The 46262-nt window shown below is 63.2% G+C and carries 53 protein-coding genes, 1 tRNA gene and 1 pseudogene (1 of these 55 running past the window's edge); 32 read left to right on the top strand and 23 right to left on the bottom strand.

The window, feature by feature from the left end; genetic code table 11:
• The 8 genes from AC4FS3_RS20165 to AC4FS3_RS20130 form a co-directional block, all read right to left on the bottom strand.
• Positions 1 to 737, bottom strand: a 737-nt coding sequence (locus tag AC4FS3_RS20165) for a hypothetical protein (protein WP_491022027.1), incomplete at its 3' end; no start/stop codon positions are given.
• Positions 734 to 1252 carry a hypothetical protein gene (locus tag AC4FS3_RS20160; RefSeq protein ID WP_491022026.1) on the bottom strand — a complete coding sequence of 173 codons (519 nt, stop codon included), beginning with the start codon at positions 1250 to 1252 and terminating at the stop codon, positions 734 to 736. The genes AC4FS3_RS20160 and AC4FS3_RS20165, both read right to left, overlap by 4 nt.
• Positions 1253 to 1257: 5 nt before the next feature.
• Positions 1258 to 2118, bottom strand: a complete 861-nt coding sequence (locus AC4FS3_RS20155) for a helix-turn-helix domain-containing protein (RefSeq protein ID WP_491022025.1) — start codon at positions 2116 to 2118, stop codon at positions 1258 to 1260.
• Complete coding sequence (locus AC4FS3_RS20150; RefSeq protein WP_491022024.1) at positions 2115 to 2447, bottom strand: helix-turn-helix domain-containing protein; 333 nt, start codon at positions 2445 to 2447, stop codon at positions 2115 to 2117. The genes AC4FS3_RS20155 and AC4FS3_RS20150 overlap by 4 nt, the downstream gene beginning before the upstream one ends.
• Positions 2444 to 2737 (bottom strand): hypothetical protein, encoded by a 294-nt coding sequence (locus tag AC4FS3_RS20145; protein ID WP_491022023.1) that lies wholly within the window; start codon positions 2735 to 2737, stop codon positions 2444 to 2446. Before AC4FS3_RS20145 ends, AC4FS3_RS20150 begins: the two co-directional genes overlap by 4 nt.
• Positions 2734 to 3012, bottom strand: coding sequence for a hypothetical protein (locus AC4FS3_RS20140; RefSeq protein ID WP_491022022.1), 279 nt, complete (start codon positions 3010 to 3012; stop codon positions 2734 to 2736). Before AC4FS3_RS20140 ends, AC4FS3_RS20145 begins: the two co-directional genes overlap by 4 nt.
• A 3-nt stretch (positions 3013 to 3015) precedes the next feature.
• The gene (locus tag AC4FS3_RS20135; RefSeq protein WP_491022021.1) at positions 3016 to 3300 is read right to left on the bottom strand and encodes a hypothetical protein; all 285 of its coding nucleotides are present in this window, start codon (positions 3298 to 3300) and stop codon (positions 3016 to 3018) included.
• Entirely contained in the window at positions 3297 to 3545 is a 249-nt protein-coding gene (locus AC4FS3_RS20130) for a helix-turn-helix transcriptional regulator (RefSeq protein ID WP_491022020.1), read from the bottom strand. The genes AC4FS3_RS20135 and AC4FS3_RS20130 overlap by 4 nt, the downstream gene beginning before the upstream one ends.
• Between AC4FS3_RS20130 and AC4FS3_RS20125 the strand changes: the two genes are divergently transcribed.
• The 3 genes from AC4FS3_RS20125 (at position 3544) to AC4FS3_RS20115 (ending at position 5360) form a co-directional block, all read left to right on the top strand.
• Positions 3544 to 3930 carry a helix-turn-helix domain-containing protein gene (locus tag AC4FS3_RS20125; protein ID WP_491022019.1) on the top strand — a complete coding sequence of 129 codons (387 nt, stop codon included), beginning with the start codon at positions 3544 to 3546 and terminating at the stop codon, positions 3928 to 3930. The genes AC4FS3_RS20130 and AC4FS3_RS20125 overlap by 2 nt on opposite strands.
• A 332-nt stretch (positions 3931 to 4262) precedes the next feature.
• A complete protein-coding gene (locus AC4FS3_RS20120; RefSeq protein WP_491022018.1) occupies positions 4263 to 4496 on the top strand; it encodes a hypothetical protein in 234 nt (77 codons plus the stop codon).
• Between the two features lie 45 nt (positions 4497 to 4541).
• Positions 4542 to 5360, top strand: coding sequence for a DUF3800 domain-containing protein (locus AC4FS3_RS20115; RefSeq protein ID WP_491022017.1), 819 nt, complete (start codon positions 4542 to 4544; stop codon positions 5358 to 5360).
• 582 nt (positions 5361 to 5942) lie between these two features.
• Here the strand turns inward: AC4FS3_RS20115 and AC4FS3_RS20110 are convergent.
• On the bottom strand, positions 5943 to 6149 hold the full coding sequence (locus AC4FS3_RS20110) for a hypothetical protein (RefSeq protein ID WP_491022016.1): 207 nt from the start codon (positions 6147 to 6149) through the stop codon (positions 5943 to 5945).
• A gap of 226 nt (positions 6150 to 6375) precedes the next feature.
• Here AC4FS3_RS20110 and AC4FS3_RS20105 point away from each other — a divergent pair, with 226 nt between their 5' ends.
• The 20 genes from AC4FS3_RS20105 (at position 6376) to AC4FS3_RS20010 (ending at position 15050) form a co-directional block, all read left to right on the top strand.
• Complete coding sequence (locus AC4FS3_RS20105) at positions 6376 to 6918, top strand: hypothetical protein (RefSeq protein ID WP_491022015.1); 543 nt, start codon at positions 6376 to 6378, stop codon at positions 6916 to 6918.
• 163 nt (positions 6919 to 7081) lie between these two features.
• Complete coding sequence (locus tag AC4FS3_RS20100) at positions 7082 to 7321, top strand: hypothetical protein (protein WP_491022014.1); 240 nt, start codon at positions 7082 to 7084, stop codon at positions 7319 to 7321.
• A complete protein-coding gene (locus AC4FS3_RS20095) occupies positions 7321 to 7596 on the top strand; it encodes a hypothetical protein (RefSeq protein ID WP_491022013.1) in 276 nt (91 codons plus the stop codon). The genes AC4FS3_RS20100 and AC4FS3_RS20095 overlap by 1 nt, the downstream gene beginning before the upstream one ends.
• Positions 7596 to 7889 (top strand): hypothetical protein, encoded by a 294-nt coding sequence (locus AC4FS3_RS20090; protein ID WP_491022012.1) that lies wholly within the window; start codon positions 7596 to 7598, stop codon positions 7887 to 7889. The genes AC4FS3_RS20095 and AC4FS3_RS20090 overlap by 1 nt, the downstream gene beginning before the upstream one ends.
• A gap of 299 nt (positions 7890 to 8188) precedes the next feature.
• Complete coding sequence (locus AC4FS3_RS20085; RefSeq protein ID WP_491022011.1) at positions 8189 to 8485, top strand: hypothetical protein; 297 nt, start codon at positions 8189 to 8191, stop codon at positions 8483 to 8485.
• A complete protein-coding gene (locus tag AC4FS3_RS20080; protein WP_491022010.1) occupies positions 8482 to 9156 on the top strand; it encodes an ERF family protein in 675 nt (224 codons plus the stop codon). The genes AC4FS3_RS20085 and AC4FS3_RS20080 overlap by 4 nt, the downstream gene beginning before the upstream one ends.
• 10 nt (positions 9157 to 9166) lie before the next feature.
• Positions 9167 to 9889 carry a hypothetical protein gene (locus AC4FS3_RS20075; RefSeq protein ID WP_491022009.1) on the top strand — a complete coding sequence of 241 codons (723 nt, stop codon included), beginning with the start codon at positions 9167 to 9169 and terminating at the stop codon, positions 9887 to 9889.
• Positions 9889 to 10335, top strand: coding sequence for an HNH endonuclease signature motif containing protein (locus tag AC4FS3_RS20070; protein ID WP_491022008.1), 447 nt, complete (start codon positions 9889 to 9891; stop codon positions 10333 to 10335). Before AC4FS3_RS20075 ends, AC4FS3_RS20070 begins: the two co-directional genes overlap by 1 nt.
• A complete protein-coding gene (ssb, locus tag AC4FS3_RS20065) occupies positions 10332 to 10850 on the top strand; it encodes a single-stranded DNA-binding protein (RefSeq protein ID WP_491022007.1) in 519 nt (172 codons plus the stop codon). Before AC4FS3_RS20070 ends, ssb begins: the two co-directional genes overlap by 4 nt.
• Before the next feature lie 61 nt (positions 10851 to 10911).
• A complete protein-coding gene (locus AC4FS3_RS20060) occupies positions 10912 to 11103 on the top strand; it encodes a hypothetical protein (protein WP_491022006.1) in 192 nt (63 codons plus the stop codon).
• Positions 11104 to 11106: 3 nt separating this feature from the next.
• Positions 11107 to 11496 (top strand): recombination protein NinB, encoded by a 390-nt coding sequence (locus AC4FS3_RS20055; RefSeq protein WP_491022005.1) that lies wholly within the window; start codon positions 11107 to 11109, stop codon positions 11494 to 11496.
• Positions 11493 to 11927: a hypothetical protein gene (locus AC4FS3_RS20050; RefSeq protein ID WP_491022004.1), complete on the top strand. Its 435-nt coding sequence runs from the start codon at positions 11493 to 11495 to the stop codon at positions 11925 to 11927. Before AC4FS3_RS20055 ends, AC4FS3_RS20050 begins: the two co-directional genes overlap by 4 nt.
• Before the next feature lie 24 nt (positions 11928 to 11951).
• Complete coding sequence (locus AC4FS3_RS20045) at positions 11952 to 12242, top strand: hypothetical protein (RefSeq protein WP_491022003.1); 291 nt, start codon at positions 11952 to 11954, stop codon at positions 12240 to 12242.
• Positions 12232 to 12660, top strand: a complete 429-nt coding sequence (locus tag AC4FS3_RS20040) for a hypothetical protein (protein ID WP_491022002.1) — start codon at positions 12232 to 12234, stop codon at positions 12658 to 12660. Before AC4FS3_RS20045 ends, AC4FS3_RS20040 begins: the two co-directional genes overlap by 11 nt.
• Positions 12653 to 12979: a hypothetical protein gene (locus AC4FS3_RS20035; protein ID WP_491022001.1), complete on the top strand. Its 327-nt coding sequence runs from the start codon at positions 12653 to 12655 to the stop codon at positions 12977 to 12979. Before AC4FS3_RS20040 ends, AC4FS3_RS20035 begins: the two co-directional genes overlap by 8 nt.
• Complete coding sequence (locus AC4FS3_RS20030) at positions 12972 to 13280, top strand: hypothetical protein (RefSeq protein ID WP_491022000.1); 309 nt, start codon at positions 12972 to 12974, stop codon at positions 13278 to 13280. Before AC4FS3_RS20035 ends, AC4FS3_RS20030 begins: the two co-directional genes overlap by 8 nt.
• Positions 13277 to 13432, top strand: coding sequence for a hypothetical protein (locus tag AC4FS3_RS20025; RefSeq protein WP_491021999.1), 156 nt, complete (start codon positions 13277 to 13279; stop codon positions 13430 to 13432). Before AC4FS3_RS20030 ends, AC4FS3_RS20025 begins: the two co-directional genes overlap by 4 nt.
• 66 nt (positions 13433 to 13498) lie before the next feature.
• Positions 13499 to 13882 (top strand): hypothetical protein, encoded by a 384-nt coding sequence (locus AC4FS3_RS20020; RefSeq protein WP_491021998.1) that lies wholly within the window; start codon positions 13499 to 13501, stop codon positions 13880 to 13882.
• Positions 13879 to 14067 carry a hypothetical protein gene (locus tag AC4FS3_RS20015; protein ID WP_491021997.1) on the top strand — a complete coding sequence of 63 codons (189 nt, stop codon included), beginning with the start codon at positions 13879 to 13881 and terminating at the stop codon, positions 14065 to 14067. The genes AC4FS3_RS20020 and AC4FS3_RS20015 overlap by 4 nt, the downstream gene beginning before the upstream one ends.
• On the top strand, positions 14064 to 15050 hold the full coding sequence (locus AC4FS3_RS20010) for a site-specific integrase (RefSeq protein WP_491021996.1): 987 nt from the start codon (positions 14064 to 14066) through the stop codon (positions 15048 to 15050). The genes AC4FS3_RS20015 and AC4FS3_RS20010 overlap by 4 nt, the downstream gene beginning before the upstream one ends.
• A gap of 98 nt (positions 15051 to 15148) precedes the next feature.
• Here AC4FS3_RS20010 and AC4FS3_RS20005 read toward each other — a convergent pair.
• Positions 15149 to 15222 (bottom strand) — tRNA-Cys (locus AC4FS3_RS20005).
• Positions 15223 to 15359: 137 nt separating this feature from the next.
• On the opposite strand from AC4FS3_RS20005, the pseudogene AC4FS3_RS20000 reads away from it, so the two are divergent.
• Both AC4FS3_RS20000 and AC4FS3_RS19995 read left to right on the top strand, forming a co-directional pair.
• Positions 15360 to 15439: pseudogene (locus AC4FS3_RS20000) on the top strand (IS5/IS1182 family transposase); the annotation flags it as partial.
• 960 nt (positions 15440 to 16399) lie between these two features.
• Positions 16400 to 16828, top strand: a complete 429-nt coding sequence (locus AC4FS3_RS19995) for a hypothetical protein (RefSeq protein ID WP_283177319.1) — start codon at positions 16400 to 16402, stop codon at positions 16826 to 16828.
• Here the strand turns inward: AC4FS3_RS19995 and AC4FS3_RS19990 are convergent.
• The 8 genes from AC4FS3_RS19990 to AC4FS3_RS19955 form a co-directional block, all read right to left on the bottom strand.
• Positions 16811 to 17482 (bottom strand): DUF1523 family protein, encoded by a 672-nt coding sequence (locus AC4FS3_RS19990; protein WP_491021995.1) that lies wholly within the window; start codon positions 17480 to 17482, stop codon positions 16811 to 16813. The two genes, AC4FS3_RS19995 and AC4FS3_RS19990, sit on opposite strands and share 18 nt — an antisense overlap.
• A 4-nt stretch (positions 17483 to 17486) precedes the next feature.
• Complete coding sequence (locus AC4FS3_RS19985; protein ID WP_491021994.1) at positions 17487 to 17756, bottom strand: hypothetical protein; 270 nt, start codon at positions 17754 to 17756, stop codon at positions 17487 to 17489.
• 115 nt (positions 17757 to 17871) lie between these two features.
• Positions 17872 to 19308, bottom strand: a complete 1437-nt coding sequence (locus AC4FS3_RS19980; RefSeq protein WP_491021993.1) for a DUF6638 family protein — start codon at positions 19306 to 19308, stop codon at positions 17872 to 17874.
• The gene (locus AC4FS3_RS19975; RefSeq protein ID WP_491021992.1) at positions 19305 to 19619 is read right to left on the bottom strand and encodes a hypothetical protein; all 315 of its coding nucleotides are present in this window, start codon (positions 19617 to 19619) and stop codon (positions 19305 to 19307) included. Before AC4FS3_RS19975 ends, AC4FS3_RS19980 begins: the two co-directional genes overlap by 4 nt.
• Before the next feature lie 35 nt (positions 19620 to 19654).
• On the bottom strand, positions 19655 to 21583 hold the full coding sequence (locus AC4FS3_RS19970) for an AAA family ATPase (protein ID WP_491021991.1): 1929 nt from the start codon (positions 21581 to 21583) through the stop codon (positions 19655 to 19657).
• A gap of 144 nt (positions 21584 to 21727) precedes the next feature.
• Positions 21728 to 22852 (bottom strand): hypothetical protein, encoded by a 1125-nt coding sequence (locus AC4FS3_RS19965; RefSeq protein ID WP_491021990.1) that lies wholly within the window; start codon positions 22850 to 22852, stop codon positions 21728 to 21730.
• A complete protein-coding gene (locus AC4FS3_RS19960; protein WP_491021989.1) occupies positions 22845 to 23117 on the bottom strand; it encodes a hypothetical protein in 273 nt (90 codons plus the stop codon). The genes AC4FS3_RS19965 and AC4FS3_RS19960 overlap by 8 nt, the downstream gene beginning before the upstream one ends.
• Positions 23114 to 24184 (bottom strand): hypothetical protein, encoded by a 1071-nt coding sequence (locus tag AC4FS3_RS19955; protein ID WP_491021988.1) that lies wholly within the window; start codon positions 24182 to 24184, stop codon positions 23114 to 23116. The genes AC4FS3_RS19960 and AC4FS3_RS19955 overlap by 4 nt, the downstream gene beginning before the upstream one ends.
• 466 nt (positions 24185 to 24650) lie before the next feature.
• Here AC4FS3_RS19955 and AC4FS3_RS19950 point away from each other — a divergent pair, with 466 nt between their 5' ends.
• The 7 genes from AC4FS3_RS19950 to AC4FS3_RS19920 all read left to right on the top strand — a co-directional run bounded on the left by AC4FS3_RS19950 (position 24651) and on the right by AC4FS3_RS19920 (position 31856).
• Positions 24651 to 25538, top strand: coding sequence for a LysR family transcriptional regulator (locus tag AC4FS3_RS19950; RefSeq protein ID WP_491021987.1), 888 nt, complete (start codon positions 24651 to 24653; stop codon positions 25536 to 25538).
• A 128-nt stretch (positions 25539 to 25666) separates the two neighbouring features.
• The gene (locus AC4FS3_RS19945) at positions 25667 to 26134 is read left to right on the top strand and encodes a formate dehydrogenase subunit gamma (RefSeq protein ID WP_198837846.1); all 468 of its coding nucleotides are present in this window, start codon (positions 25667 to 25669) and stop codon (positions 26132 to 26134) included.
• Positions 26134 to 27669: a formate dehydrogenase beta subunit gene (locus AC4FS3_RS19940; protein WP_491021986.1), complete on the top strand. Its 1536-nt coding sequence runs from the start codon at positions 26134 to 26136 to the stop codon at positions 27667 to 27669. The genes AC4FS3_RS19945 and AC4FS3_RS19940 overlap by 1 nt, the downstream gene beginning before the upstream one ends.
• Positions 27666 to 27890: a DUF4287 domain-containing protein gene (locus AC4FS3_RS19935; protein WP_198837848.1), complete on the top strand. Its 225-nt coding sequence runs from the start codon at positions 27666 to 27668 to the stop codon at positions 27888 to 27890. Before AC4FS3_RS19940 ends, AC4FS3_RS19935 begins: the two co-directional genes overlap by 4 nt.
• 1 nt (position 27891) lies before the next feature.
• Entirely contained in the window at positions 27892 to 30801 is a 2910-nt protein-coding gene (fdhF, locus tag AC4FS3_RS19930; protein WP_283177311.1) for a formate dehydrogenase subunit alpha, read from the top strand.
• 19 nt (positions 30802 to 30820) lie between these two features.
• Complete coding sequence (gene fdhD, locus AC4FS3_RS19925; protein WP_491022030.1) at positions 30821 to 31633, top strand: formate dehydrogenase accessory sulfurtransferase FdhD; 813 nt, start codon at positions 30821 to 30823, stop codon at positions 31631 to 31633.
• Positions 31623 to 31856, top strand: coding sequence for a formate dehydrogenase subunit delta (locus AC4FS3_RS19920; protein WP_233092942.1), 234 nt, complete (start codon positions 31623 to 31625; stop codon positions 31854 to 31856). Before fdhD ends, AC4FS3_RS19920 begins: the two co-directional genes overlap by 11 nt.
• A gap of 6 nt (positions 31857 to 31862) precedes the next feature.
• Here the strand turns inward: AC4FS3_RS19920 and AC4FS3_RS19915 are convergent, their stop codons facing one another.
• The 5 genes from AC4FS3_RS19915 to AC4FS3_RS19895 form a co-directional block, all read right to left on the bottom strand.
• A complete protein-coding gene (locus tag AC4FS3_RS19915; protein WP_491021985.1) occupies positions 31863 to 32525 on the bottom strand; it encodes a 4'-phosphopantetheinyl transferase family protein in 663 nt (220 codons plus the stop codon).
• Positions 32518 to 37248 (bottom strand): MupA/Atu3671 family FMN-dependent luciferase-like monooxygenase, encoded by a 4731-nt coding sequence (locus tag AC4FS3_RS19910; protein WP_491021984.1) that lies wholly within the window; start codon positions 37246 to 37248, stop codon positions 32518 to 32520. Before AC4FS3_RS19910 ends, AC4FS3_RS19915 begins: the two co-directional genes overlap by 8 nt.
• 3 nt (positions 37249 to 37251) lie before the next feature.
• The gene (locus AC4FS3_RS19905) at positions 37252 to 38262 is read right to left on the bottom strand and encodes a glycosyltransferase family 2 protein (protein WP_491021983.1); all 1011 of its coding nucleotides are present in this window, start codon (positions 38260 to 38262) and stop codon (positions 37252 to 37254) included.
• Between the two features lie 3 nt (positions 38263 to 38265).
• Positions 38266 to 44796: a type I polyketide synthase gene (locus AC4FS3_RS19900; RefSeq protein ID WP_491021982.1), complete on the bottom strand. Its 6531-nt coding sequence runs from the start codon at positions 44794 to 44796 to the stop codon at positions 38266 to 38268.
• A gap of 257 nt (positions 44797 to 45053) precedes the next feature.
• Positions 45054 to 46262, bottom strand: the 3' portion of a protein-coding gene (locus AC4FS3_RS19895; RefSeq protein ID WP_491021981.1) for a hypothetical protein. The gene runs 189 nt beyond the window's last position; 1209 of the gene's 1398 nt are visible here — the last part of the coding sequence; the start codon falls outside the window, past its right edge; it ends in the stop codon at positions 45054 to 45056.

The raw sequence follows: 46262 nt of genomic DNA, 5'->3' as shown, positions 1-46262 counted from the left end.
TTGGAGGAATACCAGAAGGTCTGGCTTTGGGTCAGCGCCTCGATGGTCTGACGTGGCTCTGGCTTCTCGCCCACAGGGGCGGATTGGGCGCGGAGGGTTTCGGGAACAGTGCTGCCGCAGCGGGCGAGCGCTGCGTCGAAGTCCGCAAACACGCCGATGATCGACCGTTTCAAATCGCGCCCGTCGCCGCGCCAGCTTTCATCGGCGATGATCTCAAGGCGGTTGCGCGCCCATTGGGCCGCCTCGACCAGCCCCGCCTCTACCGGCGCGGGGGTAGTGACAAACTGCACCATCGTCCTGCCGAAACCATCACGGATAGCCCCCGCCACCGGCTCCTGCGCCACGGGCTGCGCGGTGAGGGCGGCGGAAACCGCTTCCGCAATCATCCGGTCCAGCGCGGCTTTGGCATCGGCGGGGGTGAGGGAGCGGATCGACCTGTTGATTTGTTCGGGGTGCTCCCACACGACCACCTTTCCCGCCGCCGCCTCAAACGCAGCCGCCGCGATGGCGTCACGCTCGGCCGTCAGGCGTTCGATCTGTTCCCTCTCCCCGTCCTGCGGGGGAAGGGAGCGGATGGCCTCGCGCATCTCTTCGGCGACGATCTGATCCCATGCCGGGCGACCGGCGTAATCCTGCAGGCCCTGCAGGCGGCTGATCGCGCGGCTGATGGCCTCTTCCGCCGCCCTGCTGATCGCATCGCCCTCGGGGGTGGCGGGGGTGGTTTCGGAATGGGTCATGCAAAAAGCTCCGTTGAGAAACGTGGCCATGCGCCCTTGAAACGGGGCGGCGGGCCGACATCGTTGGGATCAATGCCATCGGCTAGCATCTGGGCGATGGCGGCGGATTGGCGAGCTGCCACCTGCGGCGGCTCGACGTAATCGTCGGCGCGGAGCGTCCATTCGACGTGCTGGCGCCAATTGCAGACATAGAGCGGCCACCACGGTTCCGGCTTTCTGGTGGCGATCACCTTCACCAGTTCGTCAACCGTTCCTGGATGACCGGTCAGGCTCCAGAAGCCAGTCGGGCTCCAGAACATCGTGCCTGGCGCAGTGAGCGCATAAACGGCGGGGCCGAAGTCCCAGACGATCAGCGTCGGAATGCCGTGGATCTCTATCTCGACCGGGTCGCGGTTCTCGGCGTCGATCTCGAGCACGGTTTCACTGCCATAGGCGCGGGTGATGACCTGGCGTTTGGGGTGCGGGGTCCATGCTACCGGCTCGACAGGCGGCTCCATCAGGTCGAGGAGGCTCATCTGGATCATGCTCTGCCCTCGCGGGTGTGAGCGATACCGCGCGAGCGCATGATCTCGGCGGCAACCAAGCCTTCCCGGATCAGGTCGTCGGCAACGCTGATGGAAATGGAGGATGGGGCGACGAAGCTGCCAGCGTTGAGCTTTTCGGCCCAGAAGCTGAGAACCTCGCCACGGGTCGCGACCGGCGTCTCGGCAGCCTTCGCAGCGCGGGCGGCGGCATGCATCACCGCGTCCAGTGCCTTCGGGCCTTCCGGCGGCTCGGGGTGCTTCACCCGGCTTTCGCGGGCGGCGGTGACGATCTGGGCCTCGGTCAGGCCGAGGTCGAGCCATGCCTGAACATCGGCGACGGCAGCAGCGCCTTTCCACCGTGGCGGCAGGTTGCTGCGGTCGAGACCAAGAGCTGAGAAAAGCTCTTCATAAAACTCATCCGAAAAATCCGCCGCCGCAGCGCGAGCATCACGCGCAGCCGGTTCTTTCCCGGTTATCTTTACAGGGTTAGTGTCCGAATTTCGGACACGGCTTTTGGCTTTTTTCGGACACGGCTCCCCCTGTTTTTCGGACACGGCCCGTGTCGTAATTTCGGACACGGCTTTTGCCATTTTCAGATGGTAGCGGGTGGCCTTTTGGCGCTTGGTTTTGGGGTCGATAACAGGCTCGCGCTCGATCAGCCCAAGGGCTTCGAGACGGTCCAACTGGTCGTTCACCGAGGACCGTGACATGCATGCGTCCTCAGCCAGCTTATCCTGTGAGGGGAAGCATTCGCCGGTGTCTTTGTTGTGCCGGTCCGCGAGGCAGATCAGCACCAGCTTAGCGGCGGGCTTGAGGCCGGTCTGCTCCAGCGCCCAGTTGACTGCGAGGTGACTCACCGCCCTGCCCTCCTGGCTTGTTCCTTGCGGATGCCGTGGAGAACGGTCGAATGATCGCGGTTCATTGCCCGGCCTATCGCGGCCTTGGACACGCCGGCGTAATGGGCCTCAAACATGACGAGATGACGGGCCTTCTCGACTGCGCCGCCTCTGGTGTGAGACAGGATCTGGTCTGCCGTGAAGCCAGTAGCCTCAGCGACGACCTCAATCAGCCGCGTCACGTCTGGCGGGGAGATGTGGGCCTCTCTCTCTGCACTGACCTTGCGAGCGGCAGTTACGAACCCTTGCGAAGGCGCCCAAGGCATTTGGGGGATTGTGATCTGGCTCACGACACCACCCCGCGCACCGGTATGCCCATCACCACGGCCAGAGCAGCCTCGGCGTCCTCAACGACGATCACCTGCCCTTTCCATCCGCCGTGCCATTCGATCTGGTCAGGCGTCAGCTTGCCGGTGCCGGGCATCTTGCATTCGAGCAGGAAGTTGTGGCGACGAAAGCCGCAGAGCAGGTCCGGGCAGCCATCCCCGACCGTGTGAAGCGGCTGGACCGTCACGCCCGCGCTACGCAGGGCTGCGACGATCTCGGCCTGATTGGCGTCGACCTTGGCGGCGCGTCTCATTTGCCACCCCGCAGGATCTGGAGGGTGATGGCGTTCAGCCGCGCGCGGATTTCACAGGTCGAGCGATGCTTGCGCCGGGCTTCCCGCAGATCTGCGATCAGCCTCTCGCGCTCCACCTGGAGGGCGGTGATATCGGTCGCGCCACCAGATTTCGGCTTCAGCCATGTGATCGGCACAGGCGAAAACCTTGCCCCGATCCGGCTGGCCAAACGGAGGGCCGAAGCCAAAAGGCCCGGGCTCGCCGCATCTGCCGCATTTCGGTTGGCGATGGGCATGGGTCACACGCCCTCCCGATTTTCCGAATCGCGGCGTTGCGCGGACTCGATCTCATCAAGGCGGGAGCGCGCTTCGCTGATGGTCAAACCATTGTTTCTGTTCGCATGATTGACCAGCGAACAGACCGCAATCAGGATCAGGGCGAGGAAGCCGATCCACTGCATGGCAGGGCTGCCGACAAGAACCCCAATGCCGATGATCCCAACCTCAATGGCCGCCGCGTAAAGCGCCCGGATCGGGCGGAATGGCGTGGAGGTGGCAACGGTGATTGTGATCGCGTCCATCACGTCGCCCCCTTTCTGCCGGGGGCTTGCGCGGGGGCTGTGGGCGCACCATTTGCGGGGGGATGATCCCAGCACTCAACCGGAACAGCCCCGCCAGTTGCGCGGGCAATCGCCAGCGCGAGGGGCAAGCTCGGGCCAGCAAGGCCGCGCGCCAATCTCGAAATCATAGCCTGCCCGACGCCGACCTGATCGGCGAAGTCAGACTGACGGATGCCTGTCTCTTGGAGATAATCGCTGAGGGTGTTCATGGGTGACATTATGCGCCACGTGAATATTCATGGCAAGCATGAATATGCGCCCTGCGGTTTTGATGACGCGACTTATTCAGCGCATAATCGCGCCATGAACATCGCGACCATCAGAAAATCCCGCGGCCTGACGCAGACAGATCTGGCTGAGATGACCAACATCACTCAGCCGACGATTTCTCGCCTTGAGAAGGGGGAGGACGGCACAACCTTGGGCAACTACAAGGCCATTGCTGCCGCGCTCAATGTTCACCTGGCCGACTTGTTTGCTGACGGTCGCACTGCTGCCGAGCAATCGCTGATCGACGCTTACCGCCGCCTTCCGCCGGATCGCCGCTTGGGCTGGCAGGACGCTCTCGGGATAGCAACTCGAGATCAGGCCTGATCTGCTCTAGAAATCGTAAAAACTGCGCGTCTGATAGACGCCTCAGCTTCCGCGCAAACTCATCTTCCGTCATCCAACCCCCTCACCCGGCCCCCACCGGAAATGTTCCCGTAAAGTTCTCATCGTGAGCGACGGAGCGCGCCCGAGTCAACCAAAGGGTTAACGGGCGTTAAGGATTTCCTGGGGATCGTTCTGTGGATGTTCCTTGCCCGAATCCCTCACCCGGCGCAGTCTGGTGGCAGGAGGATGTGCCATGGTTTTCGACTGGGTGCTTATCTCGGGCTCGCTGCTTTCAACCGCGGTCACGGCGTGGATCGCCATGAGGTGAGGCTATGACACCAGAGGAACGGATCGAGCAGCTTGAGGCCCAGGTGGAGCAGCTGAGCGCGGTCTGCGTCCATCTGTTCGCGGCGGCCTTCGGCTCGCTGGACAAGGGCGGGTATCCGCAGGACAGCGAGGAGGCCACGATCATGGCGCTCGCCATGGCTGCGCATGAGATCGACCAAGGGAACCACATCGCAGCAGATCTGTATCAGGCGCTGGCGGCGAAGCTGAGGCCGGCGTGATCACGCGCTAGTTGCAGAATCGGGAAAGCTGCTGAAGTGTGAGCTATGACCCATAGCTTTCTCGCATTTATAGATGAATCTGGTGATGATGGACTTGGCAAATTCAGGGAGCCAGGAGGTCAAGGCGGAGCATCTTCATGGCTCGTGCTTTCAGCTGTTGTATTTCGTAAATCATACAACCTCGATGCTGTGAAATGGCGTGACGAAATCTCGGGCAGAATGCCCGAAAGAAAACGCAGAGACTTACATTTCGCAGATCTCAGTCACTCTCAGAAGCTCGTTGCAGCCCAAGTTATCTCACAGAAGCCGTTGAGATCTACCAGTGTTCTAGCAGCCAAGCGCCCCATTCCACCCGGCATCTATACTGCAAAGAACCAGCTATACTTCTACATGACCAGATATCTCATAGAGCGCATTTCATGGTTATGCAGAGACATGCGGCCAAGGGTGCCAGAAGGGGACGGACGGGTTGCCATAACGTTCTCCAGGCGGGGTGGCATGTCCTATGAGGCATTCCAAGAATACCTGACCGGCATGAAGTCCGCCGTGGATAGGGACATCCGTATTCACTGGCCAGTCATCGATATTGATGCGGTGGCAGCCGAGGATCACAGCCGTAACGCCAGTTTACAACTTGCTGACGCAGTCGCATCGTCGGTTGCAAGCGCGGTCGAGCCTGATCGCTATGGAAACATCGAACCCCGATACGCTGAGTGTTTGCGAGATGTGACGTATCGTCACAAAAACACATATCTTAGCTATGGGCTGAAAGTGGTGCCGAAAATTGAAAACTGCTCGATCTCCGAAGATCAAGCCGCATTCTTTAGATCGTTTGGATGGGGTGGGCGACCCCCCGGCCCATAATTGCGGATCCCCGCCTGCAGTCTCTCGAATGCTCTGGGTTGTCCCGGCGCATGGCCGCCCTGAGGACAATATAGGTGCGGTTATAGCATTCGTCCATGATTCATTCCGTGACATTCCGTCAGGATAGGTGTAGTACCGCCCGCCCTCCCCGGCGGGCTTCTTCATGGGTGGCCCGAGGGCGTGATTGGAGTCCCTAGGTCCACCCCCGGGCCTGTCGGCCTGGAGGTTGTCACTTCCGACGCCGACACCACAACGATAGCTCGCCTGAATGGTTGTGGAACGATATTGTCTGCCGCTGGCGCATTCCCGCCAACCGTGGGAGCCATCATGCGCCCCTTCCGCGCCACCATCGCCACAGGCGCCAGCACACCAGCCAGCTCGCAGCTGTCAGCGACGCCCAGATCAGCGGGAATGCAACGAAGAACATCGTGTATAGGCAGGCATCATTCCCGGCTGAACACGTGCCGAGGTATCCCCTCTCAGCGAGCAGCCCGGCTGCGAGTAGTGCAGGCCACGCAAGCAAAGACGCAAGGGTCCAGATGACAAGGCCATGAATGATGGCCGGGACCAAGACCTCGCGTCTCACACCTTCACGCCCAGTTCGTCCGCCAGCTTCTCCAGCGCTGCTATGGTCGCATCATAGCTGGTGCCGGACTTCGGGTGCTCCTCCCTCATCTTGCGGTAGAAGGTCAGCCACTTCGGAAGATCGCTGATCGGATAGGTATCGAACCAGCCCGTCACGCGAAGGGTGAAGGTCTGCTTTTCGGGGTCATGTATCGCGGTTGCCATGCCGGGGGTTTAGCGCCCTGCCCGGCCAGTGGCCAGACCGCATCCCCTGCCCTCCTGACCTCGTTTCCATGCGGGTGATTCTAGCATGGGTGGAGGGGTGGGAAGAAATTATCCATGTCACGCATATTGATGCTTGACCTGAATATTCATCGTATGCATATTCATCTCAACGGAAGCGCAGACGCCACAGGCTGAGCCGACCGGAAACCGAGATGGAGATGAGCGAATGGACCTGACGATTGATACGTCCGCAGTTGCGGATTTGGCCGCCCAGAAGGTGGCCGATCAGATCCTGGACAGCGACCGTGATGTGAGCGGGATGGTCAGAAAACTGGTTGAGGCGCGCTTGGATGATATCTTCGTCAGCACAGCAAAGGCTGAGATTGAGGCCGCGATTTCCGGGGCAATCAGCGGCGCGCTCGAACGGGAATACACCCCTATCACTGCCTACGGCACGCCCAAAGGGCAGCCCACCACAATCCTCGCGGAACTCGAAAAGACGGCATCGACCTACTGGAGCGCAAAAGTTGATGCGCACGGAAGGGAGACAGACAGCAGCTACAATACCATGACGCGAGCGCAGTTCGTTATGGCACAGGTCTGCGCTCAGGATTTCACCGATCATATGAAGCAGGCAGCCGTGTCCATGACTGGCGCCCTCAAAGATGGCCTCCGCGCCCAGATGGCGAAGCAAGTGGACGGCCTGCTCAACGATCTCTTCCGCGTCAAAAGCCTCGCCGACCAAGGCAAGACGGCAACGGCGTGGTGACCTTCCGCAGCGCCCTGTCACGGCAGGGCGTCACCGAGGGCCAATGCCTCGAACCTATCACCAGATGGAGACCACAGTGAAAAATACCCCGCTTGTCAGTTTGTTCCCGCGTGAGCGGGGCGCGATTACCGGGGAGGTTATCCCCGCGGGCCAGAAGTGCCCCATGGACGACGCCCCCGCCGTGAATGAAGCCCGCCGTGTCCTGCGCATGGCAGATTTCGCAGCCTATCGCAGCGGCGAGACCCGCCCGATCCGGCTCAGCCAGCCCGGCGAGGTAATCCACTTCCCGCGCCGCATCCCGATCGATCCCGATCTGATCCGCAGCAACGTGATCTACGCATTCAACCGCTTTCCCGACCCCACCCCGCCGACTGGCGCACCAGCGATGAAAAGGGCCGCGTGATGGATATCAACTACTCTCGCCTCCCTCGCTACATGCAGGACGGTATGCGCCGTTATATCGAAAACGGCATTCCTCCCGGCAGCTTCCTCGCGGCTGTCTTGTCCAATGATCTGATGGAGGCTCTGCGGCGCGGCGATGACGTCAACCGCACCAGCCTGCATGATTATGGGATGTTCCTCTACAATGAGGCCCCCTGCGGCTGTTTCGGCTCTGTCGAAAACTATCGCTCGTGGATCAAGCACGGCGGCCTCGCCGGCAATGCGGAAGCCGCCTGATGGATATCGGCGCCCGATGCCAGCAGTGCAAAGGCCGCGGCTTTATCGGCCTCAGTCCTGCGCTGATCGATGTTGCCGGGCAGCTTTGCGACCGATGCCACAGCACTGGTGTGATCGGTAGAGTGCCTGCCTTCGACCAGACGCACGAATACCCCGAGCTAGCCCGATATGGCGTCTCGATGCAGTGGATCGAGGCTGAGGCCGCCGCCCAGCATTACGCCGATGATGAACGAGCGGCCCGCCCCATCCCGTGGGTGATCCGCAAGGGTCTGCCGAAGCCGCAGGCCGCCTGAATCTCCCGAGCACCCGCGCCTGTGGTGCTGCCTCACCTGCCCCGGTTGGGATGGGCTTTCCTCCCGGCCTGACCAGACCAATCGGGGCCTTTTTATTCAACGGAGAACGCAATGTGTGACGAATGTTCCCGCTGCCAGTCCCCCGGATGGATGGCCTCTCTGCGCCTTACCCCATCGAATGAGCCGATCTGCATCATGTGCCACGGCGTTCGCGGCTGGATGGATCTGCGGCCTGTCGATGCCTTGCCAGCTTATCAACCTGGCGTCTCCCCCACCACATATCAAGAACGGAGGGCCGCATGATGCCTCTCGATAGCACCTCCACCAGCGCGGATATCGCTGAACACGTTCATGCAACCCGCCTGTTGACCGCCGAGGAACTGCAGGCGGCGGACGTTACCCGCCTGCGTGATCGCTTCGCAGCCGACTTCGAGGATCTGGCCTTACCGCGTCGCCGGTCCCGCATCCGCCCGGGCCATGTGTTCGCAGTCGTATTCACCGGCGCCGTGATCCTGATCACCTGGCACATGTCCGACGCCTTCGCCCGCGCACAGGCCGATATCCGCATCATCCAGAGCATGGAGCCGATCAAATGAACGCCATTGTGAAGCCCGAAGCGGGCACCGCAGTTTCGCCCGCCGTTACGCACAAGAATGTTTTCGCTGCTCTGGCCGCTGCACAGGCTGAGATGGGAAAGGCGATCAAGGAAAGCAGCAACCCCGCCTTCCGCTCGAAATATGCGGATCTCGGCAATGTCATGGATGCCTGCCTTCCAGCGCTGAACTCTCACGGTATCGCTCTGCTCCAGCCCCCCTGCGAGATCGATGGCGCGCGCTATGTCAAAACCATTCTGGCGCACGAAAGCGGCGAGACGCTTGAATGCGCGGTCCCGCTGATCATCGGCAAAAACGACATGCAGGGCTATGGATCTGCCGTGACCTATGCCCGCAGATACGGCCTGATGGCCATGGCCGGGATTGCACCCGAGGACGACGATGGGAACGCCGCCGTAGTCGCTGCACCGAAGCAAGAGCCCCGACGCGAGCCGGTCAGGCAGGAGCCGCAACGCCAGCAAGGCCCAAGTGCTATCGATGCCGCTTGCGACAGCCTCGCAAGGGCGGACACGCTCGACCGCCTTGCAGCGATATGGGGAGATCTTCCGCGAAGTGTCCAAGGTGAACAGCGCGTGATTGCCGCGAAAGACGCCGCGAAATCTCGCCTCGCGAAGCCTGCTGCCGACCTTGGCGGCGACGAAATCCCCTATTGAGGACTGACCCATGAACGACATGACCCCGATGGGGATCGGCCACAACGGCGGTCCTGATCCTCTTGACGCAGCGATCGCTACCGATCCCGAGGCGCTGGAACTTGCCGAAGGCATCCTGACCGGCGCCCCGGTGACCAGCGAAGCTCAGATGAAGCAGGTGGACGAAGTTGCGAAACGCCTCAAGGCCCTGAAAAAGGCGGTATCCGAGGCCGAGGAAAGCGAAGCCAAGCCGATTTACGACCAGTGGAAGAGCGCCAAGGCCCGCTTCAAGCCCACGCTCGATGACCTCGATGTGCAGATCAAAGGCTGCGCGTCCATGGTCGATGCGTTCAAGCGCAAGCTGGCAGCCGAGAAGGCAGAGGCCGAGCGCATCGCCCGGGCCGAGGCAAACCGCAAAATGCGCGAGGCCGAGGAGGCAGCCCGTCAGGCCAATGCCGCCGATCTCGATGCGCAGCGCGAGGCAGCAGAGGCTAAGCGCCAGGCTGATGAGGCTGTGGCCGCTGCGCGCGCCGCCAGCAAAGACACAGTGAAGGGCATGCGCACCGTCACGCGCTACGCCTTTGAAGAGCCGACCGAGGCGAACCCGCGCGGAGGGCACCGGATGGCCCTGAACGATATCGCCCAGCATGACCCGGACGCGATCACGGCCTTTGTCGAGGAATACGTCCGCCGCAATCACAAAACCCGCCAGATCGCCGGTGTCCGGGTCTGGGAAGAAAAGGAAGCGTTCTGATGGCATTCCTTACGGATCGGCAACGCGTAAACTTTGAAGCGATGATCTCGCCGGAACCTAACTCCGGATGCTGGTTGTGGACCGGGTTTGCTAATAGCGATGGCTACGGCAAATTTAACGTCAACGGAAAAATCGAATCCTCTCACCGTGTGGCATATCGCGAATATCGCGGGCCGATCCAGTCCGGGTTCTGCGTCCTGCATTCTTGCGACATTGCCTGCTGCGTTAACCCTGATCACCTGCGGATCGGCACGGATGCCGAGAACGCCGCCGACAAGGTAAAGCGCAAAAGGGTTCCCCGAAAAATATCTGATGAACAGGTTGTTCAGATCAGGGTTGCTTCGGGTCGTTACCGGGACATTGCCGAAAAATACAACATCAGCGCCGCCTTGGTCTCAAGGATCAAATCTGGCGAAGCGCGCTCACATGTAGGGATACGCGCATGAGCAGCGGAAGCGTCAACAAGGCCATCATCATCGGCAATCTCGGCCGCGACCCCGAGATGCGCACCTTCCCCAATGGCGGGAAGGTCTGCAACCTGCGGATCGCAACCTCCGAGACCTGGCGCGACAAGCAGACAGGAGAGCGCAAGGAACGCACCGAATGGCATTCAGTCGCGATCTTCTCGGAACCGCTTGCCAATATTGCCGAGCAATACCTGCGCAAGGGCTCGACCGTCTATATCGAGGGCGCGCTGGAGACCCGCAAATGGCAGGACCAGTCGGGCGCGGACCGCTACACGACCGAGATCGTCCTGCGCCCCTTCTCGGGCAGCCTGACGCTGCTCGGCGGTAAGCAAGACGGCGGCGACCGGGGCCAATCAGGCGGAGGCTATGACCAGTCTCCCGAGGCCTACGGTGGCCACCACAGCCAAGGCGGATACGGCGGAGGCTCGGCCTATGGCGCGGGAACCGGCGGCGCGGGCGGCAACTCCGACATGGACGACGAGATCCCGTTCTAGCCCTCCGGTGCCCGCCCTCACGCAGGGCGGCATCCCGAGCGCCAGACCACAGGAGCAAGACATGACCAGCGATCAGCAAATCCGCGACGACCTGCAATCCCGCCTCAAAGCCCGCGCCGCGGTGATCGGCCATGAACCGGATGGCGAGGACGTGGCTGCAGTAATCGGGGAGACAGCCCTGCGGTTTGACGTTTCCCCTGATCGGGTCCGCGATCTGTGGGTGAGCATGATCTGCCTGGCCGGGGGGATGTGACCCATGGCTCGATATGGCCTCACTCTGGACACCCAATCCGCTTTCACCCGGGCGCAAGACTGGCTTGCCAGAGCATTCGAGCGTGGCTGGCGCGTCGAGTTCAAAGAGGCCAAGCGCACCGACCCCCAAAATGACCGGATGTGGGAAATGCTCGGCCGAATTTCCAAGCGCATGACGATCATGGGTCGCAAGTTCAATCCGGACCAATGGAAGTGCATCTTTATGCACGAAATGGGGCGGCAGACCGAAGTCCTGCCCTCACTGGATGGCGCGACGTGGTTCCCGACCGGCTTTCGCAGCTCTGATCTAGGCGTCCGCGAAATGGCCGATCTGCAAACCTTCATCGAGGCGTGGTGCGCAGAACAGGGCGTCGACATATGGGCGCAGGCATGACCGTTCGCTTCGGAAACCTTGCCGGCCGCCCGCCTCTCGGTCTCAAAGATCGCAGCACCCCGAAGCGGTTTAGCACGGCAGAGGCGCGCTATTTTCGCTGGCTGCACCGCCTGCCCTGCTGCCTGTCAGATCGGCAGGATATCGAGATTGCTCATACCGGCGGGCTCGCAGAGGGCAAGGGCATGGGGCGCAAGGCGGCGCTCTGGACGTGCTTGCCGCTGGCCCGCCCGCTGCACCTTGCCGAGGAAACTGGTCGCGAACGGTTCTGGGCTGGCGCTGGCTTGGATCGGCTGCCTTGGGCGGCCCGGCTCTACGACATTTACGAGGCTGGCGGTGACATGGGCGATGCCCTCGCGCTGGTCAGAGACATGCAGGACGCCGCCGATCGGGATTTTCTGGTCACGATCCTGCGCAAAAACCTTCCGCGCTGACAGCGCGAGACATAGGAGAGAGACGTGAGCGAGAAAGACGGAGGGGCGGCGTTTCCCGGTGGACAGTTTGAGCCGCAGAGTGCCGGGTCAAACGACCGAGAGCCTTGGAACCACGGCATGACCCTGCGCGACTGGACCGCAGGCCAATGCCTCGCAGCCGCGTTCGGCAACGGCGCAAGCGGGGTGCTGGACAAGCGGCCCGACGAGACCACCGAGGACGCGATCCGCCGTCACTGGGATTCGGTCGCAAATGCCGCCTTCATTGCGGCTGACGCGTTCCTCGCCGCCCGCACGGAGGCCCCTCATGACCACTGACACCGATACGCTGGTGGCGCTGGCCGCACAGATCACGCCAGGGCCGTGGGATCGTGACGGGACCTACATCATCGAGACGGATGAATGTCATGGTATCTGCACGGTTTGCTCGTTTAACCCGTATGCAGACGCCCGCGCCATCGCCATCCTGCCTGAGCTGCTGGCCGAGGCCATCGCCAACCGCGCCCGCATCGAGGCGCTTGAGGCCGCGCAGAACACCTTGGCCGGTGATCTTGCCGCCGCCCTGACGGCCCTTACCGAGGCCCGGGCGGGAGAGGATGAGCTGGCGGCCTTGGTGCGGCTGGTTCACGGCAGCTTTGGCGGCGGATTGACGATGACTTTCACCGAGCAGGATGTGCGGGACTTCGCCGTCGCCCTCGCCTCTCACGATAAACGGAAGGAGGGGCGGAATGCTTGAACGCTGGATCGACATGCACGATGGCCGCCCCGATACGGATGGGGCAGTTGTGCTGCTGGCGGATCTGCGGGCCGCCCAAGCCGAGATCGCCCGCCTGACCGCAGAGTGTGACGCGGCTCGCAAAGCGGGCGTGATCGAAGGGATGCGGATGGCAGCGGGACGGCGTGTCAGCAAGCCGTCTTTTTCGGCATCTCGCGATTTGGAAATTCAATGTATGAACGGCGTCGACGCATATGCATTGGGCTGGAAATACGCGATCAAAGCGAAAACTTCTACCATCCTCTCCCGCGCCAAAGACATGGAGGCGGGGAATGACTGACCGCGCGCTTGATGACCTGATCACGGCGGTGGAGGCGGGGCAAGTCAGCACCGACCTGATCATGCGGGCCTTCGGAAACGGATGGGACGACATCCTCGTTCTCGCGGCCTATGACGGATCCCTCGATGCCGCGAAAGATCTGCATGAGGCCCTGCTGCCGGGGTGGCGGCGCCAGATCAGCGAAAGCAACGCCAAGGTCTACGAGCGACCGAACATCGCGTTCTTTGGCGAGGCTGTCGACAATGACGCCCGCGCCTGGCTGATCGCCATCCTCCGCGCCTATCGGGGGACGCAGGGATGAGCGGGCCGGATATCACATTCGCCAATTCCGAAATGGTGATCGGGCCGCGCGGTCTGCCGGTGCTGGTCCCGCGCCCACCGCGCACCATGGTGGAAATCGTCAGAAGGCAGATGGAAGATCACCGCGCCGCGCTCGCAAAGATGGGGGAATAGGCGATGCCGATCCGCGCGAGCGAGAAATCCCGATACCCTGCAGACTGGAAGCGGATCAGCCGTGAGGTGCGCGAGGCCGCTGGCAACAAGTGCGAGAAATGCGGGGCGCCGAACGGCGAATATATCTCGCGCGGGACCGGGTTCGCTGAGGGAACCTATATGCTGATGCACGGCCAGGTTCATTGCGCAGAAACCGGCGAATACAAGGGCATGGCGCGAGGATCAGAATATCCGACGCGCGGACTGGTCAGGATCATCCTGACCGTGGCGCACCTCGATCACCAGCCTGAAAACTGCGCCCGGGAAAACCTCCGAGCATGGTGCCAGCGGTGCCATCTTCGCTATGACGCGAAGCACCACGCGGCGAATTCCTCAGCGACGAGACGCAGCAGGAAGGCGGCCGGTGACCTGTTCACCCGCGCCGCCGCGCAAGAGAAAGGGGGCGGATGATGGGGGCGCATCAGCAGATCAGGCCGACAGTGAAGCCGAGCGAAAGACTCGCCGTGATGAAGGAAATGATTGCCATGGGCTGCAAGGTGCAGTGGGATACCAACACCGGCCTCATGGAGATCATCCCGCCCGGATCGCAAGGCGGGAAACCTGATGCCTTTGACATGGTGGACTTCAGCCGTTGAAACGCGCCCTGCCCGCCCATGTCTACCAAAAGCCGAATGGCTTGTATTTCCAGCGGCGCGGCTGGAAGACCGTGCGCATAAACTCCGAGCCCGGCACAAAGGAATTTGCGCTGGAATACGCTGCGATCCTCAACGGCGCACTGGTGGCACCGCAGACCGCTACAGGGCGCACATTTGCGGCTCTGATCCAATCCTACCACGCCAGTCCTCGCTACAGAGGCCTCGCCCCTCGCACGGCGCGCGACTATGACAAGGTGCTGGTCTGGATCAAAAGCAAGCTGGGAGCGCTGGACGTGTCCGGCATGCAGCGCAAGGACGTGATCCGGGCGCGCGATGCCAACTCCGAAACCGTCCGATTCGCCAATTACATCGTGCAGGTGCTGCGGATCCTGTTCGAGCACGCGATTGACCAGGGCTGGCGAGAGGATAACCCGGCCAAAGGCGTGAGCCTTCTGAAATCAGGTGCACCGCCTCGCGAGGCATGGCCGCAAGACATGATCGACGCCTATCGCGCCAAAGCCACCGGGCGCGCTCTGCTGATCTTCGAGCTTGCACTTGGCACCGGTCAGCGCATCGGGGATGTGCTGAAAATGCGGTGGAGCGATATCGAGGGCGACGGGATCAATGTCACACAGGGAAAGACCGGTGCGCGCCTGTGGGTGCCTTTCACGCCGCACCTTCGCGCGGTCATGGATGCGACAGGCAAGGTCGGCGTAACAATCTGCGCTTGGGGGCGCGGCAAGCCAACCAGCTATCGCGGTGCCGCCGATCTGATCATGGCCGTACGCCGGGAGATCGGGGCTGTGGCATTCGATATTCATGGACTGCGCTATTCAGCAGCGGCAGAACTGGCTGCGGTCGGGTGCAGCGACGAACTCATTGCAGCTGTGACCGGCCACGCCACGGGCGCGATGGTGAGAAAGTATGCCGGAGCTGCACGGCAAAAGGTACGCGCCATTGAAGCTCAGAAACTGCGAAAATGAGCCTCGGAACAGAACGCGTCCAGAACAGGAATGTTGCCACGGATGTTGCCAGATTTCTCAATCTGCATCTGGCGTCCAGCTAAGTGTTTGAGAATATTTGGAGGCGGGTACCGGAATCGAACCGGTCTTCACGGATTTGCAATCCGCTGCGTAACCTCTCCGCCAACCCGCCGTTGTCCAGATTGATCAATCGTTTAGACGACCATTGAAAAATCCGCAAGGCCCGCTCTCAACAATGTTCTCAACATACCCCTTCTGGCACTGTTCTGTTCATGAGCGAACAAGCCACCCGGTTGCCCGAGGGGCAAGGTGATCCGTGCCCATCATCATGCCGCGGGCGCAAAAGGGGGACTCCGAAAGAGGCTCCTGGCCGTTCGAGAGGTGGGTTCCCGGTCACCGCTGCAGGAGCGAGTTGATCGACACGCTGCGCGCCCACCCTGACGAAGATCGGCAGCGCAGATGCCTGGCGGCAGGTCTCGGTTGCAATCCCCTGCCTGGGATTATCCAGCGCGGCGGCGCTCTTACGCGGTTCACGAGTGGGTGCCTGATGCGGCCGCCCTCAACCGCCGCGTCGAGCAGGCTGATCTCCAAGGGCGTCATCTTGCTCATTCTCATACTTTCCGCAGGGTCATTTCATCTCTCAGGGAACCAGATCGCTGTCTGCTGGTTTTCCCCGTGACAACCGATGAACCACATCGGACCGTCGTGTTCCCTGTTGGACTTGCGGGGCGCTCAGGGAATGGGGCGCCCCGCTTCTTTCATGCCTCCTGACGCCTCCCTTGCCTGTCGCGTGGCGCGGGGGCTAAAGAAGGGTAAGCACCTCCCCGCCGGTGACCAGCAGAGACCAGCCCACTGCTGCACTGATCGGCCCGACGTGGCTTTCTTTGCGCCCCGACGGCTTTCCCCTTGGGCCGTCGCCCCGGGACGCGCCTGGCCGGCGCCGCCTGCGCCGGTTCAGATTTCAGAAAGCAGACGTCGCAAACGCCAGGCCAGCGCCTCCTGACGGCCACTGGCTGCAAGCCCGAGGCACAGCACCGCCCCCGGGCATGCTGTGAGCTAGGAGCCGCAGGCGCCCGGCAGTCGTGCGGGCGAGCATACCAAACATCATGGTTCCGCCCCTTGCGATCGGCCCTTGCAAAGCATCCGGCCCGGATAGGCGTGTATCCACCCGCTGCCCCCTCCGTTCGCTGCCCCGCAACGACCGGTCCGACAGAACCTCAGGGGCAGGGCAAAACTGGACGCTGATACCCCGCCTCATAAGTTCATTTTTTGTACGCCGAAACACAGATGCGCCTTAAAAGGTTAAGGGCAATAGCGAACAACATCATGAAAATAAAAGAAATTTCGGATTGATCAGCGGCTGCCGCGCAGACAGCGAAACCGGGCTGATGATCGTCTCAGAAAAGAGATCGTCGCAATTCGACATCGACACTGCGGCTTCCGCCAATACCGAAGTCGTTCGCAGCAAACGCCAGGAGATGCTGGCTCCGGGCCTCAACGACAGCATCAAAGACAGTCTCGTGACGCCAGGTGACCAGTTCCGCGTGATCCGCCCGCTGGCCTCGAACCCGCTGGTATTCCTTTATCTGGCCCTTGATCGCAGCACCGCCAATCCCGGCAGGGCGTGGATCGCTGTCAAAGGCCTCGCAGGGCAAGATCAGGATCTGACAGCGATCCCCCTCTGGACAGGGGCACGCCATCACGCCGGGCCTTTGTCTGGCCGGCCCCTGCCCGCAGACCCGGGTCGGCAGCCCTGCCCGTCAGCGTTTGGGCTTTGATTTCCAGCTGTCGAGCCAGGCGCGCAGCCTGCCCCAGATGCCCTTTGCCCCCGCCCGCATGTCGTCAACGCCGGAATCGACGCGGTCGAACGCCAGTTCGGCCCTGACCATGGCCGGGTCGATCATCCTCTCGCGAAACTGCATCCACATGCGGCGGAGCATAAACAAAAGGAAGGCCAGCACCAGAAGGATCACAATCGAGACCCAGGGGATCACGGTCACATCCGGGCCCGCCACCCGCTTTGCCGAAACGGCATTGGGGAAAATGGTAAAGAATTTGTTGCGCCAGCCGTAATGCGTCACCTCGACCCAGATCGGATCGGCGGGGGTCGAGACCAGATCCTTTGCCCGCGTCTGCAGCCCGAAACTGTCGATCTTGAAATAGGGCGGCCAACCCCAGCCGGTATCCTCGTTGCGATATTCCATCGGGCTGCCACCAGGCGTCACCGCATTGATAAAGAATACATCGCGCGAGGTGGAATTGGTCATACCGACCTCTGCCCGGCTCCAGAACAGAGAGTTTTCGCCAGTATCGACGCGTCGGTTCTCGGTGCCGACGATGCGCACGATGTCATGTTGCGGCAAATTGTAATGCAGGAAGCTGCCCACCAGAAGAATGACAGCCAGCCAGAGGGTCCATTTGACGTAGCGCATAGGGTCAGAACCAGTTCACATAAAAGAAGATCGCGTTAAAGGCGACCATGGGCAGGATATAGATAAGCCATAAAAGCCGCCGTTTCAGCCCCCTTTCATAGGCCTGCATCCCGCGCTCGATAAAAGCGGCGCGGTCGCCTTCCAGCGCGCGCGCCTGCCAGTGCTTTTCGAGCTTTTCGCGCCGGACCGAGCGGGAATAGACCGATGCAAGAAAATAGGCGATCGTCAGGCCGATCAGCATGAAGAAAGCAAGTCTGATCCAGCCGATGATCATGCGGGTTCCCCGTCTCCGTTCTGCATCCTGCGCCTCTCTGTCTGGCCAGACGGCCCGGCCTCAGTGACATGGCGCGGCGCCCCCGTTCCGGAAGCCTGCGCCTGGCCTGCCCGGGTCACCGTCTGCCGCCCCCTCCGGAGAGGGATTTGCCCCATGGGCCCGCCGCAATCCGGTTCCCCTGCATCCCGGCGCCTGTCCCTGCTCCGGCCCGCATCCCTGCTCCGGTCCGTGGCACGGGTTTCATCTCGGGCCGCGCAAGCTCGTCCATTTTCGGCTCTGGTCCGAACAATGTCTCACGCGCGCCCTCCTTGTCGACCATATATTCGCGTGCGAGAAAATCGGCCACATATTGCCGCTTCACCTCGGACCAGCCCCGATATTCCTCATAAAACCGCTCTTTATGGGTGATGAAGAGCTGGCGGATATCCATCACGGAAAGCTCTGAGAGCAGCATATTGACCAGATCGCGATCCGGGCCGGGCCTGGCGCGGATCGTGTAGAAATAGGCCGGATGCTCGCTGGAAATCCGCGGCCAGGGCCCGGCCTCTTCCACCCAGGACAGCATTGCGGCAAGGCCAAGGAATTCCTCGGGCAGCGCCTCCCCCAGGCGGTAAGCCAGCTTGCGCAATTCGGTCCGCCGCGCCGATCCGACCTCGATCCCCAGCTGATCGGCAACGCTGACAAGGATGAAATCCATCTTCTGCCGGAGGATCGCCCCTGCCCCGGCGCCACCCGGTGCGCCACTCCTCGACTGCACCACCGGTTCGACCAGCTGATTGCGTTCCAGCCAGTCGGCGATGTGATTGCGATGGCTGAAATCCATGACCTGCGCGATGGGCAGGGTGCCGAATTCCATCATCGGACGCCGGGTTATTGCGGCGGGAAACTTCTGCCCCTGGAAGATATAGATGCCTCCAAACAGGGCCGACCAGAAATCGGGCTGCTCAAAGGTCATCGCCGGCAGATTGATCGGCACCCGCGTCACATCGCCGGTGCGGGCAGCAAGCGCGATCATCTCTGCGATCAGCGACTCGTCGCGCCAGCCGTCAGGCTCGGCCCGGAACCGCTCGATCAGGGTCGTGAGCTTTTCGGCATCGGCGACATGGCCGCCGATCGTATCGGCCTCGACCGTGACGCGGAGCATCCGGAACAATTGTTCAGGCTTTTCCACCGAGAAGACCGATCCCTGCAATTCACCCGCCACCACATCGCGGGCGGTAAGGGCAAAAAGCTGCGCTTCATTGGCCTCGATGAATTGCACAAGAATACCGCGCGAGGTCGAGAAGCGGATATTCAGCAAAGGCGCAGATTTCTGCGCTGTGGTCAGCAGGATGAATTGCCGGTTTGCCCCATTCGGGTTGAGATACCACGGATCATTGAACTCATCGCCGATCTCGGGCGAGAAGCCCGACAGATCGATATGAAAATCGGTCAGGCTGGTTTCGCGCCCGATCAATGCCTTCAGCGCACGGTTATAGCGGGCCACAAGCTGGGGCGAGGAAACCTCGATCAGGTTTCCATACATCAGCCCTTTTTCGATGAGGCGCTTCATGATTGATGCCCCTCAGCCGGGCGTCTTCTGTTCGCAACCGTGCAGATGACAAGGCCGGAGATAATGCCAGGAGCAATTCCGGAAACGATGGCTGGCCCAGCCATCCCCACCGGGCCTTCCGGCCCGGTGCTGCCCATCGCAAACAGCATCAGCATGACAAAAAACCAGACCGGAGCCGCTGCTATTGCCGCCATAAATACACCGAGAACATATCCCCCAACCCAGATCCGGCCTTGCATCCCGGGCAAAGCCCGCAAAACCATCCAGATCAAAGCCAACCAGACCAGAGCGATGATCGCCCAGATCACCATGCTTTCGAATTCACCGGAATAGACCTGACCCTTCATCAGCTCTTGCTCTCAAGATAACGCCGCTTCGCCTCTTCCTGGCGCGCGAAGTCACGCATCATGTTCTGCACCGCGACTTCATCCGAATTATCGGCATAGCGGAATTCGCTGTCTGCATAGCGGTTGATTTCCTGCACCACCATATCAACCGTGACCGGGGTCATAAGCTCCCGGATCATCTGCATCTTTTCGTCATATGGCCTGAAAAGGAAGCGGTCAGGCTCTTCCATCCATTCATCCGGCAATTCGAAATCCATTGCCCGGACCTTGACAGCATCAGTGATGTTTTTGATAGCGCGCCCTGTGAACCGCTCATCCGCCATCTGGATGGCCTTAAGATAGGCGCCGATTTTCGCAATCGTATCAAGTGGCCCAAGCTTTGCGCCGACATCTTCCCATACCTTCACCAGACCGGCCTCATGTGGGCGGGAATGGCCAGAAAAACTGGCCTGTACCGCCCTTTTGATTTCCTGAGCCGCAAAAAGATCATGCTCTCCCAAAGGAATGGAATGGTTCTTCCCCAGAAGCAGCGACAGAATATCGATATAATCTTCGCGCGTTTGCGGCCCGTCGACCAGAAACCGCGCCCCGGCCCTTTGCCGCAGCGCGTCATCGACATTCTCCGGATAGTTCGAGAACATGCCAAAGGTGCAATTGCCGCGCACCACTGTTCCGGATCCGGCAAAGGCGCCCATGAAAACAGCGGTCACTTCCTGCTGTCCGGCGCTTGACTGCCGGTCGCCACGTTTCCCCGCGACCTGGTCAATATCGTCAATCGTGCCAAAGCCAATTGCCGACGGATCAAGAATGGTGTCGACAAAGGCTTTCGCATTCTGCCCGGATTTACCCTGATAGGAATCTATCTGGTCGATCGAGAAATTCTGATAGCGGAACGGATATCCCGCAATCTGGCAGTAATCATTCAAAAGCCCCGCCATCATCTGGATCAGGGTGGTTTTCCCGGTACCGGGCTTGCCATCCCCCATGAAGGTGAAAATAAACCCGCCCAGTTCCGAAAAGGGATTCAACCGGCGCTCAAAATCATAGGCCATCAGCATCTTTGCCAGACGAAGGCTCTGATATTTCGCGATATGATTGCCGACCACCTCATGTGGCTTTTTAAACGCCATGGTGATCTGACCGCCCTTTGCCACCCGCGCGGGGCGGAACCCGGCAATCAGCAAGCCATCGGCTTCGACCTTCCAGGATCCGCCGGAATAGGCAGCAAGGCGCGGCGCCGTCTCGGCCCGGAGCGCCACTTTCTGCATCAAAGCTTCGGCAAAGGCCGAAATCACCGCGACCAGCCGCTGATCGTCCGAGGCCAGAGCGGCGATGTCCTGATCCAGCTCCCAAAGCGCCCCCTGCAACGCGAGCGGCGCATTATCGGTCAGCACCTCCTCGACCTCGCCGATTTCGACGGTCTGGCTGCCGAGATGCGGCGCGATCAGAAACGCTGTCGCATTGGCGAATGTATAAAGCACCGCAAGCGCCTCGGCCTGAAGCAATTCCCCAAACTCCGCGCGCCGCGCATCGGGAAGCCGGCCTTCGAGATTGGCGCGCTTCAGCTCCGCCAGCCCCGATTGCGCCGCAAAGGTCTCGCCCATCGCCAAAGCAACCGCCAAAGCCCGCCGGAGCGCATTCAGCGCCGCCGCCTGTCCGGGAGAGAGCAGCCCATCCGAAAGCGCCTCGATCCGGTCAAGGATGCGCACGCCGCCTGGCCGCGCCGCCGGACGCGCCGCCATCCCCGGAACCGTTGATCGAAACCGGGGCCGCGCCCCGATCCCGGGCGAGCGCTCGGTAAGCGGCGGCGCCTCCTGCGGCTTCGCCAGCCGCGGCGCATGATCGAACCCGGAAACAAGCCCGAGCGCCGCCTCATACTGGCCCCGGATCGCCTCTTCTTTCAGTTCCATCGTATCGCGCGCAACCATCTCTTACCTTCCTGCCGGAACCCCCGGCTTCAACCACTCATGCCTCCGGCGGGGATATTTAAGGACAGATGAAAAGCGTCTTTCATCTGTCTCTAAATATCCCGGGGGAGTCCGCGCCGCAGGCGCGGGCGGGGGCAGCGCCCCCTAGCCCGGGATCAGCCTGCCCCCGCCGCCCACCACGAATTTCCGGATGCCGCGCAGCCCCGGCGGGTCCTGTTCGACAAGCACCTGATAGGGCCGCTCCGGCAGCACGATCATCCGTTCAGTCGCCGTCGTCCCCGTATCGGCCCCGATCACCGGCGCGAGACGCCAGATCTGCCCGGGCCGCGTCGAGAACCAGCCGTCTTTCACCGGCTCTTCACGATCCGAGACCAGATCTTCCAGCGTCCAGACCAGCGCCCAATCCTCGCCTTCCGGGGCGCGCGCATCTTCCAGCACATGCGAGATCGGCCCCGATTGCAGTGTGAAGCCCGAGGAATACATCGGCCCCAGCGTGATACGGCGCAGCCGTTTCGGACAGGCGTCGTCGAAATCCTTGTCAAAGCCGGTGGCCATAGTGACCAGCTTCAGCCCTCCCACGCTCTGCGCCAGCAGCTTTTGCCGGATACCGGGCCACCGCAAGGCGTCCTCGGGCAGCGGGCGGCGACCGGTATCCTCCATCTCCAGCAGATAGACCACCGGCAGGTTCAGCCCGGAATCCCAAACCGCCCAATGGATCAGATAGCGGCGGCGGTCGCCATTTTGCCCCAGCCATTGCGCTTCCGGGTCATTCCTCGCGTGAAACAATCCGCCCGCGCGGACCGCCTCATAGTAAAGCCGCTGGCTCAGCGCGAACTGAAGCTGCACGGGAACTTTGCGCTCGCCCAGAATGGTGCGGATCATGTGGTCGCGCAGCTCGGCTGCAGAGGCCATGCCCGAGAGATGACGTTCGGCCTGCTGAGCATCGACGGCCATCATCATGAGTTCCTGCACCACCGGAAACCCGCTTTCATGGCGGTCGATGGTCAGGCGTGGCGCACCTTCGGCAAGGCCTGACATCAGGTATTTATGACTGAGCGCGCGGAACGTGCCGATCACGCCGTTCAGATAGGCAGCCAGAACCCGTGTTTCTACCCGGCTGAAACGGCCTTCTTTCTCGAATTCCGCCGCGATCCTGGCCAGATAGCCGCCGATCCTGCTGAATTTTGCGAAATAGCGCCGCGCCTGGGCGGTATCGTAGATTTCGGCGTGATCGCTGACCAGCGCTTCTTTCACGCTGTTATCAGCCATCCGCGCCTCCATCCTTTCCCCCAGCTGGCCCTCCCGCAGCAGGCCCGGAAATGTCGCCGCCGCCCATCAGCACAAACAGCACCGCAACAAGCGCAAGAATACTGCCTGCCCCCAGCACAAAGAGGCCGCTCTCGCCAATATACCATTCGGCCCGGGTCATATCGTAATGGTCAAGCACCGCGCCCAGCCCGATCATAACGATCCCAAGCGCGATCAGGGCCAGTCCTGCCGGGAAGGCCCGTCCTGGCAGTCGCCCCCCCCTCATCCGCCGTAACTGCTTTTGTCGTGTTTCTCGACAATCGCGGCAAAGCGGCGGGCGAAACGTTCATCCGCCCTGGCTTTTTCCTCGAGGATCTTACGGGCGAAGACCATATTGCCCTCATGCGCCTCGAGCATATCGGCCATTTTCGCATTGGTGGCCGAGCCGATCGCCGCCATGGCCGCCTGGGCCTCCTGGTCGGTCTTGACCCCGATCTCATTGATCCGGTGTGCGACATCCTGCTGTTGCGCGGTTTTCAGCGACGAGGTCAGCGCGTCATAAAGCACCACGCGCTGGCGGGTATCGGTTTGCAGCTTGTTGATCAGCACCAGCTGGGTCGCGGCCTGGTTGGTCAGACTGTCGACCCAGGTCTTGCCCTTTTCGATATAGCGCTCCAGCGTCTGGCTGCGGGCAAGCTTGACCTGTTCATCCTGGATCAGCGCGTTGTGTTTCGCGTTCAGCCCGGCAAGCTCGGTCTCGAGCCGGGTCCGCGCCGCCGCATCCATCTCGACCGCGATCCGGTTTTCCAGCTCGATCAGCCCCGGATCCATCGCGGCCACTTCACGACGCACCGCTTCAAGTTCAGCAACGGTGGTTTCGCGATCGGTCAGGGTCGCGGAAAGATTGGTCTCGACCTTCGCCTTCTGCCCGTTCAGAAGCTCCAGCTGGCCCTGCAGCAGCTTTACGATCACATCCGATTTCGAGATCAGATCCTGCAGCTTGTCATCGATGGTGGCCGAGCGCAGCCGCTCCTGGCGCAGGCTTTCCGATTTCCCCGAGGAAAAGATGCCGACAAAGCTTTCCCAGCCGGTCTTGGTCCGCATCTCGTCGAAATCCTTCGAGAACGCGGCGGTCACATCGTCAAGCCCCATGATCAGCTCGGCGATATTGGCATTCATCACATCGGTATGTTTGTGCACATCTTCCAGCGTGGCATTTTCCACGTCGATCTCGATGCCCTGATCGGCCTTGGTCCGCGCGCTTTCAATCACCGATGTGATCGCGGTGATCTTGTCCTGGGCCACCCGGACCTGTTTTTCACTCTCAAGGATCTGAGCTTCAAAATTCGACAATCTGCCCTCCATCAAACAACCGGACCACTCTGCCCCTGACATTGGGGCCTCGCGCGGATGCTACGCGTATGGACCAGGTTTCGGAAGCAGGAACAAAAGCGACAAGCCAGCTTTCGCGCGCCTGTTACAGGGCGGAATACCCTACCTGCCCGATACAGAGAGCGCGGGCACTGGCCTTCCACAAAGACTGGCTTTTCACCAATTCTGGCTTTCCACGGGCTTTGGCATTCGCGCGGTGCTTGCGCAGGGCGGCCGACAGGACGCGTTTCTTGCCGGACCTGCTGTGCCATTTGGTCAGCATCGGTCCGCCGTGGTGCATGACCACCGGCGCGGCCTTGCGTTTTGGCGATGTTCAGGGTTCTGTATGAAGCTGCGTGTGACGGGGCAAGTGCAGGTCTGCGGACAGACCAGAACCCAGCAACCACATGAAAAAATCAGCAAATAAGAATAGTGGCCGGAAACCGGAATGATCGACAAGCTGCAGATGTTCATCGCATTGGCGAAAGAACGGCATTTCGGGCGCGCGGCCGAGGCCTGTGGCGTCACCCAGCCTTCGCTGTCTTCTGCGATCCGCCAGCTGGAAGAGACGCTCGGGGTGCAGCTTGTGCATCGTGGTTCGCGCTTTCAGGGGCTGACGCCCGAAGGCAAACGCGTGCTGGAACGCGCGGTGCAGATCGTCGGCGATGTGCGCGCTTTGCGCGATGAGATGCGGGTCGCGCGCTCTGGCCTCTCGGGGCATCTGCGGATCGGGGTGATCCCGACGGCCCTGCCGATGGTGGCAGAACTGACCCGCCCTTTCCTCACCCGCCACCCCAATGTCACCCTGTCGGTTCTGTCGAGAACATCGACCGAGATCCTGACCGGGATCGAGAGCCTCGATCTCGACGCCGGCATCACCTATCTCGACAATGAGCCGCTGGGGCGCGTGACCCAGGCGCCGCTTTATCCGGAATTCTACCGGTTCATCTGCACGCCCGGGTCGGAAATGGCGGGGCGCGACCGCATCTCCTGGTCCGAGGCCGCGACGCAGCCGCTTTGCCTGCTGACCCAGGACATGCAGAACCGCCGCATTGTCGACCAGAACCTCGCCGCGGCGGGGGGGCTGCGCACCCCAGGCGTCGAAAGCAATTCCTCGATCGTGCTGGTGAGCCATGTGCTGACAGGCAACTGGTGTTCCATCGTCTCGAAACGTCTGGCCGATATCTTCGCCGGTGGCGGCCAGATCGTCACCGTGCCGCTGGTCGAACCCGAGGTTGAACATATGGTTGGCCTGATCTGCGCGCGGCGTGACCCACAAACGCCCGTCATCGCAGCGCTGATTGACGAGGCGCAGAAGTACCGCGCGCGGCGCTGACACCCGAAAGGCAAAACCAACCAAATCCCTCGAGATTTGATAGGATTTACCTATCACATAACGGGCAATATGAATTGATTGACCTATCATAAGGTTTACAAATCAACGGGCCAGCGAAAGGCCCGCATATGCTTGATTCTGTAGACATCGCCGCCCGTGTAGAAGAGATCCTCGCCGCCCATTCGGGCACTGAGGGCGCGCTTTTGCCCATTCTGCATTCGGTGCAGGAAAGCTTTGGTTACGTGCCGGAGGAGGTGCTGCCGCAGATCGCGCAGCATCAGAATATCTCCAAGGCCGAAGCCTATGGCGTGATGACATTCTACCATGATTTCAGGGCGAAACCCGCCGGAACCCATGTGCTGAAGCTGTGTCGTGCCGAAAGCTGCCAGACCATGGGTGCGGACCGTGTGGCGGCCCATGCGAAAGAGACGCTGGGCCTCGACTGGCATGAGACGACACCCGACGGAAAGATCACGCTGGAGCCGATCTTCTGCCTTGGCCTTTGTGCCTGCGGCCCGTCGGCGCTGGTCGACGGCAAAGTGGTTGGCCGCCTGACCGAGGCGAAACTTGACGCTATCGTGAAGGGTATGCGCTGATGAGGATCTGGATCCCCCGCGACGCAAGCGCAAAGGCGCTTGGAGCAGAAGAGGTTGTAACGGCTGTGAAGGCCGAGGCGGCGCGCCGTGGTGTTGAGGTGACGATCACCCGCAACGGCTCGCGCGGCATGGTCTGGCTGGAGCCGCTGGTCGAGGTGGAAACGCCTGAAGGCCGCGTGGCCTTTGGCCCGATGACTCCGGAAGACGTGGCGCAGATCTTTGATGGCGGTGAACTGGCGCTTGGCCTCACCGAAGAGCTGCCCTGGCTCAGGGCCCAGACCCGGCTGACCTTCGCCCGCTGCGGCATCATCGATCCGGTTTCGCTGGATGAATATCGGGCCCATGGCGGCCTCAAAGGCCTGACCCGGGCGCTGGCAATGACCGGCGCCGAAGTTGTTCAGGAAGTGCTGAATTCCGGGCTGCGTGGCCGGGGTGGCGCGGGCTTCCCCACCGGCATCAAATGGAAGACCGTCCATGATGCGCCCATAAAACCGGAACTGGGCGAGAAGAAATACATCGTCACCAATGCCGACGAAGGCGACTCGGGCACCTTCGCCGACCGCATGATCATGGAAGGCGACCCCTTCACCCTGATCGAAGGCATGATCATTGCCGGGATCGCGGTCGGCGCCACCAAGGGCTTCATCTATTCCCGCTCGGAATATCCGGACGCGAATGAGGTGATGGCGGCGGCGATCGCAGTGGGCCGCGTTGAGGGGCTTCTCGGGCAGAACGTGCTCGGCTCGGGCAAAGTGTTTGAGCTGGAACTGCGCGTCGGCGCCGGTGCCTATGTCTGCGGCGAAGAGACCGCGCTCCTGAACAGCCTTGAGGGCAAGCGCGGCACGGTGCGCGCCAAGCCGCCGCTGCCGGCGCTGCAGGGGTTCATGGGCCGCCCGACGGTGGTGAACAACGTCATTTCGCTGGCCTCGGTGCCGGTGATCCTGGCGGAAGGCGCCGAGCATTATGCAAGCTTTGGCATCGGCCGCTCGAAAGGCACGATCCCGCTGCAAATCGCGGGCAATGTGAAACATGGCGGCCTTTTTGAAATCGCCTTTGGTCTGACGCTGGATAAGATCGTCAATGAGATCGGCGGCGGCACGGCTTCCGGTCGCCCGGTCAAGGCGGTGCAGGTCGGTGGCCCGCTGGGCGCCTGGATCCCGGTCAGCCAGTTCGACACGCCTTTCGGCTATGAAGAATATGCCGGCCAGAATGCGCTGATCGGCCATGCCGGTCTGACGGTTGCCGATGACACCGCTGATATGATGGCGATGGCGCGGTTCGCGATGGAATTCTGCGCGATTGAAAGCTGCGGCAAATGCACGCCCTGCCGGATCGGCGCGGTGCGCGGCGTCGAGACGCTTGACCGTATCGCACGCGGTGACACAGCGGCGATCCCGCTGCTGACGGATCTGTGCGAGACGATGAAATCGGGATCGCTTTGCGCGCTTGGCGGCTTCACCCCCTACCCGGTGATGTCGGCCCTGACGCATTTCCCGGATGATTTCACGGGCGCCGCCCGCGAGGCCGCCGAATGAACACCGCCCCGATCAGCGGACAGGTTAAGGGGCCCGCCTCTTACTTTCCCTCGATCGAGGCGAAATATGGCCAGCCAGTGCAACATTGGCTGGACCTTATTGCGACACAAACCGGCCAGCCCCATATGAAGATTGTCGGTTGGCTGAAAGAAACCCACGGTCTTGGCCACGGCCACGCCAATGCGCTTGTTGCTCATGCGCTGAGCCAGAAGGACATATGAGATGAAAGATTTCATCATCCCCGCCCCGATGTTCTCCGACCGCGACATGGGCACGCCCGCGTCGAAGTCGAAGACGCAAGTGACGCTGGAGATCGACGGCTTCGAGGTCACCGTGCCCGAGGGCACCTCGATCATGCGCGCCGCCGCCGAGCTTGGCATCACGGTGCCGAAGCTTTGCGCGACCGACAGCATTGATGCTTTCGGCTCCTGCCGCCTTTGTCTGGTCGAGATCGAGGGCCGCAACGGCACCCCCGCTTCCTGCACCACGCCGGTCGCGCCCGGGATCAGGGTCAAGACCCAGACCGGCAAGCTGAAGCAGCTGCGCAAAGGCGTGATGGAGCTTTACATCTCCGACCACCCGCTGGACTGCCTGACCTGCGGCGCCAATGGCGATTGCGAGTTGCAGGATATGGCCGGTGCCGTGGGCCTGCGCGATGTGCGCTATGAGGCGGAAGCCAATCACTTCCTTGCGAAAAACACCTCGGGCGAAGCCAATATCGACTGGCTGCCGAAGGACGACTCGAACCCCTATTTCTCTTATGATCCGTCGAAATGCATCGTCTGCAATCGTTGCGTTCGTGCCTGCGAAGAAGTTCAGGGCACTTTCGCGCTGACCATTGAAGGCCGTGGCTTTGAGAGCCGTATCCATGCCGGCGTCAAGGATGACAGCTTCCTCGCCTCGGACTGCGTCTCCTGCGGCGCCTGCGTCCAGGCCTGCCCCACCGCGACCCTGATCGAAAAATCGGTGCTCGACATCGGTACGCCGGACAAATCCGTCGTCACCACCTGCGCCTATTGCGGCGTCGGCTGCCAGTTCAAGGCCGAGATGCGCGGCGACGAGCTGGTGCGTATGGTGCCCTATAAGCATGGCAAGGCGAACCGTGGCCATTCCTGCGTCAAGGGCCGCTTTGCTTACGGCTATGCGAGCCACAAGGATCGCATCCTGAACCCGATGATCCGCGACAGCATCAACGATCCCTGGCAGGAAGTCTCCTGGACCGAAGCCATGGATTTCGCGGCATCGCGCATGAAGGCGATCCAGGAGAAATATGGCCGTCAGTCGGTCGGCGTGATCACCTCCTCGCGCTGCACCAATGAGGAAACCTACCTCGTTCAGAAACTGACCCGCGCCGTCTTCCAGAACAACAACACCGATACCTGCGCCCGTGTCTGCCATTCGCCGACCGGCTATGGGCTTGGCCAGACCTTCGGCACCTCGGCCGGCACCCAGGATTTCGACTCGGTCGAAGCGGCTGACGTGATCCTGGTGATCGGCGCCAACCCGCATTCCGGCCACCCGGTCTTTGCCAGCCGGATGAAAAAGCGCCTGCGTAAAGGGGCAAAGCTGATCGTTGTCGATCCGCGTCGTACGGAATCGGTCGAAGGCCCGCATTACCGCGCCAAACATCACCTGGCGCTTAAGCCCGGCACCAATGTGGCCGTGGTCACCGCGCTGGCGCATGTGATCGTAACCGAGGGGCTTTACAACGAAGAATTCATCCGCACCCGCTGCGACTGGGATGAATTCCAGGACTATATGGAATTCGTCGCCGACCCGCGCCATTCGCCCGAAGCCATCGAGATGCTGACCGGCGTTCCGGCCGCAGAAGTGCGCGGCGCGGCCCGTCTCTACGCCACCGGCGGCAATGCGGCGATCTATTATGGCCTCGGCGTGACCGAGCACAGCCAGGGCTCGACCACCGTGATCGGCATCGCAAACCTCGCGATGCTGACCGGAAATATCGGCCGCCCCGGCGTTGGCGTGAACCCGCTGCGCGGGCAGAACAACGTGCAGGGCTCCTGCGATATGGGCTCGTTCCCGCATGAACTGCCGGGCTACCGCCACGTCAAGAACCCGGAAGTCCGCGCGATCTATGAGACGCTCTGGGATGTGAAGATCGACCCGGAACCCGGTCTGCGGATCCCGAACATGCTGGATGCGGCAGTCGAGGGCACCTTTAAGGGTCTCTATTGCCAGGGCGAAGACATCCTGCAATCCGACCCCGACACCCATCACGTCGCCTCGGGCCTTGCTGCGATGGAATGTGTCGTCGTTCATGACCTCTTCCTGAACGAGACCGCGAATTACGCGCATGTCTTCTTCCCGGGCTCGTCCTTCCTGGAAAAAGACGGCACCTTCACCAATGCCGAACGCCGCATCAATATGGTCCGCAAGGTGATGGCCCCGAAACAGGGCTATGCCGACTGGGAAATCACCCAGATGTTCGCGAACCGCATGCTGGAAGATCAGGGCCGGGCGAAATGGGGCTACACCCACCCCGCCCAGATCATGGAAGAGATCGCCATGACCACGCCGTCTTTCGCCGGTGTGAGCTATGAGAAGATCGAGACCATGGGCTCGGTGCAGTGGCCGGTGAACGATAAGGCGCCGGAAGGCACGCCGCTGGTCCATGTCGATGGCTTCGTGCGCGGCAAAGGCAAATTCATCCGCACCGAGTATGTCGCGACCGATGAGAAGACCGGGCCGAAGTTCCCGCTCCTGCTGACCACCGGCCGCATCCTCAGCCAGTATAACGTCGGCGCGCAGACGCGGCGCACCGACAACACCGCCTGGCATCCCGAGGATATGCTGGAAATCCACCCGCATGACGCCGAGAACCGCGGCATCCGCAACGGGGACTGGGTGCGGCTGGCCTCGCGTGCCGGGGTCACGTCCTTGCGCGCGGATATCACCGACAAGGTCTCGCCGGGCGTGGTCTATACCACCTTCCACCATCCCGACACCCAGGCTAACGTTATCACCACCGATTTCTCGGACTGGGCGACCAACTGCCCGGAATATAAGGTGACAGCGGTGCAGGTCAGCCCCTCGAACGGGCCATCGGACTGGCAGGAAGAGTATAACGCTCAGGCAACCCTGTCGCGCCGCATCCTGCCCGCTGCGGAGTAAGGCGGAGGCTGAAATGACCATGGGTGCAAAGCCCGTTCCGCGCCTCTTCTTCGGGGCGCGGGATGGCACGGAAACAATCGAACAGGGCAATCGCACCCTGCCGCAGGAATTTGCGGTGGCCTTGTCTTTCAATGGCACCACCCAGGCGGTGATGATGGCGACCCCTGCGGATCTGGTTGATTTCGCTTATGGTTTCGCGCTGACCGAAGGGATAGCGCGCCCGCATGAGGTCGAAGAAATCACCGTGGTCGAGGGCGAGCGCGGCATTGACGTGCAGTCCTGGCTGGTGCCTGAGGCCGAGGCGCGGCTGGCCAAACGCCGCCGCACCATGGCCGGCCCGGTCGGCTGCGGGCTCTGCGGTATCGACAGCATCAACGAGGCGCTGCGCGACCTGCCCCCCGTGCCGCCCTCCCCTTTCCGCATGATCCCGGCCGAGGTGCGCGAGGCCATCGCCGCCCTGCCCGCCCATCAGCCGCTGCATGACGTGACGCGCGCCGCCCATTGCGCCGCTTACTGGGTGCCAGGCGGGCTTTTCGCGGCGCGCGAAGATGTCGGGCGGCATAATGCGCTCGACAAACTCGCGGGTCATCTGATCCGCCACGATCATCCCGAAGGCGCAGTCGTCCTGACCAGCCGCGTCTCGACCGATATGGTGCAGAAGGTCGCGGCCATCGGCGCCGGGATGCTGATCGCGGTCTCGGCCCCGACTGCTGACGCCGTGGCGCTGGCCGACCATCTCGGCATTACCGTAATCGCGCTCGCCCGCCCGGAGCGGTTCGAGCTTTTCACCCATTCTGACCGCATCGTGACGGAGCAATCCCATGCAAACTGACGGCATCAACCCGAAAATCTCGCGCATGGCCAACCAGATCGCCATGTTCATGGAGAGCAAACCCGAGGCCGAAGGCATCGAGGGTCTTTCCAGCCATATCAACGACTTCTGGGAACCCCGGATGCGCCGCCAGTTCTTTCAGCTGATCGATGCCGGTGGCGAGGGCCTGCGCCCGCTGGTGATCAAGGCCTCTGAAAAGATCCGCCGCCCCGATCCGGCCTGACCCTGCTCAGGCGGTGGCCCGGGTCGCGATCCAGGCCACTGCCAGCACATGCCCGGCACATAGGGTGATGCGCCCTTTGATCTCTGAGCCGCTTTCAAAAGGCGCAACCCCCGCGAGAAATCGCGCCCGGAACACCTCGCCCGTGATCGTCACCGTCAGCATCTCTGGCCCGAAAAGCCGGCGCGTCAGCGGATATTGCGCCTTATAAGCCGCCTCTTTTGCACAAAATACCAGCAACCCCGGATCCCCCTCTGCAACGACCCGGTCCTCTTCTCCCGTCACCAGCGCCGCAACTGCGGGGTCAATGGGGCGCAGCGGTTCCAGATCCAGACCGAGACCCGCAAGACCGGTCGAGACCGCCGCGATACAGGTCAGATCCGAATGGCTGATCGAACCCGCAAGGCCAAAAGGCCAGACCGGCGCCCGGTCCGGGGCCTTTGGAACTGCGACCGGCTGCAGCCCTGCCGCAACCATCGCAAGACGCGCCGCCTGACGCCCGGCGGAGAACTCGGCCAGGCGCCGGGGCACCATGCCCTGACCCTCCTCACCCTGCCATAGCGGCCAGGCGTGACGCGGATCGGCAGAGGCGGTAAAGCACCCCGCCGGCAGCAATTCCACCGCCCGCGCCGCCAGGGTCTCGCCCGGATCAGGCATCCCCGGATCAGGCATCCATGCCCCGACGTGCAAGCCGCATCGCCCGGCGCCGCGCCATGGCCTCGTCAAGCCCGGTCGCAACCGCCACGGGAGCAGGCGAGACCTGAACCAGAGCCACAGGCGCCGCCGGGGCAGAAGCGGGCGCAAAAACCGGCGCCCGTACCGGCACAACCGCAGTAAGTGCACCGCCCGAGATATGCGCAACCAAAGCGTCGAGCACCGGGAAGCGGAAGATATCGGTGATCGAGACCTTCACCTGCGGCAGGCGCTCGCGGATCTCGCGATGAGTCTGAACCGCCAGCAGCGAATGGCCGCCAAGCGCGAAGAAATTGTCCTTCGGCCCGACCCGCGCCACCCCCAGCACCCGCGCCCAGATCTTCGCGATCTCAGTGCCGATCGCCGGGTCATCCCCGGAACCGTTCGTGGGGCCGTTCGCGGGGCCAGTCGCGGGATAAAGGGCGCGATCCCCCACGCCCTGCGCCAGGCCGGGCTGCGACTGCGCGACAGCAGACGCCGCCACAGGCGCCAGGGCCTCCGGCGCTGCTGGCCCGGCCCCGGGCAAGAAGCGCAGCGGCGCCGGCAGCGCCTTACGGTCCACCTTTCGGTTCGGTGTCAGCGGGAAGCGCTCCACCGCAACATAATGCACAGGCCTCATATGGTCCGGCAGCTCCCGCGCCAGCGCCGCGCGCAATTCCGCCTCACCCGCGCCGCCGCCGATATAGGCCACCAGCCGCAGATCGCCCGGCTGATCTTCCCGCACCATCACCACCGCCTGGGTCACCCCCGGCTGCGCCTCAAGCACCGCCTCGATTTCCCCCAGCTCGATCCGGTAGCCGCGCAGCTTCACCTGGGCGTCGGCCCGCCCGATATAATCGACCCGCCCATCCGGACGCAGCCGGACGAGATCTCCGGTCTGATACATCCGCCCCGCCCCGCCTGCTCCAGAATGGAAGGGGTTTTCGACAAAGCGCTCCGCCGTCAGGTCCGGCCGCTGCCAATAGCCCCGGGTCACGCCCTCGCCGCCGATCCAGAGCTCACCCTCGACGCCTGGCGGCACGGGCCTGCGCGCGCCGTCCAGCACATAAAGCAGCTGGTTCGCAAGCGGCGTCCCGATAGTCACCACCGGCTCCGGCGCAAGAACCTCCTCGACCGAAGACCAGATCGTCGTTTCCGTCGGGCCATACATGTTCAGAAGCCGAGCCACACCGGCCGCCTTCAGTTCAGCTGCCAGCGCGCCCGGCAAGGCCTCACCGCCAACCATCATCGTCCTGACACCCGCAAGCGCGCGGCGGCTTTCATCATCCATCAGGATCATCCGCGCCATCGACGGCGTGCATTGCAGATGCGTAACCCCATGGCGGTGGATCTGCGCCGCGATCGAGAAATCATCCGGCGCAGGCCCGCCCTGATTGGCCAGCCGCACAACCTCTGCCAAAGGCTTCAGCCCCTCCAGCACCACCTCCGGCGCGATGCCGTAATCGACAAGGCAAGCCACCTCGCCCACGCCAATCGCTTTCAGCGCCTCCACCCGGTCCAGCGCATCCTCGATGGTGCCGAACAGCCCCGAATCCTCGAAATAGCGCTGGAAAGCGAAATCGAGGATCGCGTCATTCTCTTCTGCCGACAAAGCCGCAAGGTCGATATCCATCGGATTGGCCGCGCCCGCCGGTTTTTTGAAGGCCGGGAAGGCCCAGGCATATTGCTTCACCAGAGCCGCCGCCGAGGCGAGATAGGATTTCATCGGCGCCTCGGCGACGCGCCGCGCCTCCTCCCGCGTGGCCGCAATATAGGAATGCAGCATCAGCGTGACGGTGAAATCGGCCGGATCATGCCCGGCCTCGCGCAGGGCATCATGATAAAGCGTAACTTTTTCAGCAACTTCGGCAATCGACTGGCCCAGAAGATGGGTCAGCACATTGGCCCCGGCACGGCCCGCCTCGGCCCAGGTTTCCGGATTGCCGGCGGTCGTCACCCAGACCGGAAGTTCCTTTGACACCGGGCGCGGCTGGGTCCTGACCGTAAATGTCGTGCCATCCGCTTTGGGGAAATCCACCCCTTCGCCGCGCCACAGCGCCCGCACATCTCTGATCGCCTGGAACATCGCCGCCTTGTTATGCGGCGGCGCATTTTCCGGGCGCAGCACGAAATCATCGGGGTGCCAGCCGCTCGCAAAGGCCAGGCCTGCGCGCCCTGCGGTCAGATTGTCGATCACCGCCCATTCCTCGGCGATCCGCGCGGGATGATGCAGCGGCGCCACCACCGACCCCGCCCTGACCCCGATATTCGAGGTCACCGCCGCCACGGCCGCCCCTGTCACGCTCGGGTTCGGATAGGGGCCGCCAAAGGCGTGGAAATGCCGCTCCGGCGTCCAGACCGCGACAAAGCCATTCTGATCGGCAAAGCGCGCGCCATCCAGCAAAAGCTGGTATTTCTTCGGCCCCGGCCCGTCATCATTGCCCCAGTAATACAGCGAGAAATCCATCGCTCTCGCCGAGGTGATCCGCGCCCCCGAAACCAGCACCCGGTTCTCATCCGAGGAAATCACCACCTTAAAGCCGCGCGCCAGCGTCCAGAACAGCTCGAGCACCGAGATGTCGAAAGACAGCGAGGTCACCGCGAGCCAGACCCCGGGCTCCGGCCCGATCCGCTGATCCATACCGGTGAAGAAATTCGCGACATTCCTGTGTTCGACCTGCACCCCTTTGGGCCGCCCGGTCGAGCCCGAGGTATAGATCATATAGGCGACATCTTCGGGCCGCGCGTCGCTTTCCGGATTGGTTTCGGGGGCCAGGGCAAGGCGCGGATCCTGGTCCAGCACCAGCTTCTCCACCCCTGCGGGCAGACCTGCCGCCAGATCCGATTGCGTCACGATCACCGGGGCGCCGCTGTCTTCCGCGAACAAAGCCAGCCGCTCGGCCGGATAGGCCGGATCCATCGGCACGTAGGCGCCGCCCGCTTTCAGGATCGCCAGCGCGCCGGCCACCAGATCGACGCTGCGCCGGGTGGACAGCCCGACCAGCACACCCGGCCCGACCCCCATCTCACGCAGCACATGCGCCGCCCGATTGGCCCGGGCATTCAGCGCGGCATAGCTGAGTTCCTCGCCTTCAAAGGCCAGCGCCGGCGCATCGGGTGTCCGCGCCACCTGGGCCTCAAAGGCCGTGTGAACCATGACGGCGCGGTCATGCTCCACCTCCGTCTGGTTGAAGTCCCTGATCACAAGGTCATATTCCTCAGGTGTCAGAGCCGGCAGATCCGCCAGACGCAGATCTTTGGCCGCAGTAACTGCCCGCGCAACCTCCCCCGCCAGCCAGTCGATTCGCAATGCCAGCGCCTGCGCCGCCACCTCGTCCAGACGCGCCGCATCCCAGAGCACCGCATCCGGCGTCAGCACCAGCCCGGCGCCCTCGACCGGCTCTGCCTCTGACAGTGCGACCGGTGGCACCGCCACGCCCATGAGCGCCGCATCCCGCGCCATCAGATCCAGCGGCCAGCCCGTCGCCGGGCGCGCCAGTGCCGCCTCAACCGACGCCAGCGCCGCCATCACCGTCTCACCGGCTGCCTCGCCCCCCGCGCGCAATGGCTCCCAGGCCGCGATATATCCGGCACGGCCTTTCGCCGCCCTCGCGAAATCGCCGGCGGTGGTTCCGGTCGCGCGGAGGCCGGCCAGCGCAAGCGCCCCCAGCCCGTGCCGCCGCCCGAACGAAATCCGGCGCCAGTCAGCCATGCCGCCTTGTTCCGCCCGCAACGCTGCCGGCACCCCGACCGGCAGGGCAACCGGATGCAGCGCCAAAAGCGCCGCCCGGAGCCGCGCCTCCTGCAGCACAACCGCTGCAAGCTCCGCCGTAAGCTCCTCCGCCTCAGCCGCAGCCAACAGAGGCAAGGAAGCCGCCTTCACCGCCTCAGATGCCACCGCCCGGCCCGAGACCTGGCAGCTCAGCCGGTCGAGCCGCACCGCCCCCGCGCCGCAGGCCACCACCAGCCCTTCCGGCCCGGCATGAAGCACCGCACCCGGCACGCCATCGCCCGCCGCCAGGGCAGCTGAGCCGACATTCAGCACCTCAGACCCGGTGTCGATTTTCGCCGTTGTCAGCGGATTCCAGTAACGCCCGTGATCAAGGCCACGGACCAGACGCATCACCTCGGTCGCAGGCCGCGTAAAATCGATCCGCCCCATCGCTGCCGGCCGATCCGCGCCGCGATGCATCAGGCCGCCCCCCACACTTTGCACGCGCGGCGCCGCGCCACTTTCCAGCGCCGCCATCACCTCGGGGAAACTGTCGAGCCCTTCCTCAAAACAGCGTGTGTTCAGCGTCAGTGCCGTCTCATCGGCGTCGAGGTCAAACCGGCGCTCCGCAAAGATGCGCCCCTGATCAATCCCGCCCTCGATCAGATGCCAGGTCACGCCATGCCGCGTCTCACCCGCAAGGATCGCCCAGACCGGCGCATTCAGCCCGGCATGTTCCGGCAAAGGCCCGTCATGGAAGTTCACCGCACCTTTTGACGCCCGCCCCAGCACTTCGGGCCCCAGCAGCCGCAGATTGGCGACCGAGAGAATCCAGTCCGCCTGCGGTAAATCTTCCGGATCGCAAAGCATCAGCCCCGCCCCCCGCGCCCAGTCCCGGACCGGCCCCGCCTCACTGACCACCGCGACGATCCGATGCCCGCGCGCCAGCCAGAGCGCGCCACATTCGCGCGTCAGCGTCTCATTGCCGATCAGGATGGCGGTCAGGCTCATATCTCAGGTCTCTTTCCGGGAATGGTCGGTCACGGGCTCCGGGCTCATGCCAAAGCCACGACGAATATCATGCAAAATCAAATCGCGGAGGTAATGTGGCGGATCGATGCGGTCACGCTTGCGCTGCACCAGAAGCCGCGCCCGCCAGATCACGCCGCCAAGGGCGGCCAGAACCGTCGCCGCCGCCGCATAGCCGCGCCCATGGTTCTTGGCGAAATAATGCAGCCGCGAATCCAGCCAGAAACCGGGAATCCGCTGCCATTTCCCCATCCCCGTCGAGACCGAGCCGATATGCGCCACCCGGCTTTCGGGCACATAATCGGTCGGGAAACCGGCCCGGGCCGCGCGCAGGCAAAGATCGGTTTCCTCGTAATACAGGAAAAACCGCTCATCAAAGAGACCGATCCGGTCCAGCACATCCATCCGCATCATCAGGCTGGCGCCGGCCAGCCAGTCGACCCGCGTCACCCGGTCCGGCAGCGGCATCGCAACCATGCTGTCCTTCATCGCCCGCGAAACCAGCCCCAGCCGGATATGACGTTCAAAGTCATTCAGCGCAGTTGGATAGCGAAAGGCGGTGTGGTGAGGCGTGCCGTCTTCGCCGTGAATATAGCTGCCGGCAAAGCCGGTTGCAGGTGTTCGTTCCAGATGATCCAGCAGCACCCGGATCGCATCCGGCGCCGGAAAAGCGTCCGAATTCAGCACATAGACGTAATCGGGGCGTGAACCGCCCGCAAACCCATCAGGCAGCCCCGCCCGGATACCAACATTATTCCCGGCGCCAAAGCCGCCATTGCGCCCCGATTGCAGCACCCGGACCGGGGTTTCCGCGCGGTCCCAGCCGCGCGCCGCAACCCCCGCCTGCATGATCTCGAAGGACCCATCACCGGAATCATTATCGACAATGGTGATCGCGCCCGGGATCCCCCGCATCGCGACCAGCGCCGCCTCGACCGAGCGCAGCGTCATCTCCGGCGAGCGCCAATTGAGGATGATGGTGAGAACCGTTGCCATCGCCTATTCCGCCGCCGTCGCCAGTGGGCCTTCGCGTGCCTCAGTCCCGGCCAGCAGCGCTTTCAGCGCCGCCGCCAGCACCCGCACATTCGGCTCCAGCACCATCGAATCATGATCTCCGGGCACTTCGATCACCCGCAGCTTCGGGGCGAAACGGGTCAGATCATTGTCTTCGAACACATATTCCTTCGCCGCCGAGACCCATTTCCCGCCCGAGACCTGCCAGTGCCGATCCAGCTCTGGCCGGAACAGCACCGTCGCGCCTTTGCGCGGGCTCATCTGATAGCGCGGCAGTGCGGCGCGGAACGCCGCCTCGATGGCGCTGTTATGGAATCCCTCTTCCTCGACCGTGGCGCCTGCACGTTTGCGCCGCTCCCAGTCGAGCCGGTTCTTCGCCCATTCCGCCAGATAGCCCGGCCCCTTGCGCCGCAATTCCGCGAGCTTGATCAGCGCCTTGTCGCGGCGGCTGAGGCCGGGGCGCATCGGCAAAGGCGTATCAAGCAGCACAAGCTGCGCCACCTCTTCCCCCTCAGCCTCCAGCTGGCGCGCCATTTCCCAGGCGATCAGCCCGCCGCCCGAGAAACCGCCCAGCAGGTAAGGCCCTGACGGCTGCACCTGACGGATCTCGGCGATGTAATCGCGCGCGGCTTCGGTGAAATCATCATGCGGCTGATCCTCGCCGTAAAGCCCGCGCGCCTGGAGGCCGTAAAACGGCCGGTCCCGCCCTTCCAGCTGCGCCAGATGACGCAGGTTCAGCACATTGCCGAACATGCCGGACACCAGGAAGAAGGGCGTCTTCGCGCCCGGTGCCGTGCCGGACTTCCCCGCCTCGGGCGTCATCGGCACGAGATGGGTGAAGCGGCGCGGCTGTTTCACAGCCTTCGCCGCCGGCATCGGGCCCGAACCCGCGCCCCCGGTCGCAACCAGGCTCTCACCGGTGATCCCCGCCGCCTCGCGGATCAGGCCCGCACAGGCCGCCACGGTCGGCGCCTCAAAAAGCACCGAGATCGGGAAATCAACCGCCCAGGTCTTTTTCACCATCGCGAAAAGCCGGACCGCGATCAGGCTATGCCCGCCGAGATCGAAGAAATTATCCTCGACCCCCACCTGCGAAACCCCGAGCAGATCCTGCCAGAAGCCGGTCAGGCTGCGCTCGATATCATCCCGCGGCGCGATGTAATCCGTGTCGAGATCGGGGCGCTCAAAGCTCTGCCCCGATTTGCGCGCCTCAATGACGGCCGCAGTCTGGCGCACCAGGGCCGGCAGATCCAGCGAAGACACAAGGATCTGCGACAGCCCCGCATTCAGCGCGCGGCCAAAGACCCGGGCCCCCTCTTCAGGGCGGATGCCCTGGCGGAACGCCATCATCAGCCGCTCTTCCGCCGGTGACAGCGCCCGTGCGGGGCCACCCTCGGGCGCCTCCAGCAGGCGCGGATCAGGGGCCGGAAAGGACAAAGCCGCATCCAGCCGGCGGATGGTAAAGCCGGTGATCTCGACCAGCACCCGGCCCTCCGGGGTGGCAAGGGTGATGTCAAACACGGCGGTCGGCCGGTCAGCGCGGTTCTCACCCGCATTGCGGATATGGCTGACGAGGTCAGCGCTCAGCGGCGCAAAGACCCGCACCGATCCGTAAGACAGCGGCACCCAGAGCCGGTCCGGCTGATACCCCGCGATCAGATCCATCGCCCAGCCGGTGGCCAGATCCATGAGTGCCGGATGCAAAAGCCAGGTCCCCAACGGATCGCCCGCAACCGGATCGCCTCCAACCGGATCGCCGCCCAACACCTCCCGCCGGAAGGCCTCTGGCAGCGACAGCCGCGCCAGCCCTTCCCCCGCGCCATAAGCGCGCGAACGCAACACCCGCCAGCGCGGGCCAAACGCCAGATGTGCCTCCTGCCGGCTGGGAAGCCAGCCTTCTGCCTCCCCCTCCTGCCGCTGGCCCATCTCGGGCGCGCGAAGCCGCGCCGCGATCCCGCCGGGGTCGATCCCCGGCGGGATCGCGGCCTGTTCTCCGGTCAGCGCGAGCAGCCGCGCCGTGGCATGGGTGGCCCAGCCATCCCGGCCTCCCGCGCGCATCAGCGTCTGCACCTCGAAATCATAGCCTGCCTCGCTGCGGCTCAGCCGCACCCGCAGGGGTCGCGTCTCGCTTTCCGCGAGATCCAGCGCCGCAAAGAAGGTCAGATCGCGGATCCCGAACCCGGCGCCAGGCCCCGGCACCCCGACCGCCCCTTCCTGCAAGGCCCAGGCCTCGGCCGCCAGTTCCAGATAGCCGGTCCCCGGCAGCAAAGCCTGACCCGCGCGGGTGCGGTGGCCCTCAAAGATCCACTGCTGACAGGACAGATCACCGGTAAAGATCCGGTTGCCCGAAACGTCAAACCCGGCCGCCGTCAGCATCGGCTGGCGCACCGGCACCCACGGCGCCGCCTCGCGCCCCATCCGGTCCGCGAGACTCTCGGCCGCCATGCCGACGCCCTGCCATATCCCCCAGTCCAGCGCGACCACCCGCGTCGCCGCCCCGGCCCGCGCCTCGGCAAAGGCATTCAGATATTCATTCACCGCGACATAATCGACCTGCCCCGCCGGGCCCGTCACCGTCGAGGTCGAGGAAAACAGCACCAGAAGCTTCAGCGTCCCGTCCGGGAACAGCCGGTCGATCACCCCGGTCCCATGCAGCTTCGGCGCGAACACCTCTTCCACACTGCCCGGATCCTTGCCAAGGATCGGCCCATCCGCCACCATCCCCGCCGCATGGATCACCGCATCTACCGGCCCCATCCGCGCGACCGCAGCCTCAACCACCGCCTGCATCTCGAACAGATTGGCCACATCGGCCCGGGCCAGCGCGATCCCGCCGCCGCTCTCATGCGCCAGTGCCTCCAGCCGCTCCACCGCCATAATCCGCCGCGAGACCGCATCCTCGGGCGCATGGGCCCGCAGCCAGGCCGCGCGCTCAGCCCCCTCCGGCAGGCGCGACCGCGCAATCAGCGTGACCTTCGCTGCGCGGTTCCGGATCAGGTCTTCTGCCAGCGTCAGCCCGATCCCGCCAAATCCGCCGGTGATAAGCACATGCGCGCCCAAAGGCAGCTCGAACCCCGCCTCGGGCAAGGGCGCCGGGCGCAGCCCCTCGGCGTAGCGCCGCGCGCCACGCAAGACCGCCACACCACCCTCTGGCGCAAGCGCCTCTTCGATCACCGCATCAACCAGCGCATCGGGCAGGCTTTCGCCGCGCCGCAAGACCGGCAGCTCCAGGTCCAGCTGCGCCAGCGCAACGCCTGGCAATTCCTTGCCCGCCACCAGCACCGGCCCGCGCAACAGCGCCTTTTCCGGCCAGCGCAGCACAGTGCCTTTCGCCGCCGCCGCGCCATTCGTCAGGAAAGTGAGCTTCACCCCCTGGGCAAGGTTTTCACCCGCCATGGCCTGCAACAGGAACAATGTCGACCAGAACCCCTGTTCGATCAGCCTTTGCGCGAAACTTGACCCCGGGCGGAAGCTTTCGTCTTTCGTCACAAGCCAGCCATGCAGCACCTGCGCGGGCGCGATGCCCCGCCCCGCCAGTTCGCGGATCAGCGCCTCATACCCTTCCAGCCCGCGTTCGGGCGCAAGGCTGTAGCGGTCCTCGCCGAGGGCGCGGAAACTGTCACCCGGATGCACAAGGATCACCCGATGTCCCGCCGCGCGCAACCGGTCTGCCGCAGCCAGGCAAAGCCCGGCATCATCGGCAAAGACCAGCCAGCTTGCCGGCGCCGCCGCGCCCAGATCATCAATGTCAAAGCCTGCAGGCGAAGGGGTCCAGTGCCGCTTCCAGCCCCAGCCGCTCAGGTCTTCCACCCGCGCGGGCAGCTCTGCCGCCACCGGCGCCGCCTCACCCGGTGCGATAAAAAACGGTTTGCGCTGAAAGGCATAGGAGGGCAGCGGCACGCGCTGGCGCAGACGTCCGCCCCAGATCTGGCCCCAGTCGACCGCGACGCCGCAGGCCCAGAGCCGCGCGATGGATCCGACCAGCCAGGCATCATCGGCGATCTTCTGTTCGGGGTGCCGCAAGGCCGGTACGACCTGGCCCGGTCCGACCCCATTGGCGCCCGCAAGCGAGGAAAGCGCACGGCCCGGCCCCATTTCCATATAGACCCGGCCCGGCACCGCGGTCAGGTCCGCCAGCCCGGCCTGGAAATTCACCGTATTTCTCAGATGTGCGACCCAATAATCCGGGTCCGTCGCCTCGGCATCCGTCAGCACCTTGCCCGAGCGGTTCGAGATGATCGGGATCTGCGGCGCAGAGAGGTGAATGCTGCGCAGGTAATCGCCAAAGGCGGGCAGGATCGGTGCGAGCATCCGGCTATGCGCCGCGATATTGATCGCAATCCGCTGCGTCTCGATCTCATCGGCGGCCAGCCGTGCGGCCAGCGCATCCAGTGCCGCATCCGGGCCCGAGACCACGCAAAGCCCCGGCGCATTGACCGAAGCCATATCAAGATCATCGGCCCAGTAGCGCGCCAGATCTGCCTCGGGCAGCGGCACCGAGAGCATCCCCCCCGGCGCCACTGTGTCAAAAAGCCGGCCGCGCAACAGGACCAGCCCGATGCAATCCTCGAATGACATCACACCGGCCAAAGCAGCCGCCGTATTCTCGCCCATCGAATGACCGATCAGCGCGGCGGGGGTGATGCCCCAGCTTTCATAAAGCCTCGCCAGCGCATATTCGGTGATCATGATCAGCGGCAGCTGCACCGAGGGCTTTTTCAGCGCCTGATCCGCCGCCTGTTCCGCGCCCTTCGCGGGCAGCCAGAGCGCGCGGATATCGTAATCCAGCTGCGGCTCCAGCACCGCAAGGCCGCGATCCATCCAGTCTTTGAAAACCGGCTCGGTCTCGTAAAGATCGCCCGCCATGCCGGCAAATTGCGCGCCGCCGCCGGGGAACATGAAGACCACCTCAGGGTTCTCGCCCAGATGATCATGGTTGAAGACAAGGCGCGGATTGGCGCCTTCCAGCAGGCCCGCGGCCTCGGTATGGCTTTCCGCGACTATAACCCGGCGTTTCTCAAAGGCGCGGCGGCCCTCTTTCAGCGTGAAAGCCACATCTGCCAGCTTCTGGTCGGGATGCGCGCGCAGATGGGCGGCAAGCCGGCTCGCCTGGCCCTCAAGCGCGGCTTTTGAACGCGCCGAGAGCACCAGCGGATGGAACGGCCAGTCGCTGTCCTCGGATACTGCCCGAATGGGCGCCTCTTCCAGCACGGCATGGGCATTGGTGCCGCCGACGCCCAGACTGTTGACGCCCGCGCGCAAGACCGGCGCGTCCCAGGGGGTCAGCCGGTCATTGACGCGGAAAGGTGATGTCTCGAAATCAATCGAGGGGTTCGGTGCCTCATAGCCAAGGCTCGGCGGCAATTCCCGGTGATGCAGCGAGAGCGCGACCTTGATCAGGCTCGCCACCCCGGCGGCAGTGTCGAGATGGCCGATATTGGTTTTCACCGAGCCGATGCGGCAATGGCCGACCGCATCCGTGGTCTCGCGGAAGGCCCCGGTCAGTGCCGCGACCTCGATCGGGTCGCCGAGATAGGTCCCGGTGCCATGGCATTCGATATAGGTCACGCTATCGGCAGTGACGCCCGCCAGCGCCTGGGCCTCGGCAATACAGGCCGATTGCCCATCGACGGATGGTGCAAGATAACCCGCCTTGGCCGCGCCGTCATTGTTGATCGCGGTGCCCTTCAGGATGGCCCAGATATGATCACCATCGCGGATCGCATCGACCGCGCGGCGCAAGACCACACAGCCCGCGCCCGACCCGAACACCGTGCCCTGCGCGCGGTGGTCAAAGGCGTGGCAGTGCCCGTCCGGCGACAGGATCTCGCCCTCCTGGAACAGATAGCCCCGCGCATGGGGCAATTCGATGGTGACGCCCCCCGCCAGCGCCATATCGCATTCGCCGTTCAAAAGCGCCTGAGACGCGTAGTGGATCGCCACCAGCGAGGTTGAACAGGCGGTCTGCACATTCACCGAAGGGCCTTTGAGATCAAGGATATGGCTCGCGCGGGTGGCGAGGAAATCCTTGTCATTCCCGGTATGGCGCAGAAGGAACATGCCGGTCTCTTCGACCAGATCAGGGTTCGAGCAGAGGTTGAAATAGAAATACGACCCCATACCGCAGCCGGCCCAGACCCCGATGGCGCCGGGGAAATTCTCGGGAGGATGGCCGGCATTTTCCAGCGCCTCCCAGGCGACCTCGAGGAACTGGCGGTGCTGCGGATCAAGGATCGCGGCCTCTTTCGGCGAGAAGCCGAAGAAGTCGGCGTCAAAGGTCTCGAACCCATCGAGCACGGCGGCGGCTGGCACGTAATTCGGTCGCGCCATCTTTGACGCGCTCTCGCCCGCGGCCAGCAGCTCGTCGCGCGACAGCACCCGGATCGATTCCACACCTGCGCGCAGATTGGCCCAGAAGGTGGAGATATCCCCCGCACCCGGCAAATGCGCGGCCATGCCGACAATCGCTATGTCGGTCGCGGCCACACCTGGGGGTCTGCGCGTCATATCATCCATCACTTCGGTTCAGTGGCTCAGGGGATCCGGGGTGGAACAGAAGCGTTCCGGCCCTGACAGACAGCCCCCTGCCAGTCTGTTGATTATCCGCGTTAATCTAGCTCAATTTAAGGCAACCTCATACCCTGAGCGCGGCCGTGACCAGTTCTTATCCCGCGAAGCAACAATGCCACAAGACTGCCTCGTTAATGCCGCATTCATGCCACATTTAACGCAGCCCCGGCCGGCTTTTGCGGCAGTCTGATGGCCGTGCCTGCTCAGATAAGGGTGCGGCGGGGCTGGTTTCGCCGCAAATCTGCAAGCGAGGCCTCGCGCATGGCCCGCAAAGCCTCGGCCTGACCAAGGATCGCGCCCGCCATCAGCCAGCTCAGCGGCGTCAGCGTTGCATTGGGCAAAAGATCAACAAGATTCAGCCCGAGGATCAGCGCCACCCCCGCCGCCGGCAGGCCGACCGATCCGGGTTTCAGCCGCGCCTCGCGCGCAAGGAGCCACAAAGGCAGGCATAAAAGCCCGAATTGCACGAGATAGCCGACCCAGCCGAACGCCCCGATCCGGATGATCCAGGCGCCATCCGCCACCGTCTCCACGATGCCGGTCGCCGGATCATAGAGGAAACCGCGCCCATAGCCGCCCCAGCCAAAAAGGGGTCGCTCGGCGGCGCGGGCCAGCAGCAGATCCTCATTCATCAGCCGGTAACCGAAGCTCTGGGCGCGGTCCTCGCTCAAATCGCCGGCAAAGCTGGAAATATAGTCAACCGGCACCAGATGGGCGCCGCGCAAAAGCGGATACAGGATCACCACCACCGCCAGCAGCCCGACAACGCCAAGGATCTGGCGCGGGGTCGCAAGAAAGACCAGCGGCGCGGCGGCCAGCGCATAGGCGATGGGGCCAAAGCTCTTGCACAGAATCAGAAGCGCGCAGGTCAGCAGGAAGACCGGCAGCTGCCAGACCCGCGCCGGCGCCGGCCCCAGCCGGAGCAGCATCCCCGCCGCGATCAGGCAGGAGAGCACGAAAAACGCCACCCAAAGCCCGTGCGGCATAAAGACAAAGGGCCGCCAGCCGCCAAACCGCACCGCCTGGGACATGTCGTGCTGGAAATAGCCATAGACCCAGATATGCAGCTGCGGCGACATCACCGTCTCGATCAGAATCGGCCCGGTATAAAGCAGCGCCGCAATCGTCAGTGCCATCAGAAGGTCGCGCATCGCCTCGGGCGTGGCGAGATCGCGCCGCGCAAGGAACAGCGGCAGAAGATACATCGCCTCGGTGCCTGTGATGGCGATGGAATCATAGATTCGCATGCCCTGGATCTCGCGGCCATGGCCAAGGAAAATCGGGTCGGTGTTCAGAAGCGCGGTGAAGACGGGCGAGATCAGAAAGCCCGCGACCAGCACCCTGACCATCATATTGCCGGTGAAAACCGGCAGGGTCCGGCCCAGCATCAGCCAGGAGATCACCGCCGCCGC

This window comes from Pseudogemmobacter sp. TB195, from assembly GCF_058313095.1.
The sequence above is the reverse complement of the archived record's forward strand: the minus strand, read 5'-3'. Positions and strand labels throughout refer to the sequence as shown.

What these genes read in the sequence shown, in the direction of transcription:
- AC4FS3_RS20160 (WP_491022026.1), bottom strand. Translation starts at nt 1,252, where the DNA reads ATGAGCCTCCTCGACCTGATGGAGCCGCCTGTCGAGCCGGTAGCATGG.
- AC4FS3_RS20145 (WP_491022023.1), bottom strand. Translation starts at nt 2,737, where the DNA reads ATGAGACGCGCCGCCAAGGTCGACGCCAATCAGGCCGAGATCGTCGCA.
- AC4FS3_RS20140 (WP_491022022.1), bottom strand. Translation starts at nt 3,012, where the DNA reads ATGCCCATCGCCAACCGAAATGCGGCAGATGCGGCGAGCCCGGGCCTT.
- AC4FS3_RS20125 (WP_491022019.1), top strand. Translation starts at nt 3,544, where the DNA reads ATGGGTGACATTATGCGCCACGTGAATATTCATGGCAAGCATGAATAT.
- AC4FS3_RS20130 (WP_491022020.1), bottom strand. Translation starts at nt 3,545, where the DNA reads ATGAACACCCTCAGCGATTATCTCCAAGAGACAGGCATCCGTCAGTCT.
- AC4FS3_RS20120 (WP_491022018.1), top strand. Translation starts at nt 4,263, where the DNA reads ATGACACCAGAGGAACGGATCGAGCAGCTTGAGGCCCAGGTGGAGCAG.
- AC4FS3_RS20115 (WP_491022017.1), top strand. Translation starts at nt 4,542, where the DNA reads ATGACCCATAGCTTTCTCGCATTTATAGATGAATCTGGTGATGATGGA.
- AC4FS3_RS20110 (WP_491022016.1), bottom strand. Translation starts at nt 6,149, where the DNA reads ATGGCAACCGCGATACATGACCCCGAAAAGCAGACCTTCACCCTTCGC.
- AC4FS3_RS20105 (WP_491022015.1), top strand. Translation starts at nt 6,376, where the DNA reads ATGGACCTGACGATTGATACGTCCGCAGTTGCGGATTTGGCCGCCCAG.
- AC4FS3_RS20100 (WP_491022014.1), top strand. Translation starts at nt 7,082, where the DNA reads ATGGACGACGCCCCCGCCGTGAATGAAGCCCGCCGTGTCCTGCGCATG.
- AC4FS3_RS20095 (WP_491022013.1), top strand. Translation starts at nt 7,321, where the DNA reads ATGGATATCAACTACTCTCGCCTCCCTCGCTACATGCAGGACGGTATG.
- AC4FS3_RS20090 (WP_491022012.1), top strand. Translation starts at nt 7,596, where the DNA reads ATGGATATCGGCGCCCGATGCCAGCAGTGCAAAGGCCGCGGCTTTATC.
- AC4FS3_RS20085 (WP_491022011.1), top strand. Translation starts at nt 8,189, where the DNA reads ATGATGCCTCTCGATAGCACCTCCACCAGCGCGGATATCGCTGAACAC.
- AC4FS3_RS20080 (WP_491022010.1), top strand. Translation starts at nt 8,482, where the DNA reads ATGAACGCCATTGTGAAGCCCGAAGCGGGCACCGCAGTTTCGCCCGCC.
- AC4FS3_RS20075 (WP_491022009.1), top strand. Translation starts at nt 9,167, where the DNA reads ATGAACGACATGACCCCGATGGGGATCGGCCACAACGGCGGTCCTGAT.
- AC4FS3_RS20070 (WP_491022008.1), top strand. Translation starts at nt 9,889, where the DNA reads ATGGCATTCCTTACGGATCGGCAACGCGTAAACTTTGAAGCGATGATC.
- ssb (WP_491022007.1), top strand. Translation starts at nt 10,332, where the DNA reads ATGAGCAGCGGAAGCGTCAACAAGGCCATCATCATCGGCAATCTCGGC.
- AC4FS3_RS20060 (WP_491022006.1), top strand. Translation starts at nt 10,912, where the DNA reads ATGACCAGCGATCAGCAAATCCGCGACGACCTGCAATCCCGCCTCAAA.
- AC4FS3_RS20055 (WP_491022005.1), top strand. Translation starts at nt 11,107, where the DNA reads ATGGCTCGATATGGCCTCACTCTGGACACCCAATCCGCTTTCACCCGG.
- AC4FS3_RS20050 (WP_491022004.1), top strand. Translation starts at nt 11,493, where the DNA reads ATGACCGTTCGCTTCGGAAACCTTGCCGGCCGCCCGCCTCTCGGTCTC.
- AC4FS3_RS20040 (WP_491022002.1), top strand. Translation starts at nt 12,232, where the DNA reads ATGACCACTGACACCGATACGCTGGTGGCGCTGGCCGCACAGATCACG.
- AC4FS3_RS20035 (WP_491022001.1), top strand. Translation starts at nt 12,653, where the DNA reads ATGCTTGAACGCTGGATCGACATGCACGATGGCCGCCCCGATACGGAT.
- AC4FS3_RS20030 (WP_491022000.1), top strand. Translation starts at nt 12,972, where the DNA reads ATGACTGACCGCGCGCTTGATGACCTGATCACGGCGGTGGAGGCGGGG.
- AC4FS3_RS20025 (WP_491021999.1), top strand. Translation starts at nt 13,277, where the DNA reads ATGAGCGGGCCGGATATCACATTCGCCAATTCCGAAATGGTGATCGGG.
- AC4FS3_RS20015 (WP_491021997.1), top strand. Translation starts at nt 13,879, where the DNA reads ATGATGGGGGCGCATCAGCAGATCAGGCCGACAGTGAAGCCGAGCGAA.
- AC4FS3_RS19990 (WP_491021995.1), bottom strand. Translation starts at nt 17,482, where the DNA reads ATGCGCTACGTCAAATGGACCCTCTGGCTGGCTGTCATTCTTCTGGTG.
- AC4FS3_RS19985 (WP_491021994.1), bottom strand. Translation starts at nt 17,756, where the DNA reads ATGATCATCGGCTGGATCAGACTTGCTTTCTTCATGCTGATCGGCCTG.
- AC4FS3_RS19980 (WP_491021993.1), bottom strand. Translation starts at nt 19,308, where the DNA reads ATGAAGCGCCTCATCGAAAAAGGGCTGATGTATGGAAACCTGATCGAG.
- AC4FS3_RS19975 (WP_491021992.1), bottom strand. Translation starts at nt 19,619, where the DNA reads ATGGTGATCTGGGCGATCATCGCTCTGGTCTGGTTGGCTTTGATCTGG.
- AC4FS3_RS19970 (WP_491021991.1), bottom strand. Translation starts at nt 21,583, where the DNA reads ATGGTTGCGCGCGATACGATGGAACTGAAAGAAGAGGCGATCCGGGGC.
- AC4FS3_RS19965 (WP_491021990.1), bottom strand. Translation starts at nt 22,852, where the DNA reads ATGGCTGATAACAGCGTGAAAGAAGCGCTGGTCAGCGATCACGCCGAA.
- AC4FS3_RS19960 (WP_491021989.1), bottom strand. Translation starts at nt 23,117, where the DNA reads ATGAGGGGGGGGCGACTGCCAGGACGGGCCTTCCCGGCAGGACTGGCC.
- AC4FS3_RS19950 (WP_491021987.1), top strand. Translation starts at nt 24,651, where the DNA reads ATGATCGACAAGCTGCAGATGTTCATCGCATTGGCGAAAGAACGGCAT.
- AC4FS3_RS19945 (WP_198837846.1), top strand. Translation starts at nt 25,667, where the DNA reads ATGCTTGATTCTGTAGACATCGCCGCCCGTGTAGAAGAGATCCTCGCC.
- AC4FS3_RS19940 (WP_491021986.1), top strand. Translation starts at nt 26,134, where the DNA reads ATGAGGATCTGGATCCCCCGCGACGCAAGCGCAAAGGCGCTTGGAGCA.
- AC4FS3_RS19935 (WP_198837848.1), top strand. Translation starts at nt 27,666, where the DNA reads ATGAACACCGCCCCGATCAGCGGACAGGTTAAGGGGCCCGCCTCTTAC.
- fdhF (WP_283177311.1), top strand. Translation starts at nt 27,892, where the DNA reads ATGAAAGATTTCATCATCCCCGCCCCGATGTTCTCCGACCGCGACATG.
- fdhD (WP_491022030.1), top strand. Translation starts at nt 30,821, where the DNA reads ATGGGTGCAAAGCCCGTTCCGCGCCTCTTCTTCGGGGCGCGGGATGGC.
- AC4FS3_RS19920 (WP_233092942.1), top strand. Translation starts at nt 31,623, where the DNA reads ATGCAAACTGACGGCATCAACCCGAAAATCTCGCGCATGGCCAACCAG.
- AC4FS3_RS19915 (WP_491021985.1), bottom strand. Translation starts at nt 32,525, where the DNA reads ATGCCTGATCCGGGGATGCCTGATCCGGGCGAGACCCTGGCGGCGCGG.
- AC4FS3_RS19910 (WP_491021984.1), bottom strand. Translation starts at nt 37,248, where the DNA reads ATGAGCCTGACCGCCATCCTGATCGGCAATGAGACGCTGACGCGCGAA.
- AC4FS3_RS19905 (WP_491021983.1), bottom strand. Translation starts at nt 38,262, where the DNA reads ATGGCAACGGTTCTCACCATCATCCTCAATTGGCGCTCGCCGGAGATG.
- AC4FS3_RS19900 (WP_491021982.1), bottom strand. Translation starts at nt 44,796, where the DNA reads ATGGATGATATGACGCGCAGACCCCCAGGTGTGGCCGCGACCGACATA.